Origin of the sequence: Shewanella livingstonensis (assembly GCF_003855395.1) — a bacterium.
Taxonomy (GTDB): Bacteria; Pseudomonadota; Gammaproteobacteria; order Enterobacterales; family Shewanellaceae; genus Shewanella; species Shewanella livingstonensis.
This window is the reverse complement of record NZ_CP034015.1, coordinates 3109869-3167539: the sequence shown is the minus strand read 5'-3', so window position 1 is coordinate 3167539 and position 57671 is coordinate 3109869. Positions and strand designations below refer to the sequence as shown.

The 57671-nt window shown below is 40.9% G+C and carries 48 protein-coding genes, 2 pseudogenes and 1 riboswitch (2 of these 51 cut by a window edge); of the genes and pseudogenes, 36 read left to right on the top strand and 14 right to left on the bottom strand.

Annotated elements, in window-relative coordinates; all coding sequences use genetic code 11:
- A protein-coding gene (locus tag EGC82_RS13685) for a M61 family metallopeptidase (protein WP_124731257.1) crosses the window boundary here: on the bottom strand, nucleotides 1–495 show its beginning. It extends 1263 nt beyond the left edge of the window; the window shows 495 of its 1758 coding nt (coding positions 1–495); the start codon lies at nucleotides 493–495; its stop codon lies off the left edge, out of view.
- A 203-nt stretch (nucleotides 496–698) separates the two neighbouring features.
- Here EGC82_RS13685 and hinT point away from each other — a divergent pair, with 203 nt between their 5' ends.
- The 14 genes and pseudogenes from hinT (at nucleotide 699) to EGC82_RS21860 (ending at nucleotide 11132) form a co-directional block, all read left to right on the top strand.
- Nucleotides 699–1052 (top strand): purine nucleoside phosphoramidase, encoded by a 354-nt coding sequence (gene hinT / locus EGC82_RS13680; protein WP_124731256.1) that lies wholly within the window; start codon nucleotides 699–701, stop codon nucleotides 1050–1052.
- Nucleotides 1052–1561, top strand: a complete 510-nt coding sequence (locus EGC82_RS13675; protein WP_124731255.1) for a PaaI family thioesterase — start codon at nucleotides 1052–1054, stop codon at nucleotides 1559–1561. The genes hinT and EGC82_RS13675 overlap by 1 nt, the downstream gene beginning before the upstream one ends.
- Nucleotides 1558–2025: a PaaI family thioesterase gene (locus EGC82_RS13670; protein WP_124731254.1), complete on the top strand. Its 468-nt coding sequence runs from the start codon at nucleotides 1558–1560 to the stop codon at nucleotides 2023–2025. The genes EGC82_RS13675 and EGC82_RS13670 overlap by 4 nt, the downstream gene beginning before the upstream one ends.
- A 63-nt stretch (nucleotides 2026–2088) precedes the next feature.
- Complete coding sequence (locus tag EGC82_RS13665) at nucleotides 2089–2481, top strand: YcfL family putative periplasmic lipoprotein (RefSeq protein ID WP_124731253.1); 393 nt, start codon at nucleotides 2089–2091, stop codon at nucleotides 2479–2481.
- A 151-nt stretch (nucleotides 2482–2632) separates the two neighbouring features.
- Nucleotides 2633–2740, top strand: a riboswitch (TPP riboswitch).
- Between the two features lie 57 nt (nucleotides 2741–2797).
- On the top strand, nucleotides 2798–4999 hold the full coding sequence (locus EGC82_RS13660) for a TonB-dependent receptor (RefSeq protein ID WP_124731252.1): 2202 nt from the start codon (nucleotides 2798–2800) through the stop codon (nucleotides 4997–4999).
- A 51-nt stretch (nucleotides 5000–5050) separates the two neighbouring features.
- Nucleotides 5051–5311: a hypothetical protein gene (locus tag EGC82_RS13655; RefSeq protein ID WP_124731251.1), complete on the top strand. Its 261-nt coding sequence runs from the start codon at nucleotides 5051–5053 to the stop codon at nucleotides 5309–5311.
- A gap of 6 nt (nucleotides 5312–5317) precedes the next feature.
- On the top strand, nucleotides 5318–6073 hold the full coding sequence (gene pnuC, locus EGC82_RS13650; protein WP_124731250.1) for a nicotinamide riboside transporter PnuC: 756 nt from the start codon (nucleotides 5318–5320) through the stop codon (nucleotides 6071–6073).
- Nucleotides 6074–6109: 36 nt separating this feature from the next.
- Nucleotides 6110–7111: a phosphotransferase gene (locus EGC82_RS13645; RefSeq protein ID WP_124731249.1), complete on the top strand. Its 1002-nt coding sequence runs from the start codon at nucleotides 6110–6112 to the stop codon at nucleotides 7109–7111.
- Between the two features lie 50 nt (nucleotides 7112–7161).
- The gene (locus EGC82_RS13640) at nucleotides 7162–8007 is read left to right on the top strand and encodes a DUF6279 family lipoprotein (protein ID WP_124731248.1); all 846 of its coding nucleotides are present in this window, start codon (nucleotides 7162–7164) and stop codon (nucleotides 8005–8007) included.
- Nucleotides 8008–8099: 92 nt separating this feature from the next.
- Complete coding sequence (locus EGC82_RS13635) at nucleotides 8100–8693, top strand: HvfX family Cu-binding RiPP maturation protein (RefSeq protein ID WP_124731247.1); 594 nt, start codon at nucleotides 8100–8102, stop codon at nucleotides 8691–8693.
- A 168-nt stretch (nucleotides 8694–8861) separates the two neighbouring features.
- Nucleotides 8862–9410, top strand: coding sequence for an NAD(P)H nitroreductase (locus EGC82_RS13630; protein ID WP_124731246.1), 549 nt, complete (start codon nucleotides 8862–8864; stop codon nucleotides 9408–9410).
- Between the two features lie 19 nt (nucleotides 9411–9429).
- Complete coding sequence (locus EGC82_RS21275) at nucleotides 9430–9588, top strand: hypothetical protein (protein WP_164839138.1); 159 nt, start codon at nucleotides 9430–9432, stop codon at nucleotides 9586–9588.
- A gap of 418 nt (nucleotides 9589–10006) precedes the next feature.
- Nucleotides 10007–10507: a hypothetical protein gene (locus tag EGC82_RS13625; protein WP_124731245.1), complete on the top strand. Its 501-nt coding sequence runs from the start codon at nucleotides 10007–10009 to the stop codon at nucleotides 10505–10507.
- A gap of 107 nt (nucleotides 10508–10614) precedes the next feature.
- Nucleotides 10615–11132, top strand: a pseudogene (locus tag EGC82_RS21860) (AbiV family abortive infection protein).
- A gap of 7 nt (nucleotides 11133–11139) precedes the next feature.
- On the opposite strand, the gene EGC82_RS13615 reads toward EGC82_RS21860, so the two are convergent.
- Entirely contained in the window at nucleotides 11140–12567 is a 1428-nt protein-coding gene (locus tag EGC82_RS13615; protein WP_124729089.1) for an IS4 family transposase, read from the bottom strand.
- Nucleotides 12568–12784: 217 nt separating this feature from the next.
- Here EGC82_RS13615 and EGC82_RS13605 point away from each other — a divergent pair.
- The 4 genes and pseudogenes from EGC82_RS13605 to EGC82_RS13590 form a co-directional block, all read left to right on the top strand.
- Nucleotides 12785–13339: pseudogene (locus EGC82_RS13605) on the top strand (transposase); the annotation flags it as partial.
- A gap of 583 nt (nucleotides 13340–13922) precedes the next feature.
- On the top strand, nucleotides 13923–14945 hold the full coding sequence (locus EGC82_RS13600) for a retron St85 family effector protein (RefSeq protein WP_124731244.1): 1023 nt from the start codon (nucleotides 13923–13925) through the stop codon (nucleotides 14943–14945).
- Nucleotides 14936–15910, top strand: coding sequence for a retron St85 family RNA-directed DNA polymerase (locus EGC82_RS13595; protein ID WP_124731243.1), 975 nt, complete (start codon nucleotides 14936–14938; stop codon nucleotides 15908–15910). The genes EGC82_RS13600 and EGC82_RS13595 overlap by 10 nt, the downstream gene beginning before the upstream one ends.
- Nucleotides 15911–16142: 232 nt before the next feature.
- Nucleotides 16143–16625 carry a hypothetical protein gene (locus EGC82_RS13590; RefSeq protein ID WP_124731242.1) on the top strand — a complete coding sequence of 161 codons (483 nt, stop codon included), beginning with the start codon at nucleotides 16143–16145 and terminating at the stop codon, nucleotides 16623–16625.
- A gap of 436 nt (nucleotides 16626–17061) precedes the next feature.
- Here EGC82_RS13590 and EGC82_RS13585 read toward each other — a convergent pair whose 3' ends face one another.
- Nucleotides 17062–18105 (bottom strand): IS110 family RNA-guided transposase, encoded by a 1044-nt coding sequence (locus EGC82_RS13585; protein WP_124731241.1) that lies wholly within the window; start codon nucleotides 18103–18105, stop codon nucleotides 17062–17064.
- A 171-nt stretch (nucleotides 18106–18276) separates the two neighbouring features.
- Between EGC82_RS13585 and EGC82_RS13580 the strand changes: the two genes are divergently transcribed.
- The 3 genes from EGC82_RS13580 (at nucleotide 18277) to EGC82_RS13570 (ending at nucleotide 21308) form a co-directional block, all read left to right on the top strand.
- On the top strand, nucleotides 18277–19254 hold the full coding sequence (locus tag EGC82_RS13580; RefSeq protein WP_124731240.1) for a transposase: 978 nt from the start codon (nucleotides 18277–18279) through the stop codon (nucleotides 19252–19254).
- Nucleotides 19255–19820: 566 nt separating this feature from the next.
- Complete coding sequence (locus EGC82_RS13575; protein ID WP_124731239.1) at nucleotides 19821–20942, top strand: ISAs1 family transposase; 1122 nt, start codon at nucleotides 19821–19823, stop codon at nucleotides 20940–20942.
- A 30-nt stretch (nucleotides 20943–20972) separates the two neighbouring features.
- Complete coding sequence (locus EGC82_RS13570; protein ID WP_124731238.1) at nucleotides 20973–21308, top strand: hypothetical protein; 336 nt, start codon at nucleotides 20973–20975, stop codon at nucleotides 21306–21308.
- A 601-nt stretch (nucleotides 21309–21909) separates the two neighbouring features.
- Here the strand turns inward: EGC82_RS13570 and EGC82_RS13565 are convergent.
- Both EGC82_RS13565 and EGC82_RS13560 read right to left on the bottom strand, forming a co-directional pair.
- A complete protein-coding gene (locus EGC82_RS13565) occupies nucleotides 21910–22110 on the bottom strand; it encodes a hypothetical protein (protein ID WP_124731237.1) in 201 nt (66 codons plus the stop codon).
- Nucleotides 22111–22286: 176 nt separating this feature from the next.
- Nucleotides 22287–23003, bottom strand: a complete 717-nt coding sequence (locus EGC82_RS13560) for a glutathione S-transferase (protein ID WP_124731236.1) — start codon at nucleotides 23001–23003, stop codon at nucleotides 22287–22289.
- Nucleotides 23004–23228: 225 nt separating this feature from the next.
- Here EGC82_RS13560 and trhO point away from each other — a divergent pair, with 225 nt between their 5' ends.
- The 3 genes from trhO (at nucleotide 23229) to EGC82_RS13545 (ending at nucleotide 26977) form a co-directional block, all read left to right on the top strand.
- Entirely contained in the window at nucleotides 23229–24275 is a 1047-nt protein-coding gene (gene trhO / locus EGC82_RS13555) for an oxygen-dependent tRNA uridine(34) hydroxylase TrhO (protein ID WP_164839137.1), read from the top strand.
- Nucleotides 24276–24811: 536 nt separating this feature from the next.
- Nucleotides 24812–26218 carry a molecular chaperone gene (yegD, locus tag EGC82_RS13550; RefSeq protein WP_124731235.1) on the top strand — a complete coding sequence of 469 codons (1407 nt, stop codon included), beginning with the start codon at nucleotides 24812–24814 and terminating at the stop codon, nucleotides 26216–26218.
- A gap of 291 nt (nucleotides 26219–26509) precedes the next feature.
- On the top strand, nucleotides 26510–26977 hold the full coding sequence (locus EGC82_RS13545) for a CreA family protein (protein WP_124731234.1): 468 nt from the start codon (nucleotides 26510–26512) through the stop codon (nucleotides 26975–26977).
- Nucleotides 26978–27185: 208 nt separating this feature from the next.
- On the opposite strand, the gene EGC82_RS13540 is transcribed toward EGC82_RS13545, so the two are convergent.
- On the bottom strand, nucleotides 27186–28562 hold the full coding sequence (locus EGC82_RS13540) for an L-serine ammonia-lyase (protein ID WP_124731233.1): 1377 nt from the start codon (nucleotides 28560–28562) through the stop codon (nucleotides 27186–27188).
- 233 nt (nucleotides 28563–28795) lie between these two features.
- On the opposite strand from EGC82_RS13540, the gene nagZ reads away from it, so the two are divergent.
- Nucleotides 28796–29821, top strand: coding sequence for a beta-N-acetylhexosaminidase (gene nagZ / locus EGC82_RS13535; RefSeq protein ID WP_124731232.1), 1026 nt, complete (start codon nucleotides 28796–28798; stop codon nucleotides 29819–29821).
- A gap of 136 nt (nucleotides 29822–29957) precedes the next feature.
- Here the strand turns inward: nagZ and EGC82_RS13530 are convergent, their stop codons facing one another.
- From EGC82_RS13530 to EGC82_RS13520, 3 genes are read right to left on the bottom strand one after another with little or no spacing between them, the layout of a single operon-like run.
- A complete protein-coding gene (locus tag EGC82_RS13530; protein ID WP_124731231.1) occupies nucleotides 29958–30950 on the bottom strand; it encodes a peptidoglycan binding protein CsiV in 993 nt (330 codons plus the stop codon).
- Nucleotides 30940–34476: a transcription-repair coupling factor gene (gene mfd / locus EGC82_RS13525; RefSeq protein ID WP_124731230.1), complete on the bottom strand. Its 3537-nt coding sequence runs from the start codon at nucleotides 34474–34476 to the stop codon at nucleotides 30940–30942. Before mfd ends, EGC82_RS13530 begins: the two co-directional genes overlap by 11 nt.
- A 54-nt stretch (nucleotides 34477–34530) precedes the next feature.
- On the bottom strand, nucleotides 34531–35130 hold the full coding sequence (locus EGC82_RS13520) for a hypothetical protein (protein WP_124731229.1): 600 nt from the start codon (nucleotides 35128–35130) through the stop codon (nucleotides 34531–34533).
- A 157-nt stretch (nucleotides 35131–35287) separates the two neighbouring features.
- Here EGC82_RS13520 and EGC82_RS13515 point away from each other — a divergent pair, with 157 nt between their 5' ends.
- From EGC82_RS13515 to EGC82_RS13500, 4 genes are all read left to right on the top strand, one after another.
- Nucleotides 35288–36532 (top strand): lipoprotein-releasing ABC transporter permease subunit, encoded by a 1245-nt coding sequence (locus EGC82_RS13515; RefSeq protein ID WP_124731228.1) that lies wholly within the window; start codon nucleotides 35288–35290, stop codon nucleotides 36530–36532.
- A gap of 8 nt (nucleotides 36533–36540) precedes the next feature.
- Nucleotides 36541–37245: a lipoprotein-releasing ABC transporter ATP-binding protein LolD gene (gene lolD, locus EGC82_RS13510; protein WP_164839221.1), complete on the top strand. Its 705-nt coding sequence runs from the start codon at nucleotides 36541–36543 to the stop codon at nucleotides 37243–37245.
- Entirely contained in the window at nucleotides 37242–38483 is a 1242-nt protein-coding gene (gene lolE, locus EGC82_RS13505; RefSeq protein WP_124731226.1) for a lipoprotein-releasing ABC transporter permease subunit LolE, read from the top strand. Before lolD ends, lolE begins: the two co-directional genes overlap by 4 nt.
- A 210-nt stretch (nucleotides 38484–38693) precedes the next feature.
- Nucleotides 38694–38933, top strand: a complete 240-nt coding sequence (locus EGC82_RS13500) for a DUF3624 domain-containing protein (RefSeq protein ID WP_124731225.1) — start codon at nucleotides 38694–38696, stop codon at nucleotides 38931–38933.
- A 184-nt stretch (nucleotides 38934–39117) separates the two neighbouring features.
- Here EGC82_RS13500 and EGC82_RS13495 read toward each other — a convergent pair whose 3' ends face one another.
- Entirely contained in the window at nucleotides 39118–39627 is a 510-nt protein-coding gene (locus EGC82_RS13495; RefSeq protein ID WP_124731224.1) for a DUF2062 domain-containing protein, read from the bottom strand.
- A gap of 160 nt (nucleotides 39628–39787) precedes the next feature.
- On the opposite strand from EGC82_RS13495, the gene EGC82_RS13490 reads away from it, so the two are divergent.
- The 5 genes from EGC82_RS13490 (at nucleotide 39788) to EGC82_RS13470 (ending at nucleotide 46268) form a co-directional block, all read left to right on the top strand.
- Nucleotides 39788–42157, top strand: coding sequence for a DNA internalization-related competence protein ComEC/Rec2 (locus tag EGC82_RS13490; protein WP_164839136.1), 2370 nt, complete (start codon nucleotides 39788–39790; stop codon nucleotides 42155–42157).
- A gap of 37 nt (nucleotides 42158–42194) precedes the next feature.
- On the top strand, nucleotides 42195–43997 hold the full coding sequence (msbA, locus tag EGC82_RS13485) for a lipid A export permease/ATP-binding protein MsbA (RefSeq protein ID WP_124731222.1): 1803 nt from the start codon (nucleotides 42195–42197) through the stop codon (nucleotides 43995–43997).
- Between the two features lie 16 nt (nucleotides 43998–44013).
- Nucleotides 44014–45021 carry a tetraacyldisaccharide 4'-kinase gene (lpxK, locus tag EGC82_RS13480; RefSeq protein ID WP_124731221.1) on the top strand — a complete coding sequence of 336 codons (1008 nt, stop codon included), beginning with the start codon at nucleotides 44014–44016 and terminating at the stop codon, nucleotides 45019–45021.
- The gene (locus tag EGC82_RS13475) at nucleotides 45011–45187 is read left to right on the top strand and encodes a Trm112 family protein (protein ID WP_124731220.1); all 177 of its coding nucleotides are present in this window, start codon (nucleotides 45011–45013) and stop codon (nucleotides 45185–45187) included. The genes lpxK and EGC82_RS13475 overlap by 11 nt, the downstream gene beginning before the upstream one ends.
- Nucleotides 45188–45536: 349 nt before the next feature.
- Nucleotides 45537–46268: a BUD32 family EKC/KEOPS complex subunit gene (locus tag EGC82_RS13470; RefSeq protein ID WP_124731219.1), complete on the top strand. Its 732-nt coding sequence runs from the start codon at nucleotides 45537–45539 to the stop codon at nucleotides 46266–46268.
- 116 nt (nucleotides 46269–46384) lie between these two features.
- On the opposite strand, the gene EGC82_RS13465 is transcribed toward EGC82_RS13470, so the two are convergent.
- The 4 genes from EGC82_RS13465 to EGC82_RS13450 form a co-directional block, all read right to left on the bottom strand.
- Nucleotides 46385–47269, bottom strand: a complete 885-nt coding sequence (locus EGC82_RS13465) for an MBL fold metallo-hydrolase (protein ID WP_124731218.1) — start codon at nucleotides 47267–47269, stop codon at nucleotides 46385–46387.
- A gap of 172 nt (nucleotides 47270–47441) precedes the next feature.
- Nucleotides 47442–50507: an efflux RND transporter permease subunit gene (locus tag EGC82_RS13460; protein WP_124731217.1), complete on the bottom strand. Its 3066-nt coding sequence runs from the start codon at nucleotides 50505–50507 to the stop codon at nucleotides 47442–47444.
- Entirely contained in the window at nucleotides 50504–53755 is a 3252-nt protein-coding gene (locus EGC82_RS13455) for an efflux RND transporter permease subunit (protein ID WP_124731216.1), read from the bottom strand. Before EGC82_RS13455 ends, EGC82_RS13460 begins: the two co-directional genes overlap by 4 nt.
- A gap of 12 nt (nucleotides 53756–53767) precedes the next feature.
- Nucleotides 53768–54841 carry an efflux RND transporter periplasmic adaptor subunit gene (locus EGC82_RS13450; RefSeq protein WP_124731215.1) on the bottom strand — a complete coding sequence of 358 codons (1074 nt, stop codon included), beginning with the start codon at nucleotides 54839–54841 and terminating at the stop codon, nucleotides 53768–53770.
- Nucleotides 54842–55161: 320 nt separating this feature from the next.
- Between EGC82_RS13450 and rhlP the strand changes: the two genes are divergently transcribed.
- Both rhlP and tnpC read left to right on the top strand, forming a co-directional pair.
- Entirely contained in the window at nucleotides 55162–55998 is an 837-nt protein-coding gene (gene rhlP / locus EGC82_RS13445) for a rhombotarget lipoprotein (protein ID WP_124731214.1), read from the top strand.
- 1036 nt (nucleotides 55999–57034) lie between these two features.
- On the top strand, nucleotides 57035–57671 hold the 5' portion of the coding sequence (gene tnpC, locus EGC82_RS13440; RefSeq protein WP_425272633.1) for an IS66 family transposase. 623 nt of this gene lie beyond the right edge of the window; 637 of the gene's 1260 nt are visible here — the first part of the coding sequence; it begins with the start codon at nucleotides 57035–57037; its stop codon lies beyond the right edge, outside the window.

The following is a 57671-nucleotide window of genomic DNA, read 5'->3' as shown; positions in this document are numbered from 1 at the left end:
AATTAAATCATCGTAGTTGTCAGCATTAAAATCACCAAAGCCGAATTGCTCGCCGGTAGTTCGGGTCATGCTGGTGGCTAAGGTCCAATGGGCTAATTCTGCAAGTGCAGGTTTTGCTATTGTGACTTGGTGCGATTGCGATTCAAGTCCTTTAGCGGCTAAAAACACACTGCTACCATTAAAAAAGCCATGGTTAGTGTCAAGGTGTGCAGTGCGAACAGACAAATCCCATGCATAAATTTGGTAGCACAAACTAATGTGACTACCTTGGTTATTCAATTGCCACGTTTGCTTATCTAATTGAATAACAGAAAGCGATTGTTGATTTTCTTTGGCATCAATTTCAATGATGTTTTTAGCAAAATCGCGGATCATGTAACTGCCAGGTAACCATGCTGGTAATGAGAAAATCTGAGATGGATTGGCGTTTTTTAGCGTAAAGGTAACTTCAAACAAATGAGCTTTTGGGTCGACCGCATGAATATGATAATGCATAAAGAATTCCGAATGAGTGGCAAGTCGCAATCAAAACGATTGAGCTATAATGACCAATGCTGCCAAAATTGACTCACTTAAGCAAACGAATCCCATTTTGAGTAAAAGATTACCTATAATGAGCGTTTTTACTGGAGTGATAGATCAAAGACTTGATAGTATTATCAATAGCAACAATGCAGTTATCTAATGAGGGTACCCAAATGGCTGAAGAAACCATATTTAGCAAAATTATTCGTCGTGAAATTCCTGCGGATATTTTATATCAAGATGAGTTAGTCACTGCATTTAGGGATATTGCACCGCAAGCTCCTACCCATATTCTTATTATTCCGAATCACTTAATCGCGACGGCTAATGATGTTAAAGCGTCTGATGAAAAAGCATTAGGGCGGATGATGACCGTAGCAGCAAAACTGGCTGATGAAGCCGGTATTGCACAAGATGGTTATCGATTGATTATGAACTGCAACAAGCATGGTGGCCAAGAGGTGTACCATATCCATATGCACCTTTTGGGTGGCAAGCCATTAGGCCCAATGTTGAGTCATGGATAATGAAAATTAACAGTGATTTTTTCCCGTTAACCGAAGTCGCCTCTCGATTTGTTAATCAGTTAGCCCAATGCCGTCGTTTAGGGCTTACTGTTCAAGAGGCCAGCGAGCATCATGTGCTCATTGAACTGCCTTACAGCCAAGACATTATTGGTTATCCAGACACTGGGGTTATCCACGGTGGGGTAATTACCACTTTAATCGATACTGCTTGTGGCACTGCTGTGGTGTGTGCAATTCTAAAAAAATATCAATCATTAGAGTTGTCGCCAACCTTAGATTTACGAGTTGATTACATGAAACCTGCAGAGCCTCATAAATCGGTTTATGCCTTTGCAGAATGTTACCGTTTATCGTCAAACGTGGCTTTTACCCGTGCAATAGCTTACCAAGACAGCATTGATGAGCCGATTGCTCACGCTGTGGGATCGTTTATGCGCATTAGTCCTGAAATGGTTGGTGAAGAGTTTCGTCAAGCGTTAATGGGTAATTTACCGGGGGCGATAGCATGAATGAGCTAACCAATACGAATACCCAAACGGGTTTAGATGTTCAAGATGTGGTCAAACGAGCCATTGAGCTTAATGACTATAGTTATCTGCTTGAAAAAGTACCATACTCACAATTTATTGGTATGTCGGTGGCCCGTTTTGGCGACGAGATGGTATTCAGACTACCTGCTAAAGATGACAATATTGGTAATCCTATATTACCCGCCATCCACGGCGGAGTACTTGCTGGATTTATGGAAATGTCAGCCATTGTGCAGTTAATGGTGTTTATGCAAGCTAAAAAAGTGCCTAAAATTGTCGATTTCTCAATTGATTATTTACGCGCTGGTTTGCATCAAGATACTTTTGCTGAATGCAAAATTACACGCCAAGGTCGTCGCGTGGCAAACGTGAGCATGAACTGTTGGCAAACCAATCGTAAGCAGCTTATTGCTACAGCACGAGCACACTTTTTACTGGATTAGTAATGACACGGTGCTTCATTGGCCCACAGCTTCAATTTAATCAGTTTATTAAGGGAATATTGTATGAAAACAACATCATTATGGATTGTCGCTTCGGCACTATTACTGACGGCTTGTGCGCACAATACCGCAGGTATTGCGGTCGATTCTAGTGGCCAGGTTAGGGTGGATAATAGCTCGTTTGCTAGCGATGTTAACGTGACCGATATTTCATCACTTATGGTCGCTGATTTAATTAAAGCCTCGGCATTAATTCAAAGCCAATCACGTACTGATTTACGCATTCAATATAAATTCACTTGGTTCGATGCTAGCGGATTTACGCTAGAAGATGAAGCAAGCAGCTGGAAGTCTGTTAAGTTACATGGCAAGCAACAGTTGCAAGTTGGTGCAGTAGCTCCTAATCCGCAAGCAACACGATTTGAAGTTTATGTGCGACAAGCCTTTTCAAATTAGGTTGTACTATTATTAATTTCAAGAGTAATTGATTATGATTAATCGCAATATGAATACAGATGTGATTTAGCATGATGGTTAATTAATTGCATTGTTGAGTTATCAAATTGTGTCACTGCTCGTGTATTCATGTTGAAGTTAGTTTATAATCGTGGCCGCCAAGGGGTGTTCAGTAAAACCTGAACTGAGATGTCTGTACGACGAACCCTTAGAACCTGATCCGGCTTATACCGGCGTAGGAATGGGCCACACTATTTTTAGGTGCACCTCTTATTCGCTACTCTTGCCGGATCTCAAAATCATTATTTGAGGTCCTATGTTCACGAAAAACTCTATTAGATTACACCAAACGCCTATTGCCTTAGCGGTTATTGCAGCCTTAAGCTCACCTGTTGCTATGGCTAAAACCGCTGATGTTGAACGCGTAACACCTGAATATGAAAAAATGGAAGTCATTGTTGTTAATGCTGATTTTAGTAATATCAGCCTTGATAAAATGCCGTCTAGTGTGACCGTTATTGATGCACAACAATTAGAAGATGAAGGCGCACAACATTTTGAAGATGTGCTTAATTCGATTGCTAATTTTAACTGGTCTGGTGGTAGCTCTCGTCCTAAATACTTTCAAATTCGCGGCGTTGGTGAGCAAGAGCAATATCAAGGAGCACCTAACTCATCGGTTGGTTTTGTGGTTGATGATATCGACTTGTCTGGCCTAGGTATGGTGTCGAGCATGTATGACATGCAACAAGTTGAAGTATTGCGTGGCCCGCAAGGAACGCAATATGGTGCCAATGCATTAGCCGGATTAATATACTTAAAAAGTAACGACCCTACAGAATCATTTGAGCATGGCGCCAAAGTCAGCTTAGGTGACGACAATCTTCGAACTCTTTCTGGCTTCAGCTCTGGTCCGCTCAACGACTCAGGCAAATTACTCTATCGCATATCGTTAGAACAGCATAACCAAAACGGTTACCGTGATAACCTTTATCTTAATCGCGACGATACTAATGAGCGTGACGAGTTGACCGCACGAGCGAAATTACGTTGGTATGCAACGGACGATCTGCAAGTCGATTTAACCTTATTGCATGCAAACTTTGATAATGGCTACGATGTGTGGACATTAGACAACAATCGCAGTAATACGTTAACTGATCAACCAGGTGTAGATACACAAAAAACCTCCGGTGCTGGAATTAAGTTTATTTATTCTGGTATGCCAGCATTTGATTTCACCTCGCTTACCTCATTTGCACAAACTGATCATCATAATGGCTATGATGGTGATTGGGCTAATCCACAGTATTGGGCAAGTAAACAATGCACAGCTTATGATGCCACCGGTGCCGTTAATGGCACCGAACCTTGTGTTTACGATTATACTTGGGACAAAGAGGGCGATCGTAAAACCTTAACCCAAGAATTTCGTCTATCATCAAAAACAGCAGGGCGTATTTTTGCGGGCAGCACTGACTGGTTAGTGGGTGTATATGCGATGAATTTACAAGAAGATAATGACTTGTATTCAGAGTACAACACTTATCCCGATGAAGTGCTGCAGTCAAATTACGATGCCACCAATTATGCGGTATTTGGGCAGTTAGACAGCCATTTAGGCGATGATTATTTATTGTCTACAGGACTACGACTTGAACGTCGCGATAGCGATTACAGTGATAGTAATAAAGATGATTTTGCACCGTCAGAAGACATGTGGGGTGGCCATATTGCGTTATCAAAAGCGATTAATGATAATCAAAATATCTATGCTCGTATTGCCAGAGGTTACAAGGCGGGCGGGTTTAATATGACACTTCCTGCGGAGTTATCTAACAAAAAAGAGTTTGATACCGAGATTTTATATAACTATGAAATGGGCTTAAAATCAAGCTGGTTTGATGGTCAAGTAGATTCAACATTGGCGCTGTTTTATATGGATCGTCAAGATCAGCAAGTGGCAGCATCATTACAAGATCCCGATAGTCCACAGCGGTTTATTCTCTTTACTGAAAATGCGGGTAGCTCGAATAACTACGGTGCTGAACTCGATGCGAAATGGTATTTGACCGAAAATATTGAATTTTATGGTAGTTTTGGTTGGTTAGAAACTGAATATGGTCAATATCAATACAATGACAAATACGGTTCTACCATTGATTTATCTGGACGTGAACTGGCGCATTCCCCCAATGTTACTTACAGTGCTGGTATGACCTATGTTGCTGATTCTGGGTGGTTTGCTAACGTGAATGCCAGTGGTAAAAGTCAGTTTTATTATTCAGATAGTAACGAGTCAAAATCACAAGCCTACACCATTTATAATGCCCGTTTAGGTTACGAAACACCAACCTGGTCAGCTTATTTATGGGGCCGTAATATTTTTGATGAACAATACGGCGTGCGTGGCTTTTACTTTGGCAATGAGCCAGACCAAGATTGGGCAGACAAGCAATACATCCGTTATGGTGACCCACGCCAGTTAGGTGTGACGTTAGAAGTCCAATTTATGTAATTACCCAGACCGCTGTAACGTAAGTTGCAGCGTTTTTATGAAGGAATTAAAATGAAATTAACTGCAGAAATTAGCATGTATCCGTTTAATGAAAACTATCTTGATCCCATCCAGTGGTTCATCGGCAGAGTAGATAGTTATGACAATATTGAACGCGTCACTAATGCTATGGCCACCCAAGTGTGTGGCGAGTATACCGATGTTATGTTGATGCTGGCCACTGAAATGCAAGCAGCCCATCAAAAATGGGGCAAAGCCGTTTTCGTATGTAAGTTTATTGGTGGTGAGCTCAATTTAGCTCATAGCGAATAACCTGCAATGAACGATCTATTGTTAACATTGCAACAAGCCTTTAGCGAAGCGTCATTAATGACGTTCTGGGAAGCCATTGCCGTTATGTTGGCGCTGGCTTATCTCATTCTGGCGATGAAGACCAATATTTGGTGTTGGTCTGCGGCATTTATTAGTACTGCCATTTATACGGTGTTATTTTGGAATGTATCGCTGTTGATGGAATCAGTACTCAATATCTATTATATGGGCATGGCGGTATATGGTTACTGGTTGTGGTTACATGTGCCATCCTCGCAACATCAAGAGCAGCAAAGCGCTGATATTGATAACAGTAGCTTGCATAAAAATGGTTTGCATAAAAATGAACTGTATAATAGTGCTCAGCACAACATAGCAACCCATCAACTTAACATTACGAGTTGGTCGTGGATTACCCACGCTTTTGTTATTAGCGTAACGTCAGTCGTGTCTTTGCTGGTGGGATATTTAATGGCTAATTATACGTCGGCAGCATTTCCCTATATCGACGCAGCAACCACTTGTTTTGCTGTTGTGACTACCTATCTAGTGGCGAAAAAAGTATTGGAGAACTGGCTTTATTGGGTAGTTATTGATTTTGTGTCTATTTACTTGTATTTCCAAAAAGGATTAATGCTAACCTCTGGTCTGTTTGTTTTATATGTTGCGATGGCTATTGGTGGCTACATGATGTGGCGTAAAAAATATCGTCATAATATAGTACAACAAGACAACATTGCCCAAGAAGTGGTTGGTGTATAGCCAATCACAATACTATTTCAATAGAGTGAATATTTGATGCCACAACCGTTGTTATCTCTACCCACAGATGTACTCAATATTATCAAGCAAACAATGCCAGCGGTATTGTTTCAGCAGCTTGTTTTACAATGTAGTGCAGTGTCGATTTTTAACACTGGGATCAGCAATGTTAATATTAAGTTATCTTGTGATGATGGCGATAAGGTATTAAGAGTCAACCAACCCCACAGCAATTGGTGTGATAGGGCGCTTGAAGTTGAATGTTGGCAAGCTGCTATAGTGGCTAACATTGCCCCCGAATTGATTTGGGTTAGTGATAATAAACAAGTCTATTTAAGTGAGTTTATTGATCAACCAGGCATCGACTGGTCGATATTTTCGACAATGCACAGCCATGCCTCTATTGAGCAAGCTACAAAAAATTCTATTTCGGACCTTGATGTGGTTCGTTTATTAAGCGAAGTATTTCGTACACTCAGTACATTACCTGTACCTCATAAAAGTATGACAGTGAGCGCGCAGTGGCAACAATATGCGCAGCAATTAGATTCAGTCAACTCGACGCAAACCGATCCGCAATGGCATCATGCTTGGCAACAGTTGTTACGCTTAAATGGACTTGTTCGACATTGGTTATCTCAGTTAGAAGCCTGTGCGTTACTACCCGCTTTTTGTCATCGCGATTTAACCCCTGATAATTTATTGCTCAGTGGTCGTTCCTCGCATCCAAAGCTGCTATGTATTGATTTTGAATATGCAGTAGCTAGTCATCCATTATTCGATTTAGCCAGTGTGGTAGCCACCCATCAGTTATCAATAAGCCAAGTTAATCAATTAATTGAAAACGTTATTATGCAGTATTGCCAAACCTCAAACTTAACGGATGTTGCAGCTGCTAAAGCGGCATTACCCGCGGCGATTAATTGTTTTTGGTTATTTTCAGCGATGTGGGCATTGCTAATGGCAGCTAAAGAACCAAAAATATCAACACAGTATTTACATTACTTTACAAAATACTTCACATTAATCACTTGCTAATATACTGTGATAACGTACTAATACGATAGGTTTTGATAAAGGAATTATCTGTGTCTAAAAAATTAATTATCCTACTGTTAAGTAGCCTATTTTTTGTTGGTTGCTCAACTAAAGTAAGCTATTTTTTTCTGGATTGGGCAATAGAGTGGGAAGTTGAAGAGTACGTAGAGTTAACCTCAGAACAGCAAGATAAATTTGATGTTATTATTGAATCTTTTCTCGTTTGGCATCGCCAGCAAGAATTACCGCGTTACCGTGATCAACTCTCATTATTGTCGACATTAACTAATCAACAAACCATGACCCCAGAGTTATGGCTTGAACAAGTCTCAATGGCAAAGGCGCATTGGTATCGTATTTTCAACTTCGTTATGCCTGAATTGTTACCTATTATGGCAAGCCTGACCGATGAGCAAGTTGATCAGATTTTGCTGCAGCTTAAAAAAGAACAGCAAGAATTAATCGAAGAATATGCCGGCAAAGAGCAAGCTGAATTGATAACTGACTCAGACAAACGGATCGCAAAACAATTATCAGAGTGGACAGGCACTGTTACTGACGCGCAAAAAAATATTATTCATCAAGCCAATACAGAGCGTTTAGCCACGTTAGATATGTGGTTAGAATATCGTCATGAATGGTTGCGTCAATTTGAACAAGCATTAAAACGACGTCAGCAAACAGATTACTTTACCCAACAAATGACATTATTAATGATCTCGCCGGACGAGCTAAAATCTGAAATGTATCGAGATAATGTCACCGAAAATACTCGAAAATTTGGTTCTATGTTAATAACGTTGAATCAAACGTTTAGTCAAAAACAACGTAAGCATTTTGATAAAAAACTCACAGCGTTAGTGGATGATTTAACTGAGCTTCACTTAGATAAATAAATCAATCTTTTATAGTAAAAGTTTTCTCAACTGAAATATTTTTTATCCTTAGCAGGTCTTTTACAATAACAACAATATCAGTAGGGATGATTATGCAAATGCTTAGCGGGTTATATCAACAGTTTTTAAATGTGATTAAACATATGCAAGGTTTTGCTCCATTAGCGTTAAGAATTTACTTGGCACCGGTGCTAATGCAAGCCGGTTACAACAAACTATCACATTTTGAAGACACCGCGGCTTGGTTTGGTAATCCAGATTGGGGATTAGGCTTACCTATGCCTGAAGTCATGACAGCAATGGCAGCAGGTACAGAATTGTTTGGTGGTTTTTTACTGTTAATAGGCCTTGCTACCCGCATTGTTGCACTGCCTATGATGATGACCATGATTGTCGCTGCATTTGCTGTGCACTTACCTAATGGATGGTTAGCGATTGCCGATGCAAGTTCTTGGTTAGCTAATGAAAACGTGCTGGCTTCTGCAGAAAAGCTGTCTGCGGCCAAAGCTATTTTACAACAACATGGTAATTATGAATGGCTTACCAGTTCAGGTAATTTTGTTATTCTTAATAATGGTATTGAGTTTGCTATTACCTATCTAATCATGCTTTTTGCTCTGTTTACTTTAGGCGGAGGTCGTTACACCAGTGTTGATTACTTTATAGGGCGTTGGTTGTTAAAGTAACCTTGTTTACATCACCTGAACTAAGGATAACAAAGGATAACAAAGGATTGTTTGAGAGGCATTTGTTATTACGAATTTAGGTTACATAGAACAACCCTAAAAAATCCCACCTAATGCGTGGGATTTTTGCTAATATCGGCGGCATAATTTATTCAATAGGATTGTATCTTGGACGCCAAACAACTGTTATTGACTCGCCAATCGACTCCTCGCTTAGTGGCACCAGCCCCAAATGCAGAACAACTCACTTTTTTGCTTGATGCCGCAGCAAGAGTGCCAGACCACGGTGCATTAACGCCTTGGGAGTTTATTATTGCGGTAGATGATGGCTTAGCTAAGTTGGCAGATATTTTTGTTGATGCGGCTAAAAAAAGTGGCGCAGATGAAGCTTTTTTGACTAAAGTCGCCAACATGCCTTATCGTGCACCTATGGTGATTACGGTAGTCGCCAAAACACAAGCGCATGACAAAGTGCCAGCCATTGAGCAGCATATTGCAGCGGGTTGCGCCACAATGGCCATGCAACAAGCGGCATTTTCGATTGGTGTGGGTGCAGTATGGCGTACAGGCGATTTTGCTTTTAATGCAGATGTGAATAATGCATTAGGATTAGCCGCAGATGATCAAATTGTTGGCTTTTTATATGTCGGCACCCCAGCAGTGGTCGCACCCACTAAACCGCTTAAAAGTGGTCAGCAATTTGCGCGTTATTTGTAAGCATTGCAAGGTTGGGGTTATGACCAATGGCCATCTTCATTTTGATGAATGGCCTGCGGCCACCAACGTCGTGGCGCTTCGCCCACACCAGAGCAAAGGGGTAAAGCGCATTCTTGTTCATAAATCAGCCTTTGCAAACCCACTGCTCTCTAGACGAAAAATGATGAAAAACGCATAATTTTCGATAGGGAACGATCTAGCTTTAACTTCATTAGTAACCGACTTACAAATGTCAGATATATATCCAGTGCCAGCCATGTCTCCCACCTTTATGTAGTGTGTACTGTGTATAAAACCAGTTGTAATGGTTTTTGGTGTGTTTTTAAGTTGAATCGGCTAATAAGTAAACTAAAGTAGTACTAGTAATAAATCGATGAATTTGTAATGCATTGAAATTGATGTATTTTTATTTTTTGTCGAATATTGAGTCCACTTTTAACGCGCAAGCTCGCTTTTATTTGCCAATGGAGTTAAATAAAATGGCTTTACATTAATAAGATACTAAATGTAGGATGATATTAATCAATAACTTAAACGGCCGACTTTAAATCTCTTTTGCCGTTCAATAAGCTGTTGCATACAAACTGGAGAGTAATTTGAGTTTCTGGACCAAACCAAGATTTACAGGGCAAAGATCAAAAAAAGCATTTAAATGGTTATTCATTCTATTGCACTTTGTTGGAGGTTTCTTTGTTCTGTGGTTAGCATATTACTATCTGCAACTACTACTAGAAGGGCCGCTTAGTGATAACTTGTTGATCAAAACTTTATTAGAAACCTCTTATCTTGTAGCCGGTGTAGCATGGGGAAATATTGGTTGGGATAGGCTGAACGCAATAACACCTGAAACCAGCGCCTCAGATATAGTTAAAAATATTATTTTTACTACCGCGCCAATCAGCATTGTCGTTCCGGGCATTCTTTTGGTATCTGAGCTTGTTTTCAGAGTTTCTGAGGGTGGCTGGTCTTGGGCTTGGTATCACTTTTCTGTATCAACCATTTGGGGCATGGTCGTACTTACCTCCTTCATATTTGCGTATGGAAAGTATGTAACAAGTAAATCAAGTTCGCAGGCTGCGCCTGCTGGGACACGCTAACGCGCACCCCTTATTTAAGCGTTATAACCCTTTTCAATGAGGTGCTCGTGTCTAAAGGATTAGGTCAATGGAAAAATTCACTGAAGCCAGCTCAAATTGCAGCGGGTATGAATGCTGCTAATGATAATGCTCGGCGGTTAAGCGAGGATGCCGAAATATTATTTAACCTGAATCGGTTTCCTTCTGCCTTATCTTTGTCGATTTTATCAATCGAAGAGTCGGGTAAAGTAAGTATTCTACGTGAGCTAGCATTAGCTAAAAATGGTGATCAAGTTAAAGATGCGTGGAAAGCCTATCGTTCTCATACCAAAAAAATGTTATGTGGCTATTTCCGTCTTTAGTTTCAAGTGGGGCAAATAAGCTTGAAGAGTTTAAATCATTATATGATGAAAAGGCCGAACACCCTTTACTTTTAGATAACCTTAAACAAGTAGGCTTTTACACTGATTGTCTTGGAAAAGCTCATTGGTCAGTTCCTGACCAAATCATAGATAAAGAGAATACAGAAAATATTCTTAATATAGCCAAAATTATGTGTAAAGATAGTATTTATACTTCTAAGGAAATAGAGCTTTGGGTAAAACATATCAAACCTGTATGGAAAGGCCCTATGGCTGTCTCTTGATCAGATCTCATAAGCTCTCGCCATCAGCAATCATTTCTTTCGCGACTCGGTAGCCTACAACATGAGACTGTAATGTACTCCAACCTTCCCAAACCGCCGTCCAGCTTGCGATCCCTGTTCGTTTGGTATCGGTGAAACCACCCAGCTTTGCGATTGATTGATACGCCCACTTCAGACTCGGCGCTCCTTTATCTTTATGCCCTCTAGGCTTATTAAACCGCATTAGCACCTTCCATTCATCTTCTTCGAGCACCGTGTCACAGCGTTGAGCCTCCACTGCTTTGGCCTCCTCAAGCAGCCCTTTTTTACGTAAATAATAAGGGAGGGTGATGGCTTCTCTGAGTTGCAGTAAACGGACGCCGATAAACGCTAAGATTGAAACCGCTCTTTCTAAATTCTTAGGCTCTGTCATTCTTTGGCGCTCAGCTCCTGCACCCGTTTTCCATGCTTTATGAAAATCTTCAATTCGCCATCTTGCGGTGTAAATATCAATAATATGAAGTGCTTGAATTAACGTATCGATTGGCTCTGTTGTTAATAACATCCAGCGCAACGGCTCGGTCACGTTTTTTGATGTTTTTTCTTGAGCGTACACCACATTGACAGGCTGAGTTTCACCTTTTGCTTTGAAGGTAACCTGTGCCACTTTAATGGTTAGCTTGGCTTTTCTGGCTACGCGGTTTACAGGCTTCCCTTTACTATTTTTTGTCCCTTTCTGGGCGATATCGATAGTGTATTCACCCAGTTCTGCTTGTGACTCAAGGTGTTCAAATAACTTAGGTCCTGTCTCAACCAGTGCTCTTGAATGTTTCGCTCGAACAACGAAACGTTCATTATGCTTCTGCTTATCTTGAATATAACTCAATATATCTGCTTCTCTGTCACACACTGAAATGACCCGTGACATGATGTCTCCCAAGCGTTGACGGCAGAAATAGGACGCTTCTGACCACTTACCACTTTCTTTTTCGTCAGCATCTTCAGGGTTATTAGGACGAAGCCAGTATTCTTGATGAATAAGCCCGATAGTCTGAGTCGTGAAGCTGTCTAATAGCAGGGTTGAATGAACCCACCAACCACGTGATTTATCTGTCGTCGTCCCCAGTTTGCCAAGCTCTTGTGCTACTTGGTGTTTGTAACTCAACGCAGTGGTGTCATCAATGGCTAATATCTCAGCATAGGGCTGGGCAAGCTCTGCAGTATGTTGAAAACCAGAAGCTCTAATCACTTCTGGAGAAATGTTGTCATTACGGATCAATCGATAAGCCCCTTCAACTTTAGCTTCATTACCTCGACATGATAAAGCGATTGACTTACCGCTACAACGCGCCATGTCGGCAGCAACTTCGATGACACGGTCAGTGCGACGTGAGTCACCAAATGAACCGTTTTTAAAGTGATTGTATGACCATTGCTCTGCGTTGAAAATAGACATTATTAATCTGCAAATTGATTGAGTTACCAGATCTGATCATCGATTTGTCACAAAGTTCATTTTGCTTCAGATTTGTGTAGAAGAGTCAGGCCCTATGGAGTTAATGAAAGAGGCTCTAAATAACTGGTTTGAGGAAATGGTAAAAGAAAACCTTATTACTGAGGGAGAATATAGCTTTAAAGACTTTGTTGGGTAGCTAGCGAGTTATAACACATATTCACTCAGCGAACCGATAGCAAGAATGGCCAATAAAGAAGATAAATGTACAGGTCGATTCTGGGAGGGTAGATTCAAATCTCAAGCATTGCTGGATGAAGCAGCAGTATTAGCTTGCATGGCGTATGTTGATTTGAATCCAATTCGCGCCAAGATGGCTGCGACTCCTGAAACTTCAGATTACACCAGTATTCAGCGTCGCATAAATTCAGCGATAAAAGGCGAGCAACCAAGTGAGTTACCGCCTTTTGTCGGCAATGAACGATTAGATATGCCTAACGGCCTTATGTTCAGTGTTAAAGATTATATTGTGTTGGTAGAGGATACCGGACGCATAATTCGAGAGGACAAACGCGGTGCCATTAGTACCAGTAGTCGAGATATTCTTAATAGACTTAATATTCCTGAAGAAAACTGGTTAAAAATCACTACAGAATTTGGCGCATTATTCAAAGGTGCAGTGGGGGCATTACCTGCATTAACAGAATATTGTGAGCATCTGGAGCGAAAGCGGCGACAAGGCGCATCAAACTGCCAGCGCTGGTTGTGTGCTTAAGGTTTAATCTCAAAAACGAAAACAAACACTCAAATAATAACCTCCTTTCCAGCTTGACATCAATCAAGCGACTAGTGCTGTGTTGGATTTGCAGTATTGCTCACTATTTTCCATTTAGTGCTCAGTTTGTTGATAATTCTTATTCAATTTATACATATGAATCGTGCAGAATATTATCGCAATCAAAGCTAAAAGAAGTTATGTTAACTATCATAAAATTGGGTGGCATAGTTCCTAGTGATAGTTCCTATGGTACCGGGAGCGTCCATATATGGCATAGTTAGCAGACTCCATGTGAGATTAAACGATATATAAATCCAAATTTTAAGATTTCATCCTGATTTATGATTATTTTCATTGACCTAACTTCCACATTTTGATTATATAGAACTGTCTTTACGCGCTAGAAGCGTGATCTGCTTCATCTGGTGTATCACTAGAAGTGTTTGATTGTTAGTTTTTCTGAGCACGGCCACCACGAAAATCGGCAAGCCGATTTGTCGCGGCGTCCGTGCCCTTTAAGGTAAAGATATGCAATACAAACCCAGCAAATGCTGGGTTTTTCCAATCCTAAGTCTAAAAAATGAATGAATTATGCGACGTAAGAGAAAAATTTCTATATTGCCTAGATTTAAAAAAACTTAGGTTAAAAAACCTACCTAACTTTGTTTTTCTATGTGGTGGTTGTACTAAGCCAACTGCTAGAGGGAAAGGTGAAGATGATAAACCCGAAATCTATCAATCTATGAGAAAAGCGGCATTGGACGTATCTCATAAGTTTCCCTTGTTTAATGAAAAAATAGTTTTAGCTGAAAGCTATCAGGATTGGCTCTCACATGGAACTGTTAAGAACTTAATTGATTTTGAGTTAGCAATAGCAGATATGGCTGGTGCAATAGTTCTAATACTTGAAGCCCCTGGTGCTTATGCTGAGCTTGGCAGCTTTAGTGTATTAAAACAATTATCAGAAAAGTTGATATTAGTTGTAAATGAAAAAACAATATCAGAAGATTCTTATATTACATTAGGTCCGATTAAACATTTGGAAGATAATAGCCGAATAGTTTTAAGGTATAATTGGGATGTTCATTATATTGTTAAAGGTTATGACAAAGATCAAATTGGAACTTTACTACCTAACAAAATAGAAGTCATACATGAAAAAGCAGCGTTGATAGTTCAAGATATCTCAAATAAAAGTGAATCGATAGCCCTTCAGAACCCAACGTTAGATTACTCAAGAAATGGTCACCTTTGCTTTATTATTGGAGATTTGATTTACAGTTTTTTAGCTCTGAAATTACATGAAATTGTTGATTATCTACAAACATATTTTGAAATTAAAGATGCTACGACCCAGTTGGTAAAGAGTTGTATATATATATTGACAGTATTTGATTTTATTGAGAAAAAATCTAACGGCGATGTTTTTTATGTGGCAACAGCGAAAAACAAAGGGTTCATTAAATATTCGTATAGTGAAAAAATAAAAGATGAAACTGGCTTTTCTACCTTGTCAGAAATAAGAGTAAATCAGTTTGCTTATTATTCCGATAAAGAAAGATCTAGGTTTAACATCATAGATGAGAATTCAGTATGGAATTGATTTCAAAGGTAGCTGAACATCTTGGACTACCAATGCATGAGCTCATATCTAATATGAGAAGTGCTCCTTCCATGTATAAGGCGTTTTCAATTAAAAAGCGAAATGGGGGGGACCGTATAATACGCCAACCATCTCCTTTTGTTAAAAATATTCAGAGAGCAATTGTTGATATTGTATTTAGCGGTATTGATCGTTCAGAATTTTCAATGGCTTATGAAAAGGGGCGGTCGATAAAAGATAATGCTTTGATTCATACTGGAGCAGACTTCTTATTAAAAATGGACTTTAAAGACTTCTTTCCTTCAATCAAACCAAGTGATTTATTCAGAACACTTGGTGATTTGGGCTATGATTTTAATGATCTTGATAGAATGTTTTTATCTAGATATTTGTTTGTAGAAGTAGGCTCACTATTAGAGTTGTCAATTGGTGCTCCATCATCGCCAATGCTCTCAAATCTAGTTATGAAACACTTTGACATTGCAATTGGAGATTTTTGTCATAAAAACTCTATTCGTTACTCCAGATATGCAGATGACTTGACTTTTTCAGGCTGCTGTTACAAGGATCTAAAGAAAGTTGAAGCACATGTTGTTCACATTATTTCTTTAGATAATAAATCAAATCTATTAGTTAATGATAAAAAAACAAGACTTATAGGCAAGGGGAGGTCACAAAGAGTTACTGGAGTTATATTAACTCATGATGGTAATATTTCTGTTGGAAGAAACCTTAGGAAAAAAATAAGAGGACTTGTTCATTTATATTCAAATAAAAAATTGAATAATAGCGACATACCCTATCTTCACGGCATTATATCGCATATGAGAAACATCGAACCTGAATATTATGAAAAGTTGATTGTGTTGCATGGTGATGTCTTATTTAAACGCCTAGCTAAACAATCATATGCTATAGGTAAACATCTCAGATGCGCTCATCTGAAAACCGGTTTAGTAAAATAATTCCCCTTAACTACATTTGGTTCTTCGAAATATCTAAATATTTTTTCTAATCAATACAAAACTATCTAGAATTAATTACTCCAACGTTTTTTGTCCAAGAACCCGTAAGGAGTTATTAATGTTAAAATACCCTTCAGTGGAACATCTAGTTTTCAGGGGGCTATAATCATCCTCAACTTGCTTCTCGAGACATGCTGCTAATCAATAATTATTATAAATATGAGGTTCGAATATGAATGAAGCTTTAAAGAAGGACCTTACATGTATCTACCATGAAGTCGGTGCCATTGTGCAAGCATCACAACATCTGGAATTTTCCATTGGTTACTGTTTAACTATTTTAAAGGAGTTGGAATTAGGTCCTTTGTCGAATGATGAATTCGACACCTCAATGGCTAAATTTTCCAAGTTTGTTTTTGGGCGCCTTATTGGAGATTTAAAAAGAGTAATTAAGGTTGGCCAAGATTCAGAAGATGCACTAATGCTTACTCTTAAGGAAAGAAATTTTATCATACATAACTTCTTTTATGACGATCCAGAGTTATTTGCAACTCAACAGGGAAGAAAAGATTTATTAAAAAGAGTCAAGCTAGCTAGAGCTAATATTGATAGGGGCTTTCAAGTGATAGACTCATTAACAATTGAGTTAATGCGAATTAGTGGCCTGAGTATAGAAGATGTTATGGCCGATGTTGAATCGAGTATGAGGTATTAATACTCATAAGATATACTAGTTCCGACTACGAATAAAACTAAGCCATATATGGACGCTCCCGGTGAGTCAAGATAATACTCTGCTCACCGAAGGCTTTTTGGCCTTAGTTTTCTGTACAACATTCTCACTCTTATCGTTGCTTTTGATGCGCTCATTTACCGCTAGAAGCGGTTGTACTGCCATATATACGGGCTTAACAGCCAAGCTGCGCCCCTAATGAAATCCGTACCACTGCGCCGGTCAATTGAAACACCCATGCGGATTAGGTTTTTCCTATCCTTGGCCTATTCGGGCTAGCACTGGTTGGACTGAGCCATTTCTTCATCGTTCACAACAACCCTGGTGAGTATTTAATGTGCTATCTTGCGGCTCTTATCACCCAGTCGGACTCGGAGTCCTTGGCCAGACCGAGCTCTGCAAGATAGCGACAACAGTGTTAACAAGTACCATGGTTTGCTCCTTGATTAGCAGTATATTGCGGAGCATAAGGCACTTGTTTTTGTAATAAAACCCATATCAGTCTGGCGAGTCTATGAGCCGTGGCAACCACCGTACTGCAGATGCTTTTTCGGCTTCTTAACTGTGTTATCCAGAGGTTTAAATCATCTTGTTTTTTACTTGCATGGCTGACAACGGTTCTGGCTCCATGAATAAGCTGTTTGCGTAAATAGCAGTTTCCTCGTTTGGTAATACTGCCATTGACACTTCGATGGCCAGAGGCAAATTGCTTGGGGGTTAACCCCAGCCACACCCCCAGTTCTTTAGCAGTATTAAACGCCTGGCCTTTGCCAATTGATGCAACAAACGTTGACGCGATAATGGGCCCAACACCTGGAATGCTGAGTAATATTTTTCCATTAGGGTCACGTTCGACAAGCTTTTTTATCAAGGTATTAATTCTGTCTAAACGTGTATTAACACTTTGATATTCATCCCAGAAATCATTAGCCATCAGTTTAATAATGGGACGTTGTGACGCATCGTTAATGATGTCCCACATAGCCACTTCAAATGCTTTATAACCTTGGGCAAAGCAAATCCCAAAATCGACTAATACCCCCCTAATTTGATTAGTGCAGGCAGTTTTCTCTTTCACTAATCGTTCTCTGACTCGGTGTAACATCAATATTTCTTGCTGCTCTTCGGTTTTCACTGGCACGAAACGAATGTTTGGCCTAAAGCTGGCTTCAAAAATCGCCATTGTGTCATTGTTGTCATTTTTACTGCCTCGCACGAACGGGGTGACATGTTGGGCAGGAATGAGCTTAACGTTATGCCCCATAGCAAGAAATTTTCGTCCCCAGTAATGGGATGAATAACAAGCCTCAAAGACCACATTGCAATGGGGTTGTTGCAACATAAACTCAATCAGTTGAGTGCGATTTAACCGTTTATTGAAGACTTGCTTTGCATGGCTATCCATTCCTAAAACTTGGAAAACATTTTTTGCCAAATCAATCGCGATAGTGGTAACTTTCATGGTGGACGCTCCTTAAGTAACTGTATGGTTCAACATCAGTTTGGCGCATTGACGCCGTATTAGGGAGCGTCCATCTCATCACCCAATATAAAACAAAGCCACCCATAATAGTTGGCTAAATAATAGACAATAAACTACGCTTTATTTACCCTTCCTAAATGGTACTTAAAGATGGCCAGACCAAGACAAACAATCGTTAGTTTAGATGACACAGCTTATTACCACTGCTGTTCACGAGTGGTACGTAAGGCATTTTTATGTGGAATGGATAATTCAACGGGTGAGAACTTTGAGCATAGGCGTGAGTGGGTTGACTCACGTATTCTTGAGCTTGCCACCATCTTTGCCATAGATATCTGTGCTTACTCCGTGATGAGCAATCATTTGCATGTAGTTGTTAAAGTGGATGCAAATAAAGCAAAAAACTGGTCAGATAAAGACGTGCTTATGCAATGGCACAAAGGCTTTAAAGGCACATTACTGACACAGAAGTTTGTTAAAGGTGAAGACCTAAACGAATTTGAACTTAACATCGTGAATGATTGCATAATCCAGTACAGACAACGGTTAGTTGATATAAGTTGGTTTATGCGCTCCTTAAGTGAACCGATTGCGCGAATGGCCAACAAAGAAGATAAATGTACTGGCAGATTCTGGGAAGGGCGGTTTAAATCGCAAGCATTATTAGATGAAGCAGCCGTGTTAAGTTGCATGGCCTATGTCGATTTGAATCCAATTCGCGCCAAGATGGCGACAACTCCAGAAACCTCAGACTACACCAGTATTCAACGTCGAATTAACTCCGCCATAAAAGGTGAGCAACCCAAAGAATTATTGCCTTTTGTCGGCAATGAGCGGCTAGATATGCCAAATGGGCTGATGTTCAATGTAAAAGACTACATCGTACTGGTAGAAGATACGGGTCGTATTATTCGAGAGGACAAGCGTGGAGCGATAAGCTCAAGTAGCCAAGATATTCTTAATAGACTCAATATTCCAGCTGAAAACTGGCTGAAAATCACTACCGAGTTTGGCTCATTATTCAAAGGTGCAGTAGGGGCATTACCGGCATTAACAGAATATTGTGAACACTTAGAGCGAAAACGACGACAAGGCGCATCAAACTGCCAGCGTTGGTTATGCGCTTAAGAGTGAACGTATAAAACACAAACTACAATAATAACCTCATTTCCAGCTTGATTAATATCAAGCCACCAGTGATGCTTTTAATCTGCAGAGTTGCTCGCTTTTCCCCCAGCACGCTCAGTTTATTGATGATTTTCAGTCAATTTTTATATTTGAATCGTGGTTAGGGCTATCGCAATCAAAGTGAAAAGGCGTTATGTTAATTTATAATTAAAATGGGTGGCTTGGTTTATTGCTTGCTTGGTTTATTGCTTGCAACACGCGATGCACTAAGAAGGGGTAAGCCCTTTTTACCTCAAAAACTTACCAAACCCGCCTTATACTCCCTTTAAAAACAACAATACATCAGCATGTTAAATAATAATCTAAACACCACTAAATAATTGAATCAAAATAGGAACTCAGATATTGTTGGTGCATTAATCAAAATAAATTTTAAAACGAGTAATTCTACAGGCTCGTTATGTGTCTTTAGGAATAATATGAAATACCAGGGCAAGATCACGAAGCTTTACCTTGACTTAAGTTTGTGATCTTATACTTCTTTTTAGTAAGAAGTAAGTTAACCCATGTCGCAACTACAGCTATTCAAGTACTTTTCATACATTGATGACCCCCGTCAACAAGGTAAAGTTGTCCATAAACTCTTTGATATCCTATTCCTTACCCTCAGCGCAGTGATTGCTGGATGCCAAGGCTGGGAAGAAATTGAGGATTTTGGACACTACCGTCTCGATTGGTTACGCAAATTTGTCTCTTTTGAAAATGGTATTCCTAAACATGACACGATAGCGAGGGTTATCAGCACTATTGATATGAGTACGTTTCAATCCTGCTTCTCTAAATGGATGCAAGAGTGCCACCAGGTCACTGCTGGACAAGTGATTGCTATTGATGGAAAAAGATTAAAAGGTTCATTTAATCAGTCTGATAGAAAGGATGCCATTCATATGGTGAGCGCATTTGCTTGTGAAAATGGTGTGGTGCTTGGACAGCAGAAAACCGACTGTAAATCCAATGAGATAACCGCCATCCCAGTGCTGCTTGACTTGTTAGAAATAAAAGGTTGCCTAGTCACCATCGATGCCATGGGATGTCAGAAAGCGATAGCTCAGAAAATTTTGGATAAAGAAGCGAATTATCTGCTGGCACTTAAAGGCAATCAGCCTATGTTGTTTTCCCAGGTAGAGAAATTATTAGGACCAGAAATTAGCCGCCAGTGTCAGGATGGAACGCTATTTCAGGAAGCGGATTACCAACGGAATAGAGAAGAGTACCGGTGCTGTATTGTGACCAATGACATGAGTCAAATACCCGCTGCGGCAGATTGGCCAATGTTAATGACAGTTGGGGTGATCATTTCTTATCGAAAAGAAAAAGGCAAAGTATCCAAAGAGTTAAATTTTAGATACTACATCAGTTCAGCCACGCTAACGGCAGAAGAGTTGGCAGCAAGTGCCCGAGAACATTGGAGTATCGAAAATGGATTGCACTGGAAACTTGATGTTGGAATGAAAGAAGATGATTGTCGTATCCGACGTAATGGTGCACCGGAAATCATGGCAGGTGTTAGGCATGTTGCAGTGAATCGTCTTCAGTCAGAGACAAGCTTTAAGAAAGGAGTAAGAGCAAAACAAATGAAAGCCAATCGCAACACCGATTACCTTGAAAAGGTTATTTTTGGCAAGTGAATTTTCATGCTCTTACCCTGTATGAAATACTTGAGTCTGCTTCCAATATCATTAATTTTAGGTTGTACGAATATAACCTTATCCGATAGAGCTATTCCTTACGATGATGGTTCGTTCTATACAGTCGTAGGTGGAGAAACAAAAGAGAGAGCCCACTCCATGTTAATAGGTGTTATGAAGTCTAGGTGTGAAGTCGAAGGCGGGAAAACTTTTCAATTAATTTCTACGAAAAATAGTCAAACAGGAGAAGTTGAAAAGTTTGTTAAAAGTAAATCTAGTACGAAAATTGGCTCTTGGGAGTTTAGTGACGTTGATACGAAATATACACAAGGCTTTGACCTTGAAGCTAAATTTACATGTATCTAGTTTCGTTGAACGACACATAATCGGGTAGCCGGAGGTATCTAGCCTCCAGCCCCCACACCACCCTGCATGCGGCTCCGCACAAGAAATTTACAGGAAATTCGTGGGGATCCCTCAGGATCCCTCAGGGTCACCTCAGGGTCACCTCAGGGTCAGTGTAAACTTTAATTTATTACCGTACATTTCCTAATCTCACCGCTTATTTTAGACCTTTTGCACTAACAAACTTTTTTCCAACAATGATTCAGTCATGCTTTAAAATGCTTAAATTCAATTCTGAACTTGAGGTCGTTGAAGAAAATAGCGTTAGCATTTTCGAATAAGACTGAAGAATAATAAAATGAAGTTAAAAGCTGGATCAATTTCCGTCGCGACCTTTTCGCTGCTGTTGTTTGGTTAAATAGCGGAAATGTTGCTGGAACGGCAGGGGTGATCCAAGAGGGGGATTGCTGTTGATCCCCTTTTGGCCCGTGCAGGGTGGAACCTTGCGATCTAATTCTTATGTGACCGTAGGGCATACCTTAAACACACTTCTGTTCAACAATGAATAAAGAAACAATCAGGCTTTATTCACTGAACTTCAAAGCAAAGCGCTAAAAAAAATCTATTCGTAGAACTCGAGTGGGATCATGTTTTGGTAGACATAGTATCCTAATGGTCCCATTAACAAACTGAGCATAGACCACACTATACGTTGGGCATTTTTGATGTGTGCCTTCGAGGTAAAAGCTCGATAGCAAAAGTGAATATGTAAAATCAATAATGCGATAAGCATTAATACTAACGTAATATCCATATTATCCATGTCATGTTCCTTTGCGTTCCAGCAATGACTTCGTTAAGTGTAAACTTAAAATTAAATTCTGCAGTAAAAATAATATAAATCCATATTATCAAACGGCTATTCACTGCTAACATCTTTAATTTACGTTAAAAATAAACCAATTAATAGTCCGTAAACCATTAAATATTCATAATATTTTAATTTTTGCACAAAGGTATTACTTGCCCTGCATCATTTGTTGAATGTTTGAGCGAGATCCTATTTTTTTGTGGTAACCACAGCGGATATTTGTACATGGTTTGGTTAAATAACGGGCTGTTTATTAACGTGGTTAACCAAACGTTCACTTTAGGATAGGGTGTGCTGTTAAACCATATTGGTTCAACATTCGCAAATTGCCGAATAAATGGAAAAATAGCAAAATCAGCTAATGTTGGGCTATCTGTACACAAATATTTGTGTTGCTGTAACGTATTTTCCAATAACTGAATAAATTGCTCAGCGTGTTGCCGGTACCATAATTGATTGTGTTGTGGGTATCTATCGGCATATTTATATTTATCTAACCAAGGTTTAAAGTCATCATCGTTAGCATGAATGAGCGATATAGTCGCGGGCTTATCTAGCCAATACAGTAATAATCGATATTCGTCAGCAGTTAAATAATCGGTTTCAAGGACAGGATGTTGAGTTAATGCATAGCGCATAATATCAATGCTTTCACTGATCACTTGGTTGTCTGCGGTCACGAATACAGGCACTGTACCTTTTGCTGAAATGGCTAACATCTCTGTCGGTTTATGCTTAAGTTCTATTTCACGTACTAGCGGATTAAGTTGGCTTAAATGCAGTCCAATACGCGCGCGCATGGCATAGGGGCAGCGGCGAAAGGTATATAAAATGGCAGAATTCATTAGATATCAGCTAAAATTAAGTCTTACTAATAGAGTAACGCTTTCAAGCTGATACTTACAAAGTAAAATGCTAACAATAATGTAAAAGAGTGCATCAGATTGTTTTAGTGTTTTTTTGAGTGTGATTTAGGTATACTTTCGGCCGTTTTTTTAATCTGCACACGGTGTGCAGACCTTACTATATGCACTGGAAATTAAGTTCCAGCCAGCGGAGTCATTACTGTTATGCAAGATGCGAATCAAGTTCTTATCCAAGATGCTCAGCAAGAGTTAAGACAACATACTTCTCAAGTTGCGGTTTGCGCATTATACAAATTCGTTGCTTTACCTGATTTTGAAGCGGTTCGACAGCCATTGCTGACTGTTATGGAACAAAATGATATCAAAGGGACCTTGCTACTAGCCCAAGAAGGGATTAATGGTACTGTTGCAGGCACCCAAGCTGCGATTGAAATACTATTAGCTTGGTTAGCGACACAACCAGGTTTAGACCATATCGTTACTAAATTATCTTTTGATAATGAAATGCCATTTTACCGCACCAAAGTAAAGCTTAAAAAAGAAATTGTGACTATGGGTGTTGAAGGCATAGATCCGCGTAAAGTTGTTGGTACTTATGTAAAACCGAAAGACTGGAATGCATTGATTTCAGATCCTGATGTTATATTAGTCGATACCCGTAATGATTATGAAGTGAAGATTGGTACTTTTAAAAATGCTGTTAACCCAGTCACCGAAACTTTCCGTGAATTCCCTGAGTACGTTAAACAAAACCTCGATCCTGCTAAGCACAAGAAAGTAGCGATGTTTTGTACTGGCGGTATTCGTTGTGAAAAATCAACCGCTTATTTAAAAGAGCAGGGCTTTGATGAGGTGTATCACCTTGAAGGTGGTATTTTAAAATATCTTGAAGAAGTTGAGCAAGAGCAAAGCTTATGGGAAGGTGAGTGTTTTGTGTTTGACAACCGAGTTGCGGTTAATCACAACTTAGAGAAAGGCCAATACGATCAGTGTAATGCATGTCGTATGCCCATCACCGAAGCTGAAAAGCTAACTGAGGCATATGTTCAAGGGGTGAGTTGTCCTCATTGTATCGACAAAGTGCCTGCCGAGCAGCGTCAACGATTTATTGAGCGTGAGCGCCAAGTTCAATTAGCCAAACAGCGCGGTGAAGCCCATATAGGCAGTGATGTAAAACAAGTTATTGATGCTCGTCGCCAGCAAAAAGAAGCTCAGCGTAAAGCACAGGAAAAAATTAACGGTAAAAGTTAATCAACTGAGTTCACTCGTTAGATGCTAGAGCCCATCAACACATGATGGGTTTTTTCGTTTTTAGCGAGACGAAAGGAGATTCAAATAGTAAGCCACTGTGCTGTTATGTGTCATGGTCAAGTATTTCTGTTACTTTTAAGCTCAGTCACCGCAATGTTTATCTCACTCTAAAGCTTGAATTCTATTAAGCTCAGACAAACTCTAATGAATTGTTCATACCTAGCATAAGCTGGCGGTTACATTGCCGAGTTCCATTAATATCAATATCAAGGTCATAGTTTATTAATAAATAGATATTGTTAGTGGGATTAAACGTTGGGTGTATCGATATCGTGGTGTGGAATATTAATTTATTGATAGCTAACCTAAATCGTTAATAGGGTGTGACTCGGTAGAGCCTTAGTATGGACGACATGGAGTAGACATATTTATTTCTCAACGTTTCCCGTTAGATAAAATACGATAAATAGTTTAGCTAACACGATTATTATGTTATTTTGAGCGCTTTTTTTAATTGAATGACTAAAGGTAGGCCAATGTTTGTTGGATTCGATTATGGCAGTGCTAACTGTGCGATAGGGGTAATGATTGATAATGCTGTGGCGTTATTGCCATTATCTGCAAACTCAGATTTTATGCCGTCAACGTTATATGCAATGGATCGCGATCTGATTGCCGAAGCTGTGTATTGGGGCTTACCTGAAAATTTAAAAGCGGAATATTCTCATTTGCGCAGTTCGCAATTAATGCGAGCAAAGCAAATGCGCCATGAGCTTGATTTGTCTGCAGATGAACAAGCCGTATTTGTAGGACAAGCTGCTGTTGATGCCTATTTAGACATGCCTGAGGAAGGTTTTTATGTCCGTTCGCCAAAATCATTTTTAGGTGCCAATGGCCTGCGTGTCGAACAAATAGCCTTATTTGAAGACATTGTTACTTTGATGATGCAGCATGTTAAAACCCTCGCTGACAAAGCATTAAACGCTAAGTCGCTGACGTCTGCTAGTCATGCAGTTATAGGTCGACCGGTTAATTTTCAAGGTATTGGCGGTGAAGACAGTAACCTACAAGCAGAAGCTATTCTTCGCCTTGCTGCAATTCGTTCCGGCTTCACAGATGTGAGATTTTTATTTGAACCCTTAGCGGCGGGTATGGATTTTGAGTCTGATCTTAATGATGACAATACTGTATTAGTCGTCGATGTAGGCGGCGGCACAACAGATTGTTCTGTAGTAAGAATGGGACCTTCGTATATAAAGCAACAAGATCGCAGCTCAGATTGCTTTGGTCACTCTGGTCAGCGTATCGGTGGCAATGATTTAGATATCGCGCTTGCTATGGCCGGATTGATGCCGAGCTTTGGTGCAGATACGCTAATGATTAATGGTAAACCTATGCCAAGAACCCCTTTTTGGTATGCGGTTGCGGTAAACGACATCAGTGCCCAACGTGAATTTGTCAGTTTGCAATCGCGTAAGTTAGTTGAGCAATTGATTAAAGAAGCACAGCAGCCAGAGTTATTAGTTCGATTACAAAAAGTACAAAAAAATCAAATGAGTTATCAAGTCGTACGCCAAGCTGAAGCGGCTAAAATTAGTTTGTCGGATAATGAGACTATTCAATGTTCATTAGATTTTATTGAGCAAGATCTGTTTGTCTCTTTAACGGCTGCGCAATTTGAGCAAGCCATTAATGATCCCCTCGCTAAAGTTGAAGCTTTAATGAAACAAGCGATGCAAACGGCGACGACTAAAGCTGAGCAGCAAGATTGCGATATGCCAACCACTCCTGATATTGTATATGTCACTGGTGGCACCGCTAGAAGCCCAGCGATATACGATAGAATTGCTAGTGTATATCCCAATGCCAAAGTAGTGGTAGGCGATCATTTTGGTTCGGTAACAGCAGGTTTAACCCGTTGTGCGCAAAGTGCATTTAATTAGAATCGATAAATGTTAATGAACATATTTTGTATACCTTGAGTTCGAGTCATCGCCTCGGTGACAATGATAACCACTTTCATCGTCAGCACAGCGTTTGGCGGTTGTGATGCTGATAGCGGCAAACATAGTTTCGGCTTAGCTATCCATCTATAAAAGCAATATTATTATGGCTTTTATAGATCCATATAATTAAAGGCATACCATTGATAGTATGCCTTGAGTGACTTAATCTAAATGCTGTAACTAGCCCATTTTGACGATAATAAACTTCTAATATTACAAGGTTTACCGATGAAAAAAATACTAATAGCCTTATGTGTAACGGCACTTCTTACGGCTTGTTCTGATAACGAAGTCGGTGATGTTTCACTTGGCATGTTTACCACGCAAGATATAAAATTAAATATTTTAAAGGATGACATTGTCTCTGGTGTCACTTGCCACATTGCTTCAATAGAAGAGAATCTGAGTTTTTCAGATCCAAGTGATAGCTCTATTTCTTGCAGACAAACAGGTGAAATTACCGCGGCTATGATTGCACAAATTGATAAAAGCAAATCAGGTGACGTAGTATTTAAAAAATCAAAAAGCATCTTTTTTAAGACAATGAAAATCAGAAGAATTTTTGATGCTGAAAATCAAACGCTAATGTATATATCCTATTCGACCAAAGAAACATCAGGAAGCTTTAAGCATAGTCTATCTACAGTTCCGCTTTGGGGAACTAAAGCTTATATTGAGCCAACAAAAGCGCTATAACGGCTAAGGTTATCCTTGTACTTGGATTAATGGCTTGTCGTGCCGTTATACTTATATTGGCGCATAGTAAACTTATTAGTCAGTCGACATGATTGTGCCATGAGTAAAATAGTCCTTATTCCGCATTAAATACGTTTCAATGAGATATAAAAAATGCCTGTTAGGATCACTAACAGGCATTTTTATTCATAGTGTTAATACTGGGGAATTAACACTCGACAATATTCACTGCAAGACCACCTTTAGCAGTCTCTTTGTATTTACTGCGCATGTCTCTACCGGTTTCCATCATCGTTTTAATGACTTTATCCAGTGACACTTTATGATTACCGTCGCCGCGTAATGCCATGCGCGACGCATTAATTGCTTTTACAGCGCCCATAGCATTTCGTTCAATACACGGAACTTGCACTAAGCCGCCAACCGGGTCGCAGGTTAAGCCTAAGTTATGTTCCATGCCAATTTCAGCGGCATTTTCAACCTGTTCTACAGTTCCGCCCATAATTTCAGTTAACGCACCAGCAGCCATAGAACAGGCTACGCCTACTTCACCTTGACAACCGACTTCAGCGCCAGAAATCGAGGCATTTTTCTTGTACAAAATACCAATGGCAGCAGCGGTTAACAAATAGCGGCTGCACACATCGATATCGACTTCTTGCACAAACATATCGTAGTAACACAATACAGCCGGAATAATCCCTGCTGCACCGTTTGTTGGCGCTGTAACGACGCGATCGCCTGCAGCATTTTGTTCATTAACCGATAAAGCAAATAAATCAACCCAGTCCATCGCGGTCAACGGGTCAGTGTTATTTCGTCCTTCCGCTTTTAAGCGTCGGTAGAGCGCAGGGGCACGTCGGCGTAATTTTAAACCGCCTGGCAATATGCCTTCCTTTTGATAACCGCGTTCAACGCAGTTTTTCATGGTTTGCCAAATTTTCCACAAACCTTGTTTGATCTCATCTTCACTGGCAATGCTCAGTTCATTGGCCATCATTAATGATGAAATGCTTAAGCCGTTGTCGCAGCACAATTGCAGTAATTGCAATGCACTGTTGAAGTCATAAGGTGCTTGTTCAATGGGGGTTGCAGGAGAGGCATTGCGTTGAGTGATTTCATCTTCATCAAGAATAAAGCCACCACCAACCGAATAATAGGTACGCTGGTATATGCATTCGCCTTTAGATAATGCATATAAGGTCATGGCATTAGCATGTGCCGGTAATGTTTTACGTCTGTGGTAGGTAACGCCGTTTTCGCGAGTAAACTTTACCTGACGCCCATCTGCTAAGGTGAGTTTTTGGCTGACAGATACCGTTTCTAAAATGGCATCAATGCCATCTGTATTGACCGTTTCTGGGTCTTCACCCATTAGCCCTAAAATGACCGCTTTACCGGTACCATGGCCTTTGCCTGTTTGACCTAAAGATCCAAATAATTCTGTTTGTAACTCATCGGTATCCGCTAATAAATTATTATCAGCGACATGCTGTATAAAAATTTTACCCGCCTTCATTGGGCCCACTGTATGTGAGCTAGAAGGGCCGATACCAATTTTGAACATGTCAAATACGCTAATCATGTTGTTTAACCCTTGCTGAGTCGTTTATTGTTTTCGTTATAAGTGAGTATAATCGTCAAAAGTAATGTTGGCGGTTTATCTCCTATTCTTGGTAGAGTATCCCACACATTAATCAATGACTGTTCATTAGTTTTTTTGATGCATTATTCTCACATTAGCCAGCCTTATACTTGATGCATAATGTGACTTGATTAACCTGACGTGATTGTCAGCTTTATAGATAAGGGAAAGATTTGAGCTATTTAATGATGGATCTTGCAGGTTTAACTGTATCTGCAACAGAAACTGCGCAATTACAGCATCCACATGTAGGTGGCATTATATTGTTTAGTCGTAACTGCGAAAATAAAAATCAATTAATTGAATTGGTTAAAAGTGTTCGCAGTATTCGGCCTGAATTATTAATTGCGGTCGATCATGAAGGTGGCCGAGTTCAACGTTTTCGTGAAGGTTTTAGTTTAATACCTGCTATGGGTGATATTTTACCTGTTGCTAAAGGCGATTTAACATTAGCTAAACAATGGGCGAAAGAGTGTGGGTTTTTAATGGCTGTTGAGCTGTTAGCCTGTGATATTGATTTAAGTTTTGCACCTGTCTTAGACGTAAATGGTATAAGTGAAGTGATTGGTAAGCGCAGTTTTAGTGCTGATCCTGATGAAGTCAGTGCATTAGCACAACAGTTCATCATTGGCATGAATGAGGCTGGTATGGCTGCAGTAGGTAAACATTTCCCGGGCCATGGCAGTGTTGCTGCCGATTCACATATTGCCATGCCAGTTGATCCAAGGACTAAAGAGCAAGTAGAAGCTTTTGATATGCAGCCATTTAAGCACTTGATAGGTTCTCAGCAGCTACAAGGTGTGATGCCAGCACATGTGGTTTATTCAAATATTGACCCTAATCCTGCAGGCTTTTCATCTTACTGGTTACAAACCGTTTTACGCCAACAATTAGGTTTTGATGGGGTGATTTTTTCTGATGATTTAGGCATGAAGGGGGCGAGTTTTGCTGGCGATTATCTTGGTCGTGCTAAAGCGGCATTAGATGCTGGTTGTGACATGATTTTAGTGTGTAATGATCCTGTTGGAGTGAATTCCTTATTAACAGAGTTTGATTGGCCAGCCGCAGAACCTACACATACAGCCTTAGGGTTAAAAGGCAATGCTGCGCAAACGTTACAAGCACTAGAGCAGCAAACCCGTTGGCAGGCTGCGCAACAATTAGCGATGGACATTACTCGCATTGCACAATCATTGTAAATTGTTTAAATAACCACAGTCCGAGTTAAGGGATGTATTAATTTTCCCGTGCGAAGGTTATTAAGTCAATGAGCTAGGCCATTAAGCAAAAAACCGGATCAATTGATCCGGCTTTTGTCATAAGCCAATTCAGTTATTAACCGGTATAAGGTACTGGTTGGCTAGTGTTAACACGCTCAGTTAAATCGATTGGTTTCACATTAGTGGGTTGAGCCATTTTTCGAATTTGCATCACAATACCCAATTGCGGATGATCAAAATAATGGATTTCACCACTGCGCACACGTCGATTTTGGATCAGTGGAATACTTTCTAGGTAAGGTGCCAGTTGCTTTTTACCTTCAATTTCTAATGCGGCGTATTCGTTAAATGCTAATGGACTCGATTCAAGCATTTTTTGAGTCGGTTTACGTAAAGCTAAATTATTTTCAATATACAGGTAATGACTAAGATAAATGTTAATCGAGCCGTCTAATTCCCATACTGGGTTAATTTTTGGCGCTTCATACACATTACCTAACGCACTATATTCAGAACCCGGCATCGCTTCTGTTGAGTTTGGTTTTTTGACACTTAAGCCATGATATTCAAAACTTTTTGAAAAATCTTTACCACCAAAAATGCGTACAGGCTGGGCATTTCGACGAGACTGCATATTTTGTTGCCAGGTTAAATGTACTAGGCTTTTAACATATGGTTCGCGACTAATTGTTCGCATCAAGTCATTAAATTTACCCTGGCTTTGGGCCAACAATAATGGCCCTTGACCCAAATAAGCCGATTGTGGCTTGCTAGCGCCGATATTAAACGGCACTTGACTAGGGTGTGTCGCAGTACTATTACTGACCTTGGGATCATTACAGTTACTGGCGCCATTGGTCCAGTCGGTTGAAGTACAACCATTTAAGCCCACGGCAACCCCGGTTATGTCGGTGCTGATCACTGGAGTAATGATATCTACAGTGTCTTTACTGAGTTTTGGCGGAGTGGCATTTAGCCATTTTTCAACGGATGGTTGTTGGCGTTCAAATACAAACACTTCAACTTCAAACCATGATTCTGCATGGGCTGAAAAGCTGTGGGATAGCGCTGTGATAGCGGCGATAGTCATCGCAATTTTACGTAGCACTATTTGTCTCCAAAATTTGATGTTTAGCGAACTGTTCAAGTAAGGTGTTGATTAACTCAAGACGCTCTTTACTTGTCTCAGCAGGAATGTTGAACTTTAACTTATTTGGCCCGTCCATTCGATAGATTTGTGGCTGGTTTTGCAACAAACCAATAATAAACATTGGATCGACGTGATTTTCCTGGCCAAATTCGACGCTACCACCTTTTGTGTGCATTTCAATTTTAGTAATACCCAGCGCAGTTGCTTGATGTTTATACAGAGTAATTGCCATTAAATTGCGAGTTGGCTGAGGTAACATACCAAAACGGTCAATAAATTCGACTTTAAGTTCATCTAACATCGTGTCGGTTTCGCAATTAGCGATACGTTTATATAACGACAAACGCATATTGACGTCACTGACGTAATCTTCTGGTAATAACGCTGGAATACGTAAATCAATTTCTGCTTTGGCACTCATCATATAGGCTAAAGAGGGCTCTTTACCTTCTTTAAGAGCTTTTACGGCAGATTCCAGCATTTCCATGTATAAACTAAAACCAATTTTTGAGATATGGCCACTTTGTTCATCGCCAAGTAATTCTCCTGCGCCACGAATTTCAAGATCTTGCGTGGCAAGTAAAAAACCGGCGCCAAGATCTTCCAATGCTTCAATAGCTTCAAGGCGTTTGCGTGCATCAGAGGTCATGCGTTTAGGGTGCGGTGCCATCATATAAGCATAGGCTTGATGATGTGAGCGACCAACGCGGCCACGAAGCTGGTGCAGTTGCGCTAAGCCAAACATATCTGCTCGGTCAATAATAATGGTATTGGCACTGGGAACGTCAATACCGGTTTCAATAATAGTAGTGCACACCAGCACGTTAAAACGTTGATGATAAAAGTCGGACATAACTTTTTCAAGGTCACGTTCGCGCATTTGGCCATGAGCCGTGGTAACACGGGCTTCAGGCAGTAAGTCGCGAATGTTTTGCGCTGTTTTTTCGATGGTTTCGACATTGTTGTGTAAATAATATACTTGGCCACCACGTAAAATTTCACGCAATATGGCTTCTCGTGCCGTGGCTTTATCATACTCACGCACAAAGGTTTTTACTGCTAAACGTTTAGCGGGTGGGGTGGCGATAATTGATAAGTCTCGCATACCCGACATGGCCATGTTTAATGTCCGCGGAATGGGTGTAGCTGTGAGGGTTAAAATGTCGACATTAGCCCGTAACGCTTTAATTTTTTCTTTTTGACGCACCCCAAAACGGTGTTCTTCGTCGATGACTAATAAACCGAGATTGTCGAAGTTGGCTTCTGATGACAACAACTTATGAGTGCCAATAACAATATCGACTTTACCTTCGGATAGTTGCTCAACCACGCTGCTTTGCTCTTTGGCGGTTCTAAAGCGTGACATTACTTCAATGACAATGGGCCAATCGGCGAAACGGTCTTTAAAGTTTTCGTAGTGTTGCTGGGCAAGCAAGGTGGTTGGTACTAATACGACTACTTGCTTACCGGCATTAACGGCAACAAATGCCGCCCGCATGGCGACTTCTGTTTTACCAAAGCCGACATCGCCACACACTAAGCGATCCATAGCACGTGGTGCTTGCATATCGTCAAGTACCGCAAGAATAGCGCTTTCTTGATCGACAGTCTCTTCAAATGGGAAACCTTGGCTGAATTGGGCATATTCCTGTTCATCAATATCCATAGCTTCGCCAGGACGAGCTTGACGACGTGCGTATACATCGAGCAGTTCAGCTGCTACGTCTCGAATACGTTCTATGGCTTTTTTCTTAGCTTTAGCCCAGGTTTCGTTACCCAATTTATTGAGATGAGTACTACCGTCGCCACTAGCATTGTAGCGGCTAATAAGATGCAGTGATGACACTGGCACATACAGTTTGTCGCCACCTGAATATTCGAGTTTTAAATACTCAGCGACCAAGCCGCCGGTATCGAGGGTTTCTAATCCTTGGTATAACGCGACGCCGTGTTCAAAATGAACAATGGGTTGGCCAACCTTAAGTTCGGCTAAATTTTTGACTAATACATCTGAGCTAACTTGTTTTTGTTTTTCGCGGCGTCGGTGTTGCGAAATACGCTGACCAAATAGTTCGGTTTCACAAATGATGCTCACGGCACCTTTTGCTGTGTCCGTTAATACACAACCTCGAGCCAGAGGTGAGACAATTAAGCCTATGCTGTCTTTGGCTGCTAGATAGTCGTTAAGATGAGTAAACTGTTTCGGTTTTATGTCAATTTTAGCAAATAAATCTAACAGCGCTTCTCGGCGGCCTTCAGACTCAGCACTAAACAGTAACGTTGAATGCTGTTGGCCATATTCTTGTAATGCAATGAGTGGTTGCTTGAGTTTATGGTTGGCATTGATGTCGGGGAGTTTCTCAACGTTGGCGACTAGAGTATTTGCGGGTAAGGCGACTTCAGTTAGCTGCTCTCCAGCATTATTAGTGTCAGTGGCACTGTATTGCTGCAATAACTGAGTTCGATTAAAGGATTTAAATGCCGCGAATAATTCATCATTAAGCAAGTAAAGTTCTTGTGGCGCCAGCAGTGGCCGTAGGGGATCGACACGTCGGTCTTCGTAACGGACGTTAACTTCATGCAAATGGGCCAAGCTGGCTTTTTCAATATTGCCTATAGTGATCAGCTGGCTATTTTTAGGTAAATAATCAAATAAAGTGGCTGTATTATCGAAAAATAGTGGTAAGTAGTTTTCAATGCCCGCAGGCATTAAATTACGACTAACTAGTTGATAAACCGATTCAGCCTCTTTTGAAATCACTTCAAAGCGACGACGATAACGCTGCCTAAAGCCTTCAATGGCATTACTGTCGGTGGGGAATTCTTTCGCGGGCAGCATACGAATGGCATCTCGCGCCATACCTGAACGCTGAGTATCAACATCGAAGAAGCGAATTGACTCAACTTCATCATCAAATAATTCAATACGTAGTGGTTGTTTAGACCCAGTAGGGAAAATATCAATGATAGAGCCTCGAATAGCAAACTCACCGTGTTCGTATACTTGATCGACTAAATGATAACCTGTGTCAGTAAGGTGTTGTCTGGCTTGCTGTAAACTGTAGGTATCGCCTTTATTGAGCACCATGACATTGGCAGTCATAAATGATTTAGGTGGCAAGCGCACCATTAAGGTGTTTACCGGTACGATAACAACATTATGCTGACTTTGACCAATATTCGCCAAGGTTTCAAGTCGCTGTGAAATCAGGTCTTGATGTGGCGAAAAGCTGTCGTAAGGTAAGGTTTCACGATCGGGGAACAAACACACATTCACATTGATGTGATTTAATAAATAACTCAGCTCGACCTCAAGAGACAGCGCGCTGGGCGTGTCATGAGTCACTATAATACTGGTACCAGCATGGTTATTAATTAAATTGGCAAGGGTGATGGCTTGCGAAACCCCACCTAAGGTTGCCAAAGTTTGCGTTTGTTGGCCTTTTTTTACACTCGGCGGCGTGAGTACACTAAATAGGTTCATTAAAATCTTTGTCTGTTCCGTTGACGATCAAGTCGTATTGAATGAGGCGAGGCTTCAGCTACGCTGCTTATCGATAGTCTGTTTACGTTTTTTGAGCATTTTTTGTTGTACATTCAAGCTTGCTTTGACTAATTGTTCAATATCATCATCAAGTATTTGACTAAATTCAAGTTCACAACGCCAAAATGGTGTCTCTAAGGCATCATCTGTTGCCAAAGGCGTGCAGGTTCTTATTTGGCAAATACACAATAATGCCACTAACTCTGTGTGTAAATAAATGTGGGTTTTAACATGCTCATTTATAATCAATGGGCGTGATGAAATAATACTAACCCCACTACCACCAAATTGATCACCAGCAAATAACTCACCATCCTGAACTTCTTTTTCAAGCACATGTTGTAATACTAAATCAACTTTACGTGACTGTAGTTTTAAAAAATCGACCACCGCTTTAGCATCATTGTCTAAATTACGCAGCTGCAGTAAGCAATTAGCTTCAAGACTTTTAACTTCTGTGAGCAGTTTTAACCCCACTGATTGCATGTCGCGAAGCTCGTCATCTGAGGGCAAAGTCTGCTTTGGATCCCACGAAGTTAAATACACATTAAAGTGGTGAGGCACACTAAAATAAGAATTGCTGTCAGGTATCAAGGTTTGCCTCTTTATTTATCACACTAATAGCCCTATTATCGTGCCCAACTTAATGATTTAGCAAGTCATACACGCTGGCTTGTTGTTTTCATGTTGTCATTTAGCCCGATTGTTAGACTTATACGCCCGGATCGGCGCACAGGATTAGTATTTTTTTATGAATTTAGGATTTTCATTTTTTATCGGCTACCGTTACTGGCGAGCCCGAAAAGCGAATGCTTTTGCCTCATTTATTACCTTTTTTGCCGTATCGGGTATTTTTTTAGGTGTTGCGGCATTAATCGTTGTCAGTTCGGTGATGAATGGTTTAGAAGGCCAGTTAAAAAATCGGATTTTAGGTGCGGTGCCGCAAATGACCTTAAGCAGTGATATGGGATTTAGGGATTGGCAGCAAAGTACCCAAAGTCTATTAGCGGATAAGTATTTATTGCAAAATATTCGCGGCATTGTACCAAGTGCAACAACCCAAGCGATGATCCAATCAAGCAGTAATATTCAAGCTATACAAATGTATGGGGTATATCCTGAACTTGAACAGTCTTTGTCTAGTATTGCATCTCATACATATTCTAATGCATTTTCTACCTTACAAGCTGGTAAGTACTCGATTGTGCTTGGCGCTGATCTTGCCCGCAAATTAGAGGTAAAAGCCGGTGATAAGGTAAGGGTGCTTAGTGGTGATGGGGTGGTTTACTCGCCGATGGGCCCAGTGCCGAGTCAGCGTAAGTTTACCGTTGCCGGTTTATTTGAAATGGGCTCGCAAGTCGATTCTAGCGTTGCTTATGTACATTATAAAGATGCGCGTAAGTTAATGCGTCAAGACAGCAACAGTATTAATGAACTAAGAGTGTATTTAAAAGATCCTTTCTCTGCACCAGCACTCGCGCCCAAAGTAGTTGCTGGCTTTGCTAAACAAAATATTGAAATCCAAACCAGCGACTGGCGCCAAGACTTTGGTCACTTATTCTCGGCCGTTAAGATGGAAAAAAACATGATGTCGTTGATGTTAAGTTTAATCGTTGCTGTTGCCGCGTTTAATATGGTGTCGGCATTGGTCATGATGGTGGTCGATAAAACCACTGATGTGGCTGTACTCAAAACACAAGGTGTCACGACCTCGTCTGTGATGGGCATATTTATTGTGCAGGGATTACTAAATGCTTTGCTAGGTTTAATTCTAGGGACGGTTGTTGGTATTGCTGTTGCCTTGAATTTAAATGAAATTCTATCTGGTCTTGGTGTTTCTATTTTAGGTGTTGGGCAAACATTACCAGTGCAATTGTCGATAAATCAAATGAGTTATATTATTGTTGGCTCGCTACTAATAACCTTACTTGCCACTCTTTACCCTGCGCTATCGGCTGCAAGGGTTCAACCCGCTACTGCTTTGAGATACGAATAATGAGTCAAATACAAACCGCGTTATTACAAGTTAATCATGTCAGCAAGCAATATCATGATGGTGAAGTGACTACCCATGTGTTGTCTGGAGTCGATTTAACGGTTTATAAAGGCGAACAATTAGCCATAGTGGGGAGCTCTGGTTCAGGTAAAAGTACCTTGCTACACATTATGGGCACCTTAGATTCGCCAACGTCGGGTACGGTATTACTTGATGGCGAAGACTTATATAAATTGTCTGCGGCGCGCCAAGCACAAGTACGTAATAACGATTTAGGCTTTATTTATCAGTTCCATCATTTATTACCCGAATTTACTGCGATTGAAAATGTCGCTATGCCTGCATTTATCCAAGGTAGAGATAAAAAACAAGCTTTGGTCGATGCTAAAAACTTACTAGATCGTGTTGGTTTGGGGCATCGATTACAGCATATCCCAGCGCAATTGTCTGGTGGTGAACGTCAACGTGTTGCGATAGCACGGGCATTAATAAACAAGCCCAAGTTAGTGTTAGCTGATGAGCCAACGGGTAACTTAGATGCCAGTAGTGCAGATAATGTTTACGCGATGATCCGCGAGCTGGCTCAGCAATTTGATACCGCGTTTGTTGTCGTGACTCATGATCATAAATTAGCCGCTAAAATGGACCGCCAATTGACCATGAAAGATGGTGTGTTACAAGTAGTTGTTCATCATGCAGGGCAAGCAGAATGAGTCAGTGGTTACCATTAACAATTGGTTGGCGTTTTTTTCGTGCCAGGCAATCGAATCGTTTTATCGGTTTTATTTCATTTGCTTCAACTGCGGGCATTGCGTTAGGCGTCGGTGTACTGATTGTGTTGTTGTCGGCCATGAATGGCTTTGAAAAAGAATTGCAACAACGTTTATTGGGCGTGGCATCTCATGGTGAACTTGTCGGTGTGAATGAACCCATCGCCAACTGGCAGGTCATTGCTAAAAGCGCACAAAACTTACCACAAATTACCGGTGTAGCACCGTTTATTCGCTTGCAAGGGTTAGTGCAAAAGCCGAGTGGTTTTCAAGGGCTGGTGGTCACGGGTATTGATATTAACCATGAAGCTGATGTGTCGAGCATTAACCAATACATGTCTACAGAGGCGTGGCAGTCGTTACAGGGCGAGCAAAATAATATTGTTTTAGGCCGTAGTTTATTGACTAAATTAGAGCTTAATGTCGGCGACACGTTAGCTATGTTCACCCCAGATGCCAATAACAGTCAATTAACCTCGGCTAAAAGTCATCGGTTTGTGGTCTCTGGTGTATATGATGTCGGCGGGGAAATTGAATCAATCCAAGCGTATACATCGATGGAGTATTTAGCTGATATGTTAACGCTAGAGACTGCGGTAAGCGGAGTACGCATTCAAGTCGCTAATGTACTTAATGCAGCGAGTATTACTCGTGATTTGGGGTTCGCCCAAGAACAATATTTATACATTAATGATTGGACTCGCTCACAAGGGCATGTCTATCAAGATATTCAGTTGGTGCGTTTAGTGATGTACTTGGTATTAGCGCTGGTGATTGCTGTGGCGTGCTTTAACATTGTGTCGACGTTAGTGATGGCGGTACGTGATAAAGCCTCTGAAATTGCTATTTTAATGACAATGGGCATCAGTCGTGGCGCTATAATGACCATATTTATGTTACAGGGTGCATTAAATGGGCTTATGGGGTGCACTATTGGCGGCATGCTTGGCGTCGCTTTTGCCTATAACTTGAGCGCGATAGCAAATGGCTTTGAGCAATTGTTGGGTATTCAACTATTGGCGTCAGATATTTATTTTATCGACTTTTTACCGTCGCAGCTTCATGGTCAAGATGTGATAGTGGTTATTGTTATGGGATTGGTCATGAGCTTACTTGCGACTATTTACCCCGCATGGAAAGCCACTAAAATAGCCCCAGCGACAGCATTAGCGGGCCGATAGTTAGGTGCAGATGAACACTTGGTTGTAGCGCTTCATTCGGTTTTAGGGCTTAATTTTGCTGTAACATCGTTGCTTATTGAATTACCGAGTCATTGAGTGGTAGCGTAGATAACCTGAGTTGAGCCATGGTGGCGTATGAGTATTAATACGCCATGTTTGCTCGTTAGTGAGTTCATTTGCTGCCAGTGTATGGCTTAAAGGATGTGTGTTATGTCTTGTCATCAATGCACTGATTCGGTTTTTAAACAGAAAGTTGGCCGTTGTAAACGCTGCATGTGGCAGTTAACGGCTCTTAGCTTATTCACCTGGCCACTGTGGTGGTATTACTACGCCGATACGCCCAAGACGGTCGAGTCCATCGCGCTACTTTTCTTTGCTATTAGCTTTACCGGCTTACTTATTCTGCACTTGATGGTGTGGGCTTATCGAGTGGTTACAAAGCAACAATAACCAACATCCCTTCTGCGTATTATTAATAAATTATCGTCATAGGTATATGTTGAGCCACCCAATAGTTTATATTCACCGATAGCCAAGCCAATAGCACAAATATAAATTAATATCCTTTGCTTATCAATAAATAAGGCCGCAGAAGCGGCCCTAATGGTATTAAGTTGATCAATCTATTGGGGGCTTACTGGCCTTTACGCTTTTGCCATTTAAATAAAATTGAATAGCGCCACATACTTTTAATCACAATGAAGCCGATTAAGGCTGATGCAATGCCTAAGGCTAAACAACCCATTAAAAAAGGTGGACCTATGGTGGATATTGAAGCTTCAATCCATGCCCATGTAGCTTCAAACTGAAATGCTTGTGCTTTGTGGCCCAGAATTTTAGCGCCCAATAAGTACGCACCATAAAACATTATTGGCATAGTCAGTGGATTAGTTATCCATACTAGAGCTACAGCAACCGGCAAGTTGACGTTAAATAAAATGGCAAATCCAGCAGCAACCACCATTTGAAAAGGCATAGGGATCCAGGCTACAAATAGCCCCACAGCAAAGGCTCCAGGGGCAGACTTACGGTTTAATGCCCATAAATTTGGTTTGTGTAATAGCTTGCCAAACATCCGCAAATACTTGTGTTCACGGAGAGTTTCTGGTTTTGGCATAAATCTTTGTATTAATTTTTTTGGCATATTTGTCGATTAATGTCTTAACTAATTCATTATGAATCGATTTATCTATGGCTTTTGCGCCTGTTCTTTATCAGCGATGTTATGGCCTTCGCTGGCACCTGTATGGTGTTTGCCTATTTTATTCTTGGCTATGCTTATTTGCTTTCGCAAAGGGCCGCTTATGGCTGGTTGTTTATTAGCAGTCATTTGGCTGAGCCTGTTTTTTCATTGTCTATATATGCATCAATATGCTGAAAAGTCGCAACAAATTGAGTTTAAGGCGCAGATAGTATCACTAGTTAGCCAAAACAGCGACTGGATTAGTTTCGATGTGCGCGTTATGACTGAACTTGATCAAGATACTTTTTTTGAGGCTTTGGCGCTTAATAATGTGCAGCGATATTACCGATTAACATGGCAAAAGCCAGAGAAAATTGTTGTTGGGCAAATATGGCAATTTAGTGCCAAGTTAAAAGGGATCTCAAGCATTCAAAACCAAGGCGGGTTTAATCAGCAAAAGCACTTCATTAGTCAGCACATTATTGCTAAAGGTCGTGTTAAACAAGCCGAACTGCTCAGTTACAGAGTGTCTGCGCGTCAACAAGTTATTGATGCATTATCACCCATATTGGCACAGTTTGCTCAGGGCGATATTTTACAAGCGTTGATAGTGGGTGATAAAAGCGCGTTAACCACAACACGATGGCAGCAGCTGCGTCAGACTGGGGCGGGGCATTTAGTGGCGATTTCTGGATTACATCTGTCGGTCGTTTTTGGGTTGTTTTATGGCATATTAATTGGATTGAGCCGTTATGTATTTTGTTGGCAACACTTGGGTAAAATCCAACTGGCAATGATAGTTGCGGCTTTATTCACTTTTGGTTATGGCTATTTATCGGGTTTTGCTATTGCCACGCAACGGGCATTGTTGATGTTATTTTTGTTGCTCATATTCAGTTTTATGAAACAATTTAGCCATCATTGGGATCGGTTAATATACGCATTGTTTTTTGTGCTACTAATAGACCCTTTTGCGTCGCTCGGTGCAGGGTTATGGTTATCGTTTGGTGCGTTAGTGATTATTTTGTTGTCGGTAAAAGCCAATACAATTGATCAGCAGTCTATGTTGAATGCTGATCCTGTTGCTTATGGTATCGATGCTCCAGCACCTAGTTTAACGGTGCGATGTATCCACAACGTTAAACAGGTCAAGCATAAGGTACTGCAAGGACTTAGTGTTTTGTGGTCTATTCAATGGCGTTTAGCGCTGTTACTGGGTTTGTTACAAGGCATATTATTTGGTGGCATTTCACCTCATAGTATTTGGCTTAACATGCTGCTTGTTCCTTGGTTTAGCCTAGTGGTTATTCCGTTAACCATGTTGAGTTTTTGCTTATGGCTAGTGGCATTGTGCATCATGGGGTTATTAGGTATTGATGCTGACTCGCAACAATATTTTGGTTTGATGATGTTTCATTGGGCTAATCTGAGTCTTGAACCATTTGCATGGTTGTTACAGCTGAGCGATCATTTGCCATTAAAACAGCTGATATTAACGGAAGCGGAACTGGCAGGATTATTGTTTTTTATGTTGGCGCTGATGTTGTTGATGTTTCGCGGTTATGTGCCTTACAAACGTAAGATGGTTTATCGCATTTTGGTCGGGGTGCTTATGCTACCAATCGTGATGAATAAGTTAATGACGGATCACACATGGTTATTTTCGCCATCGTCTTCAGTAGGCTCAGCGCCATGGCAACTTCATGTCATTGATGTGGCTCAAGGTATGGCGCTGGTGTTGCAACAAGGTCAGCACGGTATTATTTATGATACTGGCGCAGCTTATGGTGAATTTAGTTATGCGCAGCGTGCAATACTGCCTTTTTTAGCAAGCAAAGGGATTAGTAATATTGATTATGTTGTGGTGAGCCATGATGATAATGATCATGCTGGTGGGTTGGATGTGATATTAGCGCAATTTCCGCAGGCAACGTTGATTGCTGATTTCTTAACATCAACATCAACTTTATCGGGGTCGGCTCGTGTCGTAAAAGCTTGCGAGGGACAGTTTGATTGGCGTGGTGTTCATGTAAACTTTATTCATCATCCGTTAACGGCCAGCACTAATGATAACAACCGCTCATGTGTAGTTAAGTTATCTGATGGTCAGTCAACGGTATTATTAACCGGAGACATTGAAGCCCCTCGAGAACAGGCATTACTCGCAGCCAAAGTGGATATTAAAGCTGATATATTATTAGTCCCGCATCATGGTAGTCGCACCTCATCTACCTCAGCATTTATCGATAGTGTTAATCCCCAGCTAGCGATTTTTACTGCTGGTTTTTCTAACCAATATGGCTTCCCTAAAGCAGATGTTGTGGCAAGGTATCTACAGCGAGGCAGCAAAATATTACAGACGGGACATGAGGGCCAAATTAGCATCAGTTTTACTCATGAAGGCTATAAAGTCGTCACTTATCGTCATCAAATTGCTCCATTTTGGTATAACCGTTTGTTTAGATTTGGTGAGTCACTTAAAGCAGAGTAGAATGTTAGATAAGTTTGCTAGTTAAGTATTGGATTCAATGTCAGCATCACCTAAAAATGAAATGTGGGTCGTTTTCAAACGTTTGATGGCCTATGTCGTACCTATGAAGGCCATGTTTATTATGGCTGTTCTTGGTCTTATCACCTATGGCGCTGTCGATGCAGCGTTTATCGCGTTTATTAAACCTTTTATTGATGAAGGCTTTAGTCAAACTCCAACGATAGTTGCCGGTGTCGATTTACCGACTCATGGTGGGTTTAACGCCAATAATGACATTATGTTAATGGCGCCTATCGCTGTTATTCTAATGTTCAGTTTGCGTGGCGTGGCCAACTTTGTGTCGACTTATTGTGTGTCGTACATGAGTGCTCAGCTCATCATGGATATGCGTCAACAAGTGTTTGAGCATTATCTGCGTTTGCCGGTGAGTTATATCGACCGCGAAAATAGTGGTAATTTAATTTCACGTGTCACCTTTGACACTGAACAAATTGCTCGAGCATCCGGTAGCGCGTTAATTTCAATTGTCCGTGACAGCATGACCGCCATCGGCATGTTAGGCATTATGTTTTACTACTCATGGAAATTGTCATTATGCATCTTGGTGATAGGCCCAATTATGGGTGTCGTTATCAGTGTTGTCAGTAAGCGTTTTCGTAAGGTGTCGAAGCAAATTCAATCTGCTATGGGCGGCGTAACCGCAACGACTGAGCAGATGATTAAGGGCCATAAAAACGTTTTAGTGTTTGGCGGCCAAAAAACAGAAGTTGATCGTTTTTATCAAGTTAACGACCAAAACCGTTATCAAAATATGAAGCTTGCAGTGGCGCAGTCAATCAGTCAGCCACTTATTATGGTGATTGGCTCTTTCGCATTGGCGTTTGTGTTGTATGCAGCCACTTGGGATAGCATGAAAACGGATTTAACTGCAGGTACGTTTGCAGCTATTTTAGGTGCCATGTTAGCAATGCTACAACCGATTAAGAATTTAACTCGTGTTAATGCAGAGTTTCAACGCGGTATTGCTGCTTGTACCACAGTATTTGAATTATTAGATACTCCACCTGAGCCAGATAATGGTCCGTTTAGCATTGATCGCGTTCAAGGTAAATTAAGGTTTGAAAATGTTACCTTTACTTATCCTGGACAAGACAAGCCTGCTTTAAACGGCATTGATTTTGAAGTTAAACCAGGTAAAACTATTGCATTAGTCGGACGGTCAGGCTCTGGTAAGTCAACTATCGCCAGTTTAATTACCCGCTTTTACGGCGGATTATCGACCGGAGATATTAGCCTTGATGACACCAGTATTTATGATTACCAGTTAAAATCACTACGTAATCAAGTCGCGTTAGTGTCGCAGCAAGTGACCTTATTTAACGACACCATTGCCAATAATATTGCCTATGCTTATCCCGGCGAAGTGACACGCGAACAAATTGTTCGTGCTGCCGAACTGGCTTATGCCATGGAATTTATTGATACCTTGCCAAAAGGATTAGACACCCAAATAGGCGAGAATGGCGTATTGCTTTCTGGTGGTCAACGTCAACGTATTGCCATTGCTCGAGCGATGTTACGTGATGCTCCGGTGTTAATTTTAGATGAAGCCACATCTGCCCTAGATACTGAGTCTGAAAAAGCGATTCAAAAAGGCCTAGATAATTTGCGCCATAACCGTACTTCTATTGTCATCGCACATCGGTTGTCTACCATTGAAAGTGCAGATGAAATTTTGGTTATTGATCAAGGTCGGGTTGTTGAGCGTGGTAATCACACTGACTTAATTGCTCAAGAGGGTATTTACGCCAATCTTTACCTGATGCAGTTTAGCCAATAATGATCAGGTGCTTTTAATGCAACAGCTTATTCATCGCATTTGGTATCAAGGTCATCAGGCTAAGTGGTTATTACTGCCGTTGTCGGGGGTGTTTTGGCTACTATCTTCTATTAGACGAGGGCTGTTTGGCTGTGGCCTTAAAAAGGTACAAATGTTACCTGTGCCTGTGATAGTCGTGGGTAATATTACTGCTGGAGGCAGCGGTAAAACTCCAACAGTGATTTATTTAATCGAGTTATTACGCCGACATGGCTATAAGCCTGGAGTGATAAGCCGAGGTTATGGAGTTAATATTGACGGTGTAATTGCTGTTAATATCGATGCTAAAGCCAGTGATGTAGGCGATGAGCCGGCAATGATAGTCGCTCGCACTTATGTACCTATGGTTGTAGGTGCTAACAGGATTGCTGCTGCAAATAAGCTATTAACGGAGTTTAATGTAGATGTCATTATTAGTGATGATGGTTTACAACACTATGCACTAGGGCGTGATATTGAAATAGCTTTAGTGGATGGAGAACGCCGTTATGGTAACCATTATTTGATACCTGCAGGCCCATTACGAGAAGGTTTATCACGTTTAAGTTCGGTTGATTTTATTATTAATAATGGCGGACCAGCTAAAGACGGTGAGATATTGATGACTCTTGTTCCAGCGCCGCTTAGTCAGGTTGATAGTAGCAGAGACGATGAATTTAACCCGCAGCACACTGTAGTGGCTATGGCGGGGATAGGTAATCCGCAACGTTTCTTTAGTAGTATTAGCCAGTTAGGCTATAGAATAGTACAAACCGTTGAGTTTGCAGACCATCAGGCTTTTGATGAAAAGCAATTAAAGGCTTTATCTGTGCAACATTCATTATTAATGACTGAAAAAGATGCGGTTAAATGTCGCGATTTTGCACAATCAAACTGGTGGTATTTACCTGTAAATGCGAAGCTTAACTCAGAATTTGATCACGTATTGTTGAGCCAATTACAACAAGTGGCTCAAACTAAAAAAGGACTGTCTAATGGCATTTGATAAAAAATTACTTGAAATTGTGGCCTGCCCAATATGCAAAGGACAGCTAGAATACGACAAAGAGTCGCAACAGCTGATCTGCAAGTTTGATAAGTTAGCGTATCCTATTACCGAAGGTATTCCGGTGTTACTGGAAAACCGTGCAACAAGCTTGGTTACTGAATAACGTTAAAGTCTTACTAATGAATATACATTGATTAGGCGCCCGAGAGGGCGCTTTTTTTGTTGACTTTTCATCACCGAGATATTTTAAAATCATCAATTTCTGTATTGTTATGGATGTTGTTATGGAGGGTATTATGAGTGTTTTCTAATTTACCATTTATAACATTTATAGTAGATAGGTGAATGTGCTTTTTGTGTATTTAATATGTATACAAGGTATGTCTTGAGTTTAGCGATAACGCTAATAGTTTATCAATAAGAGCTAAAAACTATTGATTTCATTGAGTTCTATAAACGTTAGGCAGATAATTTAGCCATCAGTAATAGTGAGTCGTTGACTAGGTTGTTTTATGACTGAGAATGATAAATTTCAACAGCATGTGGCTAACGTTTATCGCCAGCATCTTGGCGAACGTGTGGTGTTATTCGAATATCAGGGTAAGCGTTATTGGTTGAAACAAGTTGAGCAGCTAGCGGGGGCGATGCGGTTATTAAAGCAAAACTCAGTAGCGGCATTGAATAAAGAAATTGGTGTCTTAAATGTGTTGAGCCATTTAGGTGCACCAGTACCTGCGGTTGTTGATTTTGGTGTTGGTTACATGGTTGTTGAAGACGTTGGCGATACTATTAATCATGTGTTGGATCATACTAACGAAACCTCATGGCAACCCATTTTAAATGATGCCAGTATAGCCTTAGCGAAGCTACACAGCATGCAGTTCGCTCATGGGCGTCCTGCATTGCGTGATATTAGCTGGCAGGCTGGTGAAGTGAGGTTTATTGATTTTGAAGCCAATCAACAACATAAATCACTTATCTCGCAACAAATTCGTGATTTGTTAGTGTTTATCCATAGCTTATATCGTTATATTGGCCCTAATAATAGCGTTATTAGCCAAGCTATTAATTGTTATCGTTTAGCGGGGGGAGAAGCAATATGGCAACAAGCCAAGCAGTTTTTAGCTTCATGGCAATGGTTATATTATTTCGCTAGACTTTTTCGAGATATAGGAGGCAAAGATTTAAAGCCTGTCTATTGGGTGTTATGGCATTTTAGGCAGGCACCTGTAACCCTCACATAATGTCTGTTCAGCCCTCAAATACCGTAGTAGTTAACTGGAAAAGCTTGCCCATAAGAGCAAGCTTTTTGATTTAAAGTTGGATGATATTGACTGATAAGCCTTGATGAGGCTCCCACTTAAGGTGTGGTAGATAAATCTTGATATAAGGTTTCTATCCACTTATCGGCGGAGATAAATGCCCAACTCCAATTAGCATATTCTGCCGGTACACCCTGTTTTTTGATTGTGGCCAAATCGCGACCCATTTCAATTTCACCGCGCATCCAATTAATGCTGTCATCAAGCATATGCTTAAACCTTAACAGCGCATTTTTATCGGCTAACTCGCCATGGCCTGGGATTACCTTCGTCTTGTTGTCTAAACGGTCTAATATTATGCTAACGTTTTCTCGGTATCCCGTTACTGACCCTCCAGCTTCCAAATCGATGTAAGGGAAACGGTCTTTAAAGTATAAATCGCCCATATGAATAATATTGGCTTTTTGCCACATCACGACACTATCACCATCGGTATGACCTGGACCAAGGTGAATAACTTCTAGGGTATCTTGGTTGAAGTGGATTGAGATATTTTCTGCAAAAGTGATAACTGGCAATGCTGATGCTGGGGTCGTGCTATCTGCTTGAAGACGTTTAAGAACGTTATGATGGGCTAAGATTGTACCTTGTTCGCCAAAATGAGCATTACCACCAGTATGATCACCATGATAATGAGTATTAACGATATATTTGGGTACACCGGGCTGAATTTCATTAAGTGCGGCAGTAATTTTATCGGCTAATGGTGCAAATTGATCGTCGATAATCAATATACCGTCGCCACCAGCAGAAACGCCAATGTTGCCTCCAGCACCCATGAACATGTAAGTGTTATTATCTAGTTTTTTGGATTTAATCATCACATCGTTAAATTTATCATCTGCAATGGCTGATGTTTGAGTTAACGCCAGTAAAGTTAATGCGCTGAGTCCGATGATGTGACGTTGAAATCGTAGTTTCATGACTATCCCTCATTGCTATCATAGCAATTGTTTTATTGTTATTAGTACTGTCTAGCCTAACAAGTAGATCACTTATAGTACAACGACATAGTACTGGATCAATATGCTTTCACTTATAGCACCAATTGATAAGTGTAGGTGACTTAACTCACACTTGTGCTAAGTACAGAGATTATTTGGTCCACGGCAGTATTCTTCCGGCAAATGCGTTCGATAGTCCTAATCTTATCGCGGCTTTGTGACGCATGAGATATAACGCTTGGTAACATAACGGCACTAAATAAAGACTGGTTACCGTTGAAAAAGTTAACCCACCGATAATCGCAATTGCCATTGGCGAATAGGGTGGTCCACCACCGCCAATTTGAGTATCTCCCATTGCCAAGGGAACTAATCCCAGTACTGTGGTTGCTACTGTCATTAGTACCGGGCGTAATCGTGTAATACACACGCTAATAATGGTGTCACTCAGCTTATCTAAATCGGGTGTCATTTGGTTTATTTGGTCTACCAATACAATACCGTTATTCACCACAATACCCATTAAAATAAGGATACCAATCATAGACATTACCGACATTGGGGTGCCGGTTAACCACAAAGCCCAAAATACCCCCGTTATGGAGAACATAATCGAGGTAATAATAGCGGTGGGTAACAGTAGTGACTCAAATAATGCCGCCATAACAATATAAATCATCGCAATGGCCAAAATCATATTCACTGCCATGATTGACTGGTCTTCATCTTGGCGTTCAAACCCGCCGCGCAGGGAGTAGCCATATCCATTTGGGAAATTGATAGAATCCATCACTTGGGTGATTTTTGTTTGTGCCTCTTCGGTGGTGAAGTCTTCTAGATTTGCACCAATTGATAATGCGGTTTGGCGATTAAAATGACGAATAGTGTCAAATCTAGGTACCACGGTAGCTTCAGCTAAACTGTCTAGGGTGTAGACTCGGTCGCCTTGGCGAATAATGGGCAGTTGTTTAAGTTTTTCTAGCGAATGTTGCCAGCTTTTGTCATAGGCCAGTTCGATACGCAATTCGCCGCTAGGATCATGGCGGAATGAACGTAGCTGTGAGCCTCTTAAGGCAATCGCGATGTTTGATGCAATGTCACTTAAGGTCAAATCTAATCGTGCAGCCATTTCACGGTTAATGACGACAATAACTTCCTGTTGTGAACCATTTACTTCAGAACGTACATCGACTAGGCCTTCTATATCTTCGAGTAGTGGCATTACTTGCTCACTGATACGAATTAATTCGGTTGTTGATCGTCCAGTTAACGTCACACGAATACCGTTATTTTCGTTGCCCCAACCAAATTGTGGCGTGGCAATGGAATACTTAGGAAATCCTTCGCGGATCATTTTCTTTAGTTCACCAATGTCTATTGGGATGTCTTTTTGCAATAAAATGGTCGATTGTGCATCTTGCGGCGCGTAATAACTGTAAACCGCATCAATGTAGAACTTATCTTTATTGCTGTATAAGTAGGTTTCCATGCTATTAATCATCGCTTCGGTCACCGCTAAATTATGTCGGCCTTCTAACTGATAATTAATGTATAAACGGTCATTACCTTCGCCATCGCCTTGATCTTGTTTCACCATGCTTAGCGGCAATGCGGTTGACACTAATATGGCCAACGCGATAACCCCAGAACGTTTTGGTCGTGTTAAAATCCAGCTTAGGCTTCGTTCATAAAAACGCCCCAATCGATTATTGCCATTAGTGGTTTCTACATTAAAATGAAAGTGATTCAGCATCAGTGGGATCAGGGTTTTAGCAACCAATAATGATGCCGCAAGTGAGATACAAATTGCGACAGCAACATGCTCTAAAAAGATGGTCAGCTGTACTTTTACGCCAAAAATATTCGGTAAAAACACGATAGCGGTAGTTAAGGTGCCCGCCAAAACGGCTAAAGAGACTTTTTCAACACCAGTTAATACGGCTTGTTGGTTAGCTTTTCTCTGGCAAGTATCGTCAATGTGTGCGGATTGTTTTTCCTGTAATACGCTTTCAGTGACCACTACCGCATTATCAATCAACATACCGACAGCTAATAATAAGCCCATCATTGATAAAATATTTAAGCTGTAGCCTAAAAAGTACATCCCGGCTAATGTCATACATAAAGAGATTGGTACCGATGAGATAACCACTAAGGTCATTTTCAGGTTACGTAAAAACAGATACAGTACCCCAAATGATAATATTGCCCCCATTAATCCAGACAACAGTAAGTCTTTTAAAGACGATTTAACCCCATAGGCTTGGTCTTCCATGATGAATAACTTGATACCATTAAACTGCTGATCTTGCTTAACCAGCTCAATAACGTTAAGAACCCGATCTGACACCTCAACTAAATTAGCGCCAGACTCTTTAAATACATCGATTCCGACCGCATATTTTTGGTCTAAATGTCGGCCTTCTCTTTTTTCTGGTAGGGCATAGCTCACCATAGCGATATCTTGCAGGCGAATACCCGGCACAATCACCAGATTATTAATATCATCAAGGCTGGTAAACTCACCTTTGGGTGAGACTTGATATACGCGCGAGTCTTCTCTCAATGTGCCAGCGCTGATGACAAAGTTTTCTGCCAGTAAACGCGAACGTAAGTCGAGACTATTAAGGCTTGATGCCACTAATTTATCGGCATCAAGGCGGATTTCAATCTGCTTTTGTTCAACGCCATAAAGAGTGACTTTAGATACACCATCAACCCGCTCAAGTGGTTTACGTAACTGTTTTTCAAGTAAATCATATGCATTAGACAGTTCGCGCTCACTTGATATACGTATAGTGAGCACTGGCATATCGGCGGTTGAGAACTGTTGGATCATGACGCGCTCAACATCTTTGGGTAATAAATGGCGTACTGAATCTATTTTTTCACGTGCTTCAAGGCTTTTAGTGGCGACGTCTTCACCCCATTTCATGTTCAATTGAATAAAAGCGCCATCTTGGGTTGAGTCTGACCGTACCTCCTCAATGCCGCTCATGGTGGCAAGCGACTCCTCAAGCACCTTGGTGATATCGCGTTCCACTTCTGCAGGGCTAGAGCCCTTATAAGGCACTTGCACCACAATTTGCGGTATATCTATCCCAGGAAACATTTCTAGCGGCAGCATTCGACTTGCCGCCATACCAAATAACATAATAGCCAAGAAAAACATGCAGGTGGTTACGGGGCGCTTTATTGCCAGTTGAGTGATGTTCATGCTGGCGTCTCCGCAGTGTTGAGCTCAAGGTTATTTTGGCTGTATTGTTTGCGATCAAACATTGCGTACAAGGCCGGAATAACCAGCAATGTGAGCAAGGTTGACATGCTTAAACCAAAAATGACCGTAATCGCCATTGGCGCGCGGACCTCGCTACCATCACCAATGCCTATCGCCATTGGTAATAAACCTAAGGTGGTGGTCAGCGTGGTCATCATGATAGGGCGTAAACGCGATTGTGCTGCTTGATTAATTGCCGTGAGCTTATCCATGCCTTCTTGGCGTAGTTGGTTGATGCGATCCACTAATACAATGGCATTATTGACCACAATACCTGCCAACATAATTAGGCCAATAAACACCACCACACTTAAATGGGTACCGGTAATAAACAAACCCACAATACTGCCAGCCACGGCCATTGGCACTGCAATCAAAATCAATAACGGGTGCAACAAAGATTCAAACTGGCTCGCCATCACTAAATAAACTAAGAAGATGGCCAGAACGAGGGCAATTTTTAATGAGTCAAAAGATTGTTCCATTTCTTCATTTTGGCCGCCAAATCTGGCTTGAATTGAGCTTGGGAATTGCTGCTGATTCAATATTTGCTGAGCTTGGCGCACCGCTTCGCTTAAATCACCGTAGGCTAAATTAGATGACACGATAGCCACACGTTGTTGGCTGATACGATTAATCGCCGATGGCCCAATTTGTAAGTCTATGGTGGCTATGGCACTTAATGGAATAGGTTGGGCGCTATTTGGGTTAATGATTAACGATTCAATATCGCTAATTTGATCGCGTTCGCTTAATTCACTGCGCACCAAAATGTCCACTTTACGATCGCGTACCGTGAACTGGCTGGCAATAGTGCCACCTACACGTTGGGCAATACGGTTAGCAACGGTCGGCGCATCCATGCCTAGCGCAGCTAAACGGGCATGGTCAAAGCGAATACTGATCTCTGGTTGGCCATCGCGTAAGGTAGTATTAATATCACTAAAGCGGTCTGATCCAGACAAAGCTTTAACCAGTTGGTCTGCACTTTGTTTGAGTTGAGCTAAATCATAACCCGATAACTCAATTTCAAGCGGGGTTTTGAAACTGAATAATTCAGGATGCTCAATTTGAGCTTCCAGTTCAGGAATATTTCTGGCGGTATTGCGCAGTATAAGACTCACCGCATTAAAGGCTAAAGGGTCAGCTAGTACCACTTGTAATCTACCCCAGTTTTCACCACCTCTAGCAGTATCTGATGTCATTAATCCGCCGCTACCAGCTTGGCTATAGGCATGTTTAACATCTTCTCTGTCTTTAATCGACAAGGCTAACTGTTGTAATACCGCATCCGTTTCACTGACCTCAGTGCCCGGTGGTAATAGTATTTCGACATAAAATTCACCTTGATTCATTGGCGGAATAAGCTCGACCCCGAGTTTAGGCAGTAGACTAGTTGAAGCTAATGTAATGACTAGTGCTATCACAAGGGTTAATACTTGGTGGCGCAGGACGTGATGAAGTACGCGGTAGTAGATTGATTCCACTAGGCGGTAAATGAAATTAAATCCAGCACAAATTGGTTTGAGTAACAAGCCAAACACGCTACTCACAAAACGACTGATGACAATAATGGCGGTTAATAATCCTGCGGGTAAATAGCTAAACAGTAATTTAAAGGGAAAGCTTAGTACAGCCAGTAAGTAGTAGGCCACTTTCCCTTTTCGGCTAGTGGGTTTAGGTTTTTGGGCGACTTCAATAGGTTGCGGCAAGCTGGTAAAACCTTGACGCGAAGCCAGCATAGGAATGGCGGTTAAGGCGACAAATAATGAGGCAAGTAGGGCAAAGGTGACCGTGAGCGCCTGGTCTGCAAATAAGGCTCCTGCTATACCGTCGACAAACACTAAAGGCACAAATACGGCCAGTGTGGTAAGGGTTGAAGCAAAAATAGCACCAGAGACTTCTTTACAGCCGATGACCGCAGCCTCAATTTTACTCATGCCTTGAGATTTATAACGGTCAATGTTCTCTAATACCACAATGGCATTGTCGACCAGCAAACCAATCGCTAATGCAATACCGCCCAACGACATAATATTTAAACTAATATCAGCAAAATACATCATGTTGAATGTGGCGATAACTGAAAAGGGGATTGAGATAGAAATAATAAGCGTAGCAATAATGTCGCGTAAAAACAGGTAAATAACCAGCATTGCCAGTAAGCTGCCAAATAATGCGGCGGAGGTCACTTCATTGACTGCGCTTTCGATAAACTCAGATTGGTCGTAAATAACCTTTAATTGGTTCTGTTCATCAGCTTGGTTAATTCTTTCAAGCTCAGTGCGTAATTTTTGTGCCACAGCAACGGTATTGGCATCACCTTCTTTGTATATAGCCAATTCAATCGATTCTACGTCACCAATGCGCGTAATATCACTGCGTTCTTTATAGGCATCACTAATCTGTGCAATATCAGATAATCTGACCAAAGTGTGCCCATCACGATAGATAATAACTTGGCCTAATTCTTCTAACGAGTTAAATTGGTTTAAGGTTCTGACTAAGTATTCTTTGTCACCCTGGATCACTTTACCTGCTGATAGGTTAATGTTTTCTTCGTTAATTCGGCGCTTAATTTGATCGGCATTGAGATTCAGTTGGCTTAATTTTTGTTGATTTAACTCAATATGAACTTCTTGCTCTAACCCCCCTGACAATCTAACAGCTGCAACGCCCGATAACGCTTCTAGGCGACGTTTTAACTCTTCATCTGCAAAGGTACGCATTTGCTTTAATTGTTCTGCATCAGCATTAGGTACTGAAAATGCTAAGCGCATGATGGGATCAAGATTAGGATTGAAACGCAGTAGTAATGGTTTGTTGATGTCTAGTGGCAGCTCGATAGTATCGATTTTTTCACGTACTTCAAGGCTGGCCATGTCCATGTTGGTGCCCCATTCAAACTCGAGCACCACATCAGACATACCTGAACGCGAAATTGAGCTTATTTTGCGTAAACCTTTGACTACCCCAACGGCTTCTTCAATTGGTTTTGACACCAGCTGTTCAATTTCAACTGGCGCCGCACCATCATATGCAGTACGGATAGTGACACTGGGATAGCTTAAATCGGGTAACAGCTTTACTGCAAGACGAGAAAACCCCACCATTCCAAAAAGCATCACAGCTAACATAAACATCCACACAGTGACAGGACGTTTAACAGACGTATTGATTATCGACATTATCCCGCTCCGTTATCGAATAGCAGCGAAGCTAAGTGGGGTAATAACCTCTACCAGAGCTTGATCTTTAAGATTTTGCTGGCCGCGGATGACGATTTGTTCGCCCGCTTCAACGCCCGATAAAATTTCAACCGTATTATTTTCACGAAAGCCTAAACTCACTTCTCGTCGCTGTGCTTTAGTGTCTTTAATTACGTATAAAGCTTGTGTATTGTCTTGGTTAATTAATGCGTTATAAGGCACAGTAAGTACGTCTTGATGGGTGTCGTATTTAAGTTCAACGCGGGTAAACATGCCGGCTTTTAATGCTGCATCTTGGTTTGGCACTGCTAAGGTCACTTTAAAAGTACCACTTTGTGCATCGACAACAGGGCTAATACGCAGTACTTTCGCATCGATAATGTTGGATGCAGTGCCTTGGTGTTGTTGGATAATACTGGCTTGTTGCCCAATACGTAAGCTAGCAAGTTGTTGTTCCGGTAGGTGTAATATACCGTGAAGTTGGTCTTGGTTAACAACATAAAATAGTTCTTGAAATTCTTTAGCCATATTGCCCGTTTTAACATAACGTTCGGCAATAACCCCATTAATGGGTGAGGTAATTTGGCTTTCTTTAACTTGTAGTTCGGCTAAGTCTCGTTGCGCCTTCGCCGCCTGCAGATTAAACTCAAGTTTGGCCAATTGATCTTGGCTAATAAATTCTTTGTTAATCATTTTATTCAAGCGATTCAATTCTTGTTGAATAATCTGCACTTCGGCTTCAGAGCGATTGAAGTCATAACGTTGTCGCTTAGCATCAATCACCGCTAGGATTTGACCTTTAGTGACTCGGTCACCTTCTTCAACATTTATGGTTTCGATTATCCCTGCAATTCTGCTCATCACATGGGACTCTTCCGGTGCTTCAAGTGTTGCGGTAGTACTGTAAAAGGAGGACACATTGCCTGTGGTTACCCGTGCCGTTTCAACCGGAATCGCAAATTTTTGTTCTTCTTTTACTTGCTCTTCTTCGCCAGTACAACCGCTAAGAGCTGCAAGACAAAGTAAAGGGATTGCCATTTTTTTTACGCTGATGAACCTATCCATGCGGTACCTGCCAGTGTTATATTTTTTAGAATTAAATGACGTCAGTGAGCTTATGTTATTCCTAAGCGTTCAAACGTCACGTTCTCATTTGTAACAGATGTTAATTAAATATAACAAAGCATATATTGTGCCAGTTATATATTTGTTATATAACATGATGTTACTGGCACTTTGTTACGAAGTTGGTTAGATTGACAATGTTAAATTGGTTAAATTAATTAACTTGTGGTGTGTTTAGTTATTCAGGCATGCTTAAGTTGTAAAAATTGAATTAACTATCTACATCAAAAAAATGGAAATAATCACAAAAGGAAACGTAAATGAAAACAGCAACATGGTTGTTCACGATCATCTCAGTATTGCTATTGTCTTCATGCAGCATGTTGGTTAGCCAGCAGTCGGGTAAACAGTCTGTGTCCAGCAGTTTAATGGATTTTTTGTATCCCAATAAAGAAGACCGAGCGGTACATAGTGCCGAAATCCCTGTGCTTACATTGCCAGTAAAAGTGGGTATTGCCTTTGTACCATCAACAGGCCGGAACAATCAGGCCATTCATAATAAAGATCAATATGAACTCCTCGAAAAAGTCAAAGCGGCTTTTGTGCAATATGATTATATTGACCGAATTGAGGTTATTCCGAGTACGTATCTTGCTGGTGGTGAAGGGTTTAATACACTTGAGCAAGTCGGTCGTTTATATGATGTCGATGTCATGGCATTAGTGTCGTATGATCAGGTAACTCAATCTGTTGAAAATAATGCAGCGCTCTTGTATTGGACCATTGTGGGAATGTATGTGATCCCGGGCAATGAAAATACAGTGCAAACCTTTGTCGATACTGCGGTGTTTGATATTAAAAGCCGGAAAATGCTTTTCAGAGCACCGGGGATCAGTAAGCTTGAGAAACGGACTACTGCTATTGGCATCGACGAAACCCTAGCGGAAAAGTCGATCGAAGGTTTTGACTTGGCAGTCACAGATATGAGCAAGAACTTAGATAATGAGTTAGCTCGATTTAAAGTCAGAGTAAAAGAAGACAACATTGCCAACGTCGAGCACAGAAGTAATTATAACGGCGGGGCAGTTGATATTACGTTTAGCTTACTAATATTGATGAGTTTACTCGTGAGATTAAGACGACATAAAGACATATAACGCGAGTTGATTTGGCTAGGGTAAGTTTGTACGCAGGAGAAAGGTTGTAACAAGATATTAACAATATGTTCAATAGGTTAATCTTTTTATTATGAATCATAATAATGTGACAAACGTGAGGTTTTTTGATTGAAACGATAGCCCTGTGGATGGTCAATCTTCTGAGCATATTAATCACAAGCCAGAGGTGAGGCAGTTTAGCTATAACAAAATAAGTCAGTTAATCAGTAATAGTCATACTGGCTTGCCTGAGAAAAACGCTAACAGTGCCGATAATCAATCAAACATTGTTCAACAATACCAATGGGACAGGGCAACCGCATTAGTGTGTTTTTTGCTTACAATGAATAATTTCAATATAGAATCACTTCCTATCATTCATGAACTGATAACATTCCTAACAAATGTAGTTTAATAAAAACACTGAAACTGTTCGTAAAACGTTCGCGATCTAGCCCTGCCCGATAGGATGGGTTTGGTAACCCGCTTCAAGCTATTCGTGCTAGTACTAATTCCATTTAATCTTGACACCTAAAAAAATTAAACAAAGTTTAGCAAGCGGAAATGTTGCATCTTTGTTTGAGTTATCTCCTTCTGTGGTAGCAACTGAATATGTCGCAGCATAAAATGAATCGATTGATGACCAATATGAAGCACCAACTGTAGACGACTTGATTGATACTGAACTGGATAAAATAACCAGTTTGATATTTAAAGAAGGTGAAGAATTCAAATATGCAGATCTTAACTAGAGAAGAGTTTTTGGCTATTTCAGTTTACAGTACAAACTTATGTGAGCCCATCAATAAGGGGTTGAGAGGTTTTTCTCCTGAAGACAAAGCAAAGTGGTCTACATTAGTTGCGGAAGCAGATAACGGGTTAGTAAAGTTAGCCGAGAATCCTAAATTGAGATTCGTTTAACGAAGCTGAAGTCACCGTTGATGAGCCTGCTGAGTTAGCAACCTATGCAGACGAGTCTGTTTCTCCTAAAAAACGGGCCAAGCGTAAATTACTGCCTAAAGACCTGCCACGTGAAGTGATTATCCATGATATTAGTGATGAAGATAAGCAGTGTGAGTGCTGTGGTCATGAGCTGGCGTTAATGGGCCAAGACAGTAGTGAGAAGCTGAAGTTTATTCCGGCGAAAATCAGTGTGATTGAGCACGTTAGATTAAAATACAGCTGCAAGCATTGTGAGACTAAAGGACCCCAGGCCAATATCAAACAAGCGCCCGTGCCAGTCAGTCCTATCCCTAAAAGCGTGGCGACGTCAAGCTTGTTAAGCCAACTCATTACCAGTAAGTATCAGTACGCATTACCCCTTTATCGGCAAGAAACCTTATTCAAGCAACACGGTATCGCCTTAAGCAGGCAAACCATGGCGGATTGGATGATGAAATCTGCAGCGCTGTTCAAGCCATTATATGATTTACTCCACCACCATTTATTAACACAAGATGTCATCCACGCCGATGAGACCACGCTCAAAGTGATTAACGATGAGCGGGTGAAATCCTACATGTGGGTGTATTGCGCTGGCGCGGATAAACCAAGCACTGAGCCTCGATATCAAGGTTTGCGCAATATCGTACTGTACGACTATCAAGACGGTAGCCGCGCGGGCACCTGCGTGAGCCGTTTTCTGGCTACCGAGCAAACGGTATTTAATGGTT

What these genes read in the sequence shown, in the direction of transcription:
- EGC82_RS13490 (WP_164839136.1), top strand. Translation starts at nt 39,788, where the DNA reads ATGGCTGGTTGTTTATTAGCAGTCATTTGGCTGAGCCTGTTTTTTCAT.
- pnuC (WP_124731250.1), top strand. Translation starts at nt 5,318, where the DNA reads ATGAACGATCTATTGTTAACATTGCAACAAGCCTTTAGCGAAGCGTCA.
- EGC82_RS13470 (WP_124731219.1), top strand. Translation starts at nt 45,537, where the DNA reads ATGACTGAGAATGATAAATTTCAACAGCATGTGGCTAACGTTTATCGC.
- yegD (WP_124731235.1), top strand. Translation starts at nt 24,812, where the DNA reads ATGTTTGTTGGATTCGATTATGGCAGTGCTAACTGTGCGATAGGGGTA.
- trhO (WP_164839137.1), top strand. Translation starts at nt 23,229, where the DNA reads ATGCAAGATGCGAATCAAGTTCTTATCCAAGATGCTCAGCAAGAGTTA.
- EGC82_RS13500 (WP_124731225.1), top strand. Translation starts at nt 38,694, where the DNA reads ATGTCTTGTCATCAATGCACTGATTCGGTTTTTAAACAGAAAGTTGGC.
- EGC82_RS13615 (WP_124729089.1), bottom strand. Translation starts at nt 12,567, where the DNA reads ATGTCTATTTTCAACGCAGAGCAATGGTCATACAATCACTTTAAAAAC.
- EGC82_RS13575 (WP_124731239.1), top strand. Translation starts at nt 19,821, where the DNA reads ATGTCGCAACTACAGCTATTCAAGTACTTTTCATACATTGATGACCCC.
- EGC82_RS13670 (WP_124731254.1), top strand. Translation starts at nt 1,558, where the DNA reads ATGAATGAGCTAACCAATACGAATACCCAAACGGGTTTAGATGTTCAA.
- EGC82_RS13655 (WP_124731251.1), top strand. Translation starts at nt 5,051, where the DNA reads ATGAAATTAACTGCAGAAATTAGCATGTATCCGTTTAATGAAAACTAT.
- EGC82_RS13590 (WP_124731242.1), top strand. Translation starts at nt 16,143, where the DNA reads ATGAATGAAGCTTTAAAGAAGGACCTTACATGTATCTACCATGAAGTC.
- EGC82_RS13660 (WP_124731252.1), top strand. Translation starts at nt 2,798, where the DNA reads ATGTTCACGAAAAACTCTATTAGATTACACCAAACGCCTATTGCCTTA.
- EGC82_RS13475 (WP_124731220.1), top strand. Translation starts at nt 45,011, where the DNA reads ATGGCATTTGATAAAAAATTACTTGAAATTGTGGCCTGCCCAATATGC.
- lolE (WP_124731226.1), top strand. Translation starts at nt 37,242, where the DNA reads ATGAGTCAGTGGTTACCATTAACAATTGGTTGGCGTTTTTTTCGTGCC.
- EGC82_RS13635 (WP_124731247.1), top strand. Translation starts at nt 8,100, where the DNA reads ATGCAAATGCTTAGCGGGTTATATCAACAGTTTTTAAATGTGATTAAA.
- EGC82_RS13600 (WP_124731244.1), top strand. Translation starts at nt 13,923, where the DNA reads ATGAATGAATTATGCGACGTAAGAGAAAAATTTCTATATTGCCTAGAT.
- EGC82_RS13665 (WP_124731253.1), top strand. Translation starts at nt 2,089, where the DNA reads ATGAAAACAACATCATTATGGATTGTCGCTTCGGCACTATTACTGACG.
- lpxK (WP_124731221.1), top strand. Translation starts at nt 44,014, where the DNA reads ATGCAACAGCTTATTCATCGCATTTGGTATCAAGGTCATCAGGCTAAG.
- EGC82_RS13515 (WP_124731228.1), top strand. Translation starts at nt 35,288, where the DNA reads ATGAATTTAGGATTTTCATTTTTTATCGGCTACCGTTACTGGCGAGCC.
- EGC82_RS13560 (WP_124731236.1), bottom strand. Translation starts at nt 23,003, where the DNA reads ATGAATTCTGCCATTTTATATACCTTTCGCCGCTGCCCCTATGCCATG.
- EGC82_RS13455 (WP_124731216.1), bottom strand. Translation starts at nt 53,755, where the DNA reads ATGTCGATAATCAATACGTCTGTTAAACGTCCTGTCACTGTGTGGATG.
- EGC82_RS13645 (WP_124731249.1), top strand. Translation starts at nt 6,110, where the DNA reads ATGCCACAACCGTTGTTATCTCTACCCACAGATGTACTCAATATTATC.
- EGC82_RS13450 (WP_124731215.1), bottom strand. Translation starts at nt 54,841, where the DNA reads ATGGATAGGTTCATCAGCGTAAAAAAAATGGCAATCCCTTTACTTTGT.
- EGC82_RS21275 (WP_164839138.1), top strand. Translation starts at nt 9,430, where the DNA reads ATGACCAATGGCCATCTTCATTTTGATGAATGGCCTGCGGCCACCAAC.
- msbA (WP_124731222.1), top strand. Translation starts at nt 42,195, where the DNA reads ATGTCAGCATCACCTAAAAATGAAATGTGGGTCGTTTTCAAACGTTTG.
- EGC82_RS13585 (WP_124731241.1), bottom strand. Translation starts at nt 18,105, where the DNA reads ATGAAAGTTACCACTATCGCGATTGATTTGGCAAAAAATGTTTTCCAA.
- EGC82_RS13580 (WP_124731240.1), top strand. Translation starts at nt 18,277, where the DNA reads ATGGCCAGACCAAGACAAACAATCGTTAGTTTAGATGACACAGCTTAT.
- hinT (WP_124731256.1), top strand. Translation starts at nt 699, where the DNA reads ATGGCTGAAGAAACCATATTTAGCAAAATTATTCGTCGTGAAATTCCT.
- rhlP (WP_124731214.1), top strand. Translation starts at nt 55,162, where the DNA reads ATGAAAACAGCAACATGGTTGTTCACGATCATCTCAGTATTGCTATTG.
- EGC82_RS13495 (WP_124731224.1), bottom strand. Translation starts at nt 39,627, where the DNA reads ATGCCAAAAAAATTAATACAAAGATTTATGCCAAAACCAGAAACTCTC.
- EGC82_RS13545 (WP_124731234.1), top strand. Translation starts at nt 26,510, where the DNA reads ATGAAAAAAATACTAATAGCCTTATGTGTAACGGCACTTCTTACGGCT.
- EGC82_RS13465 (WP_124731218.1), bottom strand. Translation starts at nt 47,269, where the DNA reads ATGAAACTACGATTTCAACGTCACATCATCGGACTCAGCGCATTAACT.
- mfd (WP_124731230.1), bottom strand. Translation starts at nt 34,476, where the DNA reads ATGAACCTATTTAGTGTACTCACGCCGCCGAGTGTAAAAAAAGGCCAA.
- EGC82_RS13565 (WP_124731237.1), bottom strand. Translation starts at nt 22,110, where the DNA reads ATGGATAATATGGATATTACGTTAGTATTAATGCTTATCGCATTATTG.
- EGC82_RS13595 (WP_124731243.1), top strand. Translation starts at nt 14,936, where the DNA reads ATGGAATTGATTTCAAAGGTAGCTGAACATCTTGGACTACCAATGCAT.
- EGC82_RS13675 (WP_124731255.1), top strand. Translation starts at nt 1,052, where the DNA reads ATGAAAATTAACAGTGATTTTTTCCCGTTAACCGAAGTCGCCTCTCGA.
- EGC82_RS13460 (WP_124731217.1), bottom strand. Translation starts at nt 50,507, where the DNA reads ATGAACATCACTCAACTGGCAATAAAGCGCCCCGTAACCACCTGCATG.
- EGC82_RS13540 (WP_124731233.1), bottom strand. Translation starts at nt 28,562, where the DNA reads ATGATTAGCGTATTTGACATGTTCAAAATTGGTATCGGCCCTTCTAGC.